Source organism: Brevundimonas sp. (assembly GCF_041911375.1).
Taxonomy (GTDB): domain Bacteria; phylum Pseudomonadota; class Alphaproteobacteria; order Caulobacterales; family Caulobacteraceae; genus Brevundimonas.
The window spans coordinates 57,672-109,880 of sequence record NZ_JAYRPA010000022.1 but is presented as its reverse complement, the minus strand read 5'-3'; the positions used below and the strand labels follow the sequence as shown (position 1 = coordinate 109,880).

General features: G+C 66.9%; 70 protein-coding genes and 1 tRNA gene (2 of these 71 running past the window's edge). 52 read left to right on the top strand and 19 right to left on the bottom strand.

Annotated features, from left to right (window positions below):
* Both ACE3PU_RS04780 and ACE3PU_RS04775 read right to left on the bottom strand, forming a co-directional pair.
* Positions 1-733: the start of an amidase gene (locus ACE3PU_RS04780; protein WP_374387209.1), read on the bottom strand. 758 nt of this gene lie to the left of the window's left edge; the window shows 733 of its 1,491 coding nt (coding positions 1-733); the start codon lies at positions 731-733; its stop codon lies off the left edge, out of view.
* Positions 667-2,931: a DPP IV N-terminal domain-containing protein gene (locus ACE3PU_RS04775; protein WP_374387207.1), complete on the bottom strand. Its 2,265-nt coding sequence runs from the start codon at positions 2,929-2,931 to the stop codon at positions 667-669. The genes ACE3PU_RS04780 and ACE3PU_RS04775 overlap by 67 nt, the downstream gene beginning before the upstream one ends.
* A 105-nt stretch (positions 2,932-3,036) precedes the next feature.
* Here ACE3PU_RS04775 and ACE3PU_RS04770 point away from each other — a divergent pair, with 105 nt between their 5' ends.
* Together ACE3PU_RS04770 and ACE3PU_RS04765 are read left to right on the top strand one after the other, a co-directional pair.
* The gene (locus ACE3PU_RS04770; protein ID WP_374387205.1) at positions 3,037-3,852 is read left to right on the top strand and encodes a ferredoxin--NADP reductase; all 816 of its coding nucleotides are present in this window, start codon (positions 3,037-3,039) and stop codon (positions 3,850-3,852) included.
* A gap of 49 nt (positions 3,853-3,901) precedes the next feature.
* Positions 3,902-4,234, top strand: coding sequence for a chorismate mutase (locus ACE3PU_RS04765; protein ID WP_374387203.1), 333 nt, complete (start codon positions 3,902-3,904; stop codon positions 4,232-4,234).
* 24 nt (positions 4,235-4,258) lie between these two features.
* Here the strand turns inward: ACE3PU_RS04765 and ACE3PU_RS04760 are convergent, their stop codons facing one another.
* Together ACE3PU_RS04760 and ACE3PU_RS04755 are read right to left on the bottom strand one after the other, a co-directional pair.
* Positions 4,259-4,612 (bottom strand): Hpt domain-containing protein, encoded by a 354-nt coding sequence (locus ACE3PU_RS04760; protein ID WP_374387201.1) that lies wholly within the window; start codon positions 4,610-4,612, stop codon positions 4,259-4,261.
* Entirely contained in the window at positions 4,612-6,024 is a 1,413-nt protein-coding gene (locus ACE3PU_RS04755) for an amino acid permease (RefSeq protein WP_374387199.1), read from the bottom strand. Before ACE3PU_RS04755 ends, ACE3PU_RS04760 begins: the two co-directional genes overlap by 1 nt.
* Before the next feature lie 159 nt (positions 6,025-6,183).
* Between ACE3PU_RS04755 and ACE3PU_RS04750 the strand changes: the two genes are divergently transcribed.
* Positions 6,184-6,259: transfer RNA gene (locus ACE3PU_RS04750), tRNA-Lys, on the top strand.
* A gap of 34 nt (positions 6,260-6,293) precedes the next feature.
* Here ACE3PU_RS04750 and ACE3PU_RS04745 read toward each other — a convergent pair.
* The 12 genes from ACE3PU_RS04745 to ACE3PU_RS04690 form a co-directional block, all read right to left on the bottom strand.
* Positions 6,294-7,508, bottom strand: a complete 1,215-nt coding sequence (locus tag ACE3PU_RS04745) for a tyrosine-type recombinase/integrase (RefSeq protein ID WP_374387197.1) — start codon at positions 7,506-7,508, stop codon at positions 6,294-6,296.
* 4 nt (positions 7,509-7,512) lie between these two features.
* Complete coding sequence (locus ACE3PU_RS04740; RefSeq protein WP_374387195.1) at positions 7,513-7,737, bottom strand: hypothetical protein; 225 nt, start codon at positions 7,735-7,737, stop codon at positions 7,513-7,515.
* A gap of 121 nt (positions 7,738-7,858) precedes the next feature.
* Positions 7,859-8,173 carry a hypothetical protein gene (locus ACE3PU_RS04735; protein WP_374387193.1) on the bottom strand — a complete coding sequence of 105 codons (315 nt, stop codon included), beginning with the start codon at positions 8,171-8,173 and terminating at the stop codon, positions 7,859-7,861.
* Positions 8,166-8,414: a hypothetical protein gene (locus ACE3PU_RS04730; RefSeq protein WP_374387191.1), complete on the bottom strand. Its 249-nt coding sequence runs from the start codon at positions 8,412-8,414 to the stop codon at positions 8,166-8,168. Before ACE3PU_RS04730 ends, ACE3PU_RS04735 begins: the two co-directional genes overlap by 8 nt.
* Positions 8,411-8,908, bottom strand: a complete 498-nt coding sequence (locus tag ACE3PU_RS04725) for a hypothetical protein (RefSeq protein ID WP_374387189.1) — start codon at positions 8,906-8,908, stop codon at positions 8,411-8,413. The genes ACE3PU_RS04730 and ACE3PU_RS04725 overlap by 4 nt, the downstream gene beginning before the upstream one ends.
* Before the next feature lie 182 nt (positions 8,909-9,090).
* Positions 9,091-9,993 carry a hypothetical protein gene (locus ACE3PU_RS04720; protein WP_374387187.1) on the bottom strand — a complete coding sequence of 301 codons (903 nt, stop codon included), beginning with the start codon at positions 9,991-9,993 and terminating at the stop codon, positions 9,091-9,093.
* A complete protein-coding gene (locus ACE3PU_RS04715; RefSeq protein ID WP_374387185.1) occupies positions 9,990-11,156 on the bottom strand; it encodes a DNA cytosine methyltransferase in 1,167 nt (388 codons plus the stop codon). Before ACE3PU_RS04715 ends, ACE3PU_RS04720 begins: the two co-directional genes overlap by 4 nt.
* Positions 11,153-11,527: a hypothetical protein gene (locus ACE3PU_RS04710; RefSeq protein WP_374387183.1), complete on the bottom strand. Its 375-nt coding sequence runs from the start codon at positions 11,525-11,527 to the stop codon at positions 11,153-11,155. The genes ACE3PU_RS04715 and ACE3PU_RS04710 overlap by 4 nt, the downstream gene beginning before the upstream one ends.
* On the bottom strand, positions 11,528-12,040 hold the full coding sequence (locus tag ACE3PU_RS04705) for a DNA N-6-adenine-methyltransferase (protein WP_374387181.1): 513 nt from the start codon (positions 12,038-12,040) through the stop codon (positions 11,528-11,530).
* Positions 12,040-12,390 (bottom strand): hypothetical protein, encoded by a 351-nt coding sequence (locus ACE3PU_RS04700; protein WP_374387179.1) that lies wholly within the window; start codon positions 12,388-12,390, stop codon positions 12,040-12,042. Before ACE3PU_RS04700 ends, ACE3PU_RS04705 begins: the two co-directional genes overlap by 1 nt.
* A gap of 181 nt (positions 12,391-12,571) precedes the next feature.
* Positions 12,572-12,850, bottom strand: a complete 279-nt coding sequence (locus ACE3PU_RS04695; protein ID WP_374387177.1) for a hypothetical protein — start codon at positions 12,848-12,850, stop codon at positions 12,572-12,574.
* A 76-nt stretch (positions 12,851-12,926) separates the two neighbouring features.
* On the bottom strand, positions 12,927-13,520 hold the full coding sequence (locus ACE3PU_RS04690) for a hypothetical protein (RefSeq protein WP_374387175.1): 594 nt from the start codon (positions 13,518-13,520) through the stop codon (positions 12,927-12,929).
* Between the two features lie 93 nt (positions 13,521-13,613).
* On the opposite strand from ACE3PU_RS04690, the gene ACE3PU_RS04685 reads away from it, so the two are divergent.
* The 20 genes from ACE3PU_RS04685 to ACE3PU_RS04590 all read left to right on the top strand — a co-directional run bounded on the left by ACE3PU_RS04685 (position 13,614) and on the right by ACE3PU_RS04590 (position 24,049).
* Entirely contained in the window at positions 13,614-13,814 is a 201-nt protein-coding gene (locus tag ACE3PU_RS04685; protein WP_374387173.1) for a hypothetical protein, read from the top strand.
* Between the two features lie 142 nt (positions 13,815-13,956).
* The gene (locus ACE3PU_RS04680; RefSeq protein WP_374387171.1) at positions 13,957-14,421 is read left to right on the top strand and encodes a hypothetical protein; all 465 of its coding nucleotides are present in this window, start codon (positions 13,957-13,959) and stop codon (positions 14,419-14,421) included.
* Positions 14,422-14,499: 78 nt separating this feature from the next.
* Complete coding sequence (locus tag ACE3PU_RS04675; RefSeq protein WP_374387169.1) at positions 14,500-14,640, top strand: hypothetical protein; 141 nt, start codon at positions 14,500-14,502, stop codon at positions 14,638-14,640.
* Positions 14,637-15,173 carry a RusA family crossover junction endodeoxyribonuclease gene (locus tag ACE3PU_RS04670; protein WP_374387167.1) on the top strand — a complete coding sequence of 179 codons (537 nt, stop codon included), beginning with the start codon at positions 14,637-14,639 and terminating at the stop codon, positions 15,171-15,173. Before ACE3PU_RS04675 ends, ACE3PU_RS04670 begins: the two co-directional genes overlap by 4 nt.
* On the top strand, positions 15,170-15,334 hold the full coding sequence (locus tag ACE3PU_RS04665) for a hypothetical protein (RefSeq protein WP_374387165.1): 165 nt from the start codon (positions 15,170-15,172) through the stop codon (positions 15,332-15,334). Before ACE3PU_RS04670 ends, ACE3PU_RS04665 begins: the two co-directional genes overlap by 4 nt.
* Positions 15,334-16,128 carry an ATP-binding protein gene (locus ACE3PU_RS04660; RefSeq protein WP_374387163.1) on the top strand — a complete coding sequence of 265 codons (795 nt, stop codon included), beginning with the start codon at positions 15,334-15,336 and terminating at the stop codon, positions 16,126-16,128. Before ACE3PU_RS04665 ends, ACE3PU_RS04660 begins: the two co-directional genes overlap by 1 nt.
* Before the next feature lie 15 nt (positions 16,129-16,143).
* Positions 16,144-16,617, top strand: coding sequence for a DUF669 domain-containing protein (locus tag ACE3PU_RS04655; protein ID WP_374387161.1), 474 nt, complete (start codon positions 16,144-16,146; stop codon positions 16,615-16,617).
* 94 nt (positions 16,618-16,711) lie between these two features.
* Positions 16,712-16,924 carry a hypothetical protein gene (locus ACE3PU_RS04650; protein WP_374387159.1) on the top strand — a complete coding sequence of 71 codons (213 nt, stop codon included), beginning with the start codon at positions 16,712-16,714 and terminating at the stop codon, positions 16,922-16,924.
* Positions 16,924-17,067, top strand: a complete 144-nt coding sequence (locus tag ACE3PU_RS04645; RefSeq protein ID WP_374387157.1) for a hypothetical protein — start codon at positions 16,924-16,926, stop codon at positions 17,065-17,067. The genes ACE3PU_RS04650 and ACE3PU_RS04645 overlap by 1 nt, the downstream gene beginning before the upstream one ends.
* A gap of 23 nt (positions 17,068-17,090) precedes the next feature.
* Positions 17,091-17,222, top strand: coding sequence for a hypothetical protein (locus ACE3PU_RS04640; protein WP_374387155.1), 132 nt, complete (start codon positions 17,091-17,093; stop codon positions 17,220-17,222).
* Positions 17,222-18,157 (top strand): hypothetical protein, encoded by a 936-nt coding sequence (locus ACE3PU_RS04635; RefSeq protein ID WP_374387153.1) that lies wholly within the window; start codon positions 17,222-17,224, stop codon positions 18,155-18,157. Before ACE3PU_RS04640 ends, ACE3PU_RS04635 begins: the two co-directional genes overlap by 1 nt.
* A complete protein-coding gene (locus ACE3PU_RS04630; protein WP_374387151.1) occupies positions 18,151-19,779 on the top strand; it encodes a DEAD/DEAH box helicase in 1,629 nt (542 codons plus the stop codon). The genes ACE3PU_RS04635 and ACE3PU_RS04630 overlap by 7 nt, the downstream gene beginning before the upstream one ends.
* Positions 19,776-20,159 carry a hypothetical protein gene (locus ACE3PU_RS04625; protein WP_374387149.1) on the top strand — a complete coding sequence of 128 codons (384 nt, stop codon included), beginning with the start codon at positions 19,776-19,778 and terminating at the stop codon, positions 20,157-20,159. Before ACE3PU_RS04630 ends, ACE3PU_RS04625 begins: the two co-directional genes overlap by 4 nt.
* Complete coding sequence (locus ACE3PU_RS04620; protein WP_374387147.1) at positions 20,156-20,620, top strand: GcrA family cell cycle regulator; 465 nt, start codon at positions 20,156-20,158, stop codon at positions 20,618-20,620. The genes ACE3PU_RS04625 and ACE3PU_RS04620 overlap by 4 nt, the downstream gene beginning before the upstream one ends.
* On the top strand, positions 20,617-20,790 hold the full coding sequence (locus ACE3PU_RS04615; protein ID WP_374387145.1) for a hypothetical protein: 174 nt from the start codon (positions 20,617-20,619) through the stop codon (positions 20,788-20,790). Before ACE3PU_RS04620 ends, ACE3PU_RS04615 begins: the two co-directional genes overlap by 4 nt.
* Positions 20,790-20,939: a hypothetical protein gene (locus tag ACE3PU_RS04610; protein ID WP_374387143.1), complete on the top strand. Its 150-nt coding sequence runs from the start codon at positions 20,790-20,792 to the stop codon at positions 20,937-20,939. The genes ACE3PU_RS04615 and ACE3PU_RS04610 overlap by 1 nt, the downstream gene beginning before the upstream one ends.
* Positions 20,936-21,196: a hypothetical protein gene (locus ACE3PU_RS04605; RefSeq protein WP_374387141.1), complete on the top strand. Its 261-nt coding sequence runs from the start codon at positions 20,936-20,938 to the stop codon at positions 21,194-21,196. Before ACE3PU_RS04610 ends, ACE3PU_RS04605 begins: the two co-directional genes overlap by 4 nt.
* Positions 21,193-21,399 (top strand): hypothetical protein, encoded by a 207-nt coding sequence (locus ACE3PU_RS04600; RefSeq protein WP_374387139.1) that lies wholly within the window; start codon positions 21,193-21,195, stop codon positions 21,397-21,399. Before ACE3PU_RS04605 ends, ACE3PU_RS04600 begins: the two co-directional genes overlap by 4 nt.
* Complete coding sequence (locus tag ACE3PU_RS04595; protein WP_374387137.1) at positions 21,396-21,650, top strand: hypothetical protein; 255 nt, start codon at positions 21,396-21,398, stop codon at positions 21,648-21,650. Before ACE3PU_RS04600 ends, ACE3PU_RS04595 begins: the two co-directional genes overlap by 4 nt.
* The gene (locus ACE3PU_RS04590; RefSeq protein WP_374387135.1) at positions 21,647-24,049 is read left to right on the top strand and encodes a bifunctional DNA primase/polymerase; all 2,403 of its coding nucleotides are present in this window, start codon (positions 21,647-21,649) and stop codon (positions 24,047-24,049) included. The genes ACE3PU_RS04595 and ACE3PU_RS04590 overlap by 4 nt, the downstream gene beginning before the upstream one ends.
* On the opposite strand, the gene ACE3PU_RS04585 is transcribed toward ACE3PU_RS04590, so the two are convergent.
* The 3 genes from ACE3PU_RS04585 to ACE3PU_RS04575 form a co-directional block, all read right to left on the bottom strand.
* Positions 24,046-24,195: a hypothetical protein gene (locus ACE3PU_RS04585; RefSeq protein WP_374387133.1), complete on the bottom strand. Its 150-nt coding sequence runs from the start codon at positions 24,193-24,195 to the stop codon at positions 24,046-24,048. The genes ACE3PU_RS04590 and ACE3PU_RS04585 overlap by 4 nt on opposite strands.
* Before the next feature lie 69 nt (positions 24,196-24,264).
* The gene (locus ACE3PU_RS04580) at positions 24,265-24,525 is read right to left on the bottom strand and encodes a hypothetical protein (RefSeq protein WP_374387131.1); all 261 of its coding nucleotides are present in this window, start codon (positions 24,523-24,525) and stop codon (positions 24,265-24,267) included.
* Positions 24,522-24,968: a hypothetical protein gene (locus ACE3PU_RS04575; RefSeq protein ID WP_374387126.1), complete on the bottom strand. Its 447-nt coding sequence runs from the start codon at positions 24,966-24,968 to the stop codon at positions 24,522-24,524. The genes ACE3PU_RS04580 and ACE3PU_RS04575 overlap by 4 nt, the downstream gene beginning before the upstream one ends.
* A 620-nt stretch (positions 24,969-25,588) precedes the next feature.
* Between ACE3PU_RS04575 and ACE3PU_RS04570 the strand changes: the two genes are divergently transcribed.
* The 29 genes from ACE3PU_RS04570 to ACE3PU_RS04430 all read left to right on the top strand — a co-directional run.
* Positions 25,589-25,963, top strand: a complete 375-nt coding sequence (locus ACE3PU_RS04570; RefSeq protein ID WP_374387124.1) for a hypothetical protein — start codon at positions 25,589-25,591, stop codon at positions 25,961-25,963.
* Positions 25,956-26,429, top strand: a complete 474-nt coding sequence (locus ACE3PU_RS04565; protein ID WP_374387122.1) for a hypothetical protein — start codon at positions 25,956-25,958, stop codon at positions 26,427-26,429. The genes ACE3PU_RS04570 and ACE3PU_RS04565 overlap by 8 nt, the downstream gene beginning before the upstream one ends.
* On the top strand, positions 26,426-26,944 hold the full coding sequence (locus tag ACE3PU_RS04560) for a hypothetical protein (protein WP_374387120.1): 519 nt from the start codon (positions 26,426-26,428) through the stop codon (positions 26,942-26,944). Before ACE3PU_RS04565 ends, ACE3PU_RS04560 begins: the two co-directional genes overlap by 4 nt.
* Before the next feature lie 266 nt (positions 26,945-27,210).
* Positions 27,211-27,504 carry a hypothetical protein gene (locus tag ACE3PU_RS04555; protein ID WP_374387118.1) on the top strand — a complete coding sequence of 98 codons (294 nt, stop codon included), beginning with the start codon at positions 27,211-27,213 and terminating at the stop codon, positions 27,502-27,504.
* Positions 27,505-27,552: 48 nt separating this feature from the next.
* On the top strand, positions 27,553-27,717 hold the full coding sequence (locus tag ACE3PU_RS04550; protein ID WP_374387116.1) for a hypothetical protein: 165 nt from the start codon (positions 27,553-27,555) through the stop codon (positions 27,715-27,717).
* Positions 27,714-27,860, top strand: a complete 147-nt coding sequence (locus ACE3PU_RS04545; protein ID WP_374387114.1) for a hypothetical protein — start codon at positions 27,714-27,716, stop codon at positions 27,858-27,860. The genes ACE3PU_RS04550 and ACE3PU_RS04545 overlap by 4 nt, the downstream gene beginning before the upstream one ends.
* A gap of 103 nt (positions 27,861-27,963) precedes the next feature.
* A complete protein-coding gene (locus ACE3PU_RS04540; protein ID WP_374387112.1) occupies positions 27,964-28,209 on the top strand; it encodes a hypothetical protein in 246 nt (81 codons plus the stop codon).
* Positions 28,206-29,093, top strand: a complete 888-nt coding sequence (locus ACE3PU_RS04535; RefSeq protein ID WP_374387110.1) for a glycoside hydrolase family 19 protein — start codon at positions 28,206-28,208, stop codon at positions 29,091-29,093. The genes ACE3PU_RS04540 and ACE3PU_RS04535 overlap by 4 nt, the downstream gene beginning before the upstream one ends.
* The gene (locus tag ACE3PU_RS04530) at positions 29,090-29,386 is read left to right on the top strand and encodes a hypothetical protein (RefSeq protein ID WP_374387108.1); all 297 of its coding nucleotides are present in this window, start codon (positions 29,090-29,092) and stop codon (positions 29,384-29,386) included. The genes ACE3PU_RS04535 and ACE3PU_RS04530 overlap by 4 nt, the downstream gene beginning before the upstream one ends.
* Positions 29,387-29,527: 141 nt before the next feature.
* On the top strand, positions 29,528-30,721 hold the full coding sequence (locus tag ACE3PU_RS04525; protein WP_374387105.1) for a LysR family transcriptional regulator: 1,194 nt from the start codon (positions 29,528-29,530) through the stop codon (positions 30,719-30,721).
* Positions 30,718-31,143 carry a hypothetical protein gene (locus ACE3PU_RS04520; protein WP_374387103.1) on the top strand — a complete coding sequence of 142 codons (426 nt, stop codon included), beginning with the start codon at positions 30,718-30,720 and terminating at the stop codon, positions 31,141-31,143. The genes ACE3PU_RS04525 and ACE3PU_RS04520 overlap by 4 nt, the downstream gene beginning before the upstream one ends.
* A 55-nt stretch (positions 31,144-31,198) precedes the next feature.
* The gene (locus tag ACE3PU_RS04515) at positions 31,199-31,561 is read left to right on the top strand and encodes a hypothetical protein (RefSeq protein WP_374387101.1); all 363 of its coding nucleotides are present in this window, start codon (positions 31,199-31,201) and stop codon (positions 31,559-31,561) included.
* A gap of 42 nt (positions 31,562-31,603) precedes the next feature.
* Positions 31,604-35,404, top strand: coding sequence for a hypothetical protein (locus ACE3PU_RS04510; RefSeq protein WP_374387099.1), 3,801 nt, complete (start codon positions 31,604-31,606; stop codon positions 35,402-35,404).
* Positions 35,405-35,454: 50 nt separating this feature from the next.
* Positions 35,455-36,210 carry an FkbM family methyltransferase gene (locus ACE3PU_RS04505; protein WP_374387097.1) on the top strand — a complete coding sequence of 252 codons (756 nt, stop codon included), beginning with the start codon at positions 35,455-35,457 and terminating at the stop codon, positions 36,208-36,210.
* 56 nt (positions 36,211-36,266) lie between these two features.
* Positions 36,267-37,898 carry a hypothetical protein gene (locus ACE3PU_RS04500; RefSeq protein WP_374387095.1) on the top strand — a complete coding sequence of 544 codons (1,632 nt, stop codon included), beginning with the start codon at positions 36,267-36,269 and terminating at the stop codon, positions 37,896-37,898.
* A complete protein-coding gene (locus ACE3PU_RS04495) occupies positions 37,895-38,317 on the top strand; it encodes a hypothetical protein (RefSeq protein WP_374387093.1) in 423 nt (140 codons plus the stop codon). Before ACE3PU_RS04500 ends, ACE3PU_RS04495 begins: the two co-directional genes overlap by 4 nt.
* Entirely contained in the window at positions 38,314-38,625 is a 312-nt protein-coding gene (locus ACE3PU_RS04490) for a hypothetical protein (RefSeq protein ID WP_374387090.1), read from the top strand. Before ACE3PU_RS04495 ends, ACE3PU_RS04490 begins: the two co-directional genes overlap by 4 nt.
* On the top strand, positions 38,625-40,145 hold the full coding sequence (locus ACE3PU_RS04485) for a portal protein (protein WP_374387088.1): 1,521 nt from the start codon (positions 38,625-38,627) through the stop codon (positions 40,143-40,145). The genes ACE3PU_RS04490 and ACE3PU_RS04485 overlap by 1 nt, the downstream gene beginning before the upstream one ends.
* On the top strand, positions 40,123-40,362 hold the full coding sequence (locus ACE3PU_RS04480) for a hypothetical protein (RefSeq protein ID WP_374387086.1): 240 nt from the start codon (positions 40,123-40,125) through the stop codon (positions 40,360-40,362). Before ACE3PU_RS04485 ends, ACE3PU_RS04480 begins: the two co-directional genes overlap by 23 nt.
* A 58-nt stretch (positions 40,363-40,420) precedes the next feature.
* On the top strand, positions 40,421-41,158 hold the full coding sequence (locus ACE3PU_RS04475; RefSeq protein WP_374387084.1) for a hypothetical protein: 738 nt from the start codon (positions 40,421-40,423) through the stop codon (positions 41,156-41,158).
* 15 nt (positions 41,159-41,173) lie between these two features.
* Complete coding sequence (locus tag ACE3PU_RS04470; protein ID WP_374387082.1) at positions 41,174-42,187, top strand: major capsid protein; 1,014 nt, start codon at positions 41,174-41,176, stop codon at positions 42,185-42,187.
* Between the two features lie 12 nt (positions 42,188-42,199).
* The gene (locus ACE3PU_RS04465) at positions 42,200-42,643 is read left to right on the top strand and encodes a Bbp16 family capsid cement protein (protein ID WP_374387080.1); all 444 of its coding nucleotides are present in this window, start codon (positions 42,200-42,202) and stop codon (positions 42,641-42,643) included.
* 37 nt (positions 42,644-42,680) lie between these two features.
* Positions 42,681-43,010 (top strand): hypothetical protein, encoded by a 330-nt coding sequence (locus tag ACE3PU_RS04460; RefSeq protein WP_374387078.1) that lies wholly within the window; start codon positions 42,681-42,683, stop codon positions 43,008-43,010.
* Positions 43,011-43,103: 93 nt separating this feature from the next.
* Positions 43,104-43,727 carry a hypothetical protein gene (locus ACE3PU_RS04455; protein ID WP_374387076.1) on the top strand — a complete coding sequence of 208 codons (624 nt, stop codon included), beginning with the start codon at positions 43,104-43,106 and terminating at the stop codon, positions 43,725-43,727.
* A complete protein-coding gene (locus ACE3PU_RS04450) occupies positions 43,727-45,826 on the top strand; it encodes a hypothetical protein (RefSeq protein ID WP_374387074.1) in 2,100 nt (699 codons plus the stop codon). Before ACE3PU_RS04455 ends, ACE3PU_RS04450 begins: the two co-directional genes overlap by 1 nt.
* On the top strand, positions 45,826-46,302 hold the full coding sequence (locus tag ACE3PU_RS04445) for a hypothetical protein (protein ID WP_374387072.1): 477 nt from the start codon (positions 45,826-45,828) through the stop codon (positions 46,300-46,302). Before ACE3PU_RS04450 ends, ACE3PU_RS04445 begins: the two co-directional genes overlap by 1 nt.
* The gene (locus tag ACE3PU_RS04440) at positions 46,302-47,942 is read left to right on the top strand and encodes a hypothetical protein (protein WP_374387070.1); all 1,641 of its coding nucleotides are present in this window, start codon (positions 46,302-46,304) and stop codon (positions 47,940-47,942) included. Before ACE3PU_RS04445 ends, ACE3PU_RS04440 begins: the two co-directional genes overlap by 1 nt.
* The gene (locus tag ACE3PU_RS04435) at positions 47,932-51,951 is read left to right on the top strand and encodes a transglycosylase SLT domain-containing protein (RefSeq protein ID WP_374387068.1); all 4,020 of its coding nucleotides are present in this window, start codon (positions 47,932-47,934) and stop codon (positions 51,949-51,951) included. Before ACE3PU_RS04440 ends, ACE3PU_RS04435 begins: the two co-directional genes overlap by 11 nt.
* Before the next feature lie 41 nt (positions 51,952-51,992).
* Positions 51,993-52,209, top strand: the 5' portion of a protein-coding gene (locus tag ACE3PU_RS04430; protein ID WP_374387066.1) for a hypothetical protein. 1,991 nt of this gene lie beyond the right edge of the window; only the first 217 of its 2,208 coding nucleotides appear in the window; it begins with the start codon at positions 51,993-51,995; its stop codon lies off the right edge, out of view.

Here is a 52,209-nt window from a genome sequence, read left to right as displayed (position 1 = left end):
CCGGATCGGAGCCTGCGATCACCGTCAGCACCCGTGCGGCGTCGCGCACCGTGGCGGCCATGGGTCCGGCGGTGTCCTGCGAATGGCTGATCGGCACGATGTGGGAGCGCGACACCAGTCCAACCGTCGGCTTGAAGCCGACCACCCCGTTGACCGAGGCCGGGCAGGTGATCGAGCCGTCGGTCTCCGTCCCGATCGCCACCGGGACCAGTCCCAGCGCCACCGCCGCCCCGCTGCCCGAGGAAGAGCCGCACGGCGTCCGCGCCGGATCATAGGGGTTCAGCGTCTGGCCCCCGACCGCGCTCCAGCCGCTGATCGAGTCCGATGAGCGGATGTTGGCCCATTCCGACAGATTGGTCTTGCCGACGATGACCGCCCCGCCCGCGCGCAGACGCGCGACCAGCGGCGCATCGCGACCCGGCGCATTGTTTTCCAGCGCCAGGGAACCGGCGGTGGTCGGCATGTCCGCCGTCTCGATGTTGTCCTTCAGCAGGATCGGCATGCCCGCCAGGGGCCCGCGCATCGGCGCCGCCGTCGCGTCGTTCCAACGGAGGACGGCGTGCGCCGTGTCGGCTACGCGGCCGGCCTCGACAACCGTCGCCGGCGCCGGATAGCCGCCCTGCCCGGCCGCGCAGCCCGAAAGGGCCAGCGCGGCCGCGAGCGCGATCAGTCGGTTTGGGAGGCCGAACGCGCGCCGATCGTGCGGTCCAGGAAATCGAGATAGGTTCGCCATTGTTGCAACTGCCTGGGATCGCCGCGGACGCCGTGCCGCTGGCCGGGATAGAGCATCATTTCGAACGGCGCGCTCTTGGCCTGCAGGGCGTCGATGACCCGGGTGGCGTTGCCGAAGATGACGTTGTCATCGGCCATGCCGTGCAGGATCAACAGCCGGCCGGTCAGGTCGTCCAGGCGCGGCAGGATGTCCGTCTCGGCATAGCCTTCCGGGTTATCCTGCGGCGTGGACATGTACCGTTCGGTGTAATGGGTGTCGTACAGGCTCCACTCGGTCGGGGCCGCGCCGGCCAGGGCCGAGGCCAGCCCGGCCTCCGGCTCGGTCAGGGCCAGCAGGCTGAGGAAGCCGCCGAAGCTCCAGCCCATCATCGCGATCCGGTCGGGATCGACAAAGGGCTGTTCCTTCAACCATTTCGCCGCCAGCGTCTGATCCTCGACGGCGGCCAGGCCCAGGCGTCGATAGATGCTGGTCTCGAAGCGCTGCGATCGGTCGCCCTCGCCTCGGTTGTCCAGGCGGAAGACGACATAGCCCGCGTCGGTCAGCAATTGATTGGTCAGCGGCTGCCAGCTCTTCTGAACGCCCGCCCCGGTGCCCGGACCGCCGTAGACCTGCATCACCACCGGATATTTCTTCGAGGGATCGAATCCGGGCGGCGTGGTCATGCGCCACACCAGCGTCTCGCCATGGCTTTGCAGCGTACCGTATTCGGGCGTCGGCAGATGCGAGACATAGGGGCTGAACGGGTGGCTCTCGTCCAGCCGGTTCTCCTCGATCCAGCGGATGCGCTGGCCGTCGATGCTGTACAGGGCCGACTGCGGCGGCGTCTTCGGATCGGAGTAGTTGCCGACATAGGCTGTCGCCGGCCCATTGACCGACACGTTCCACCAGCCGCCCGCCGGCGTCACCGCCACCGGATCGATCGTGCGGTTCAGGCTGGCGCGGAACATCTGCTGCTCGATCGGCAGTTCCTTGCCGTCGCGCATCGAGGCGGTGAAGAAGACGTCGCAGGTCGTCTCGTCCACCCCGTCCAGATGCTTGACGGGATAGTCGCCGCGCGTGATCGGCCGAACGAGTCGACCATTGCGGTCGTACAGATAAAGGTGCCGCCAGCCGGAATCCTCGTTCGACCACAGGAAGCGGCCGTCCTTCAGCACGCGGAAGTCGTTGTTCAGATCTACCCAGGCGTCGGCCTTCTGGCTGAGGATCACCCGCGAGGCGCCCGTCGCCGGGTCGACGCTCAGCAGGTCCAGCGTCTTCTGGTCGCGCGAATGGCGCTGGACGTACACGGTCTTTCCGTCGCCGGCCCAGTCGACCCGCGCCAGGTAGATGTCAGTGTTCGCGCCCAGATCGACCTTCACGCGCCGACCGCTCTGCCGGTCCTGCACATACAGCTCGACGAGGGCGTTGGGCCGCCCGGCGCGGGGATAGCGCTGCTGCACCACCGTCGCGCCGTCGCCGGTGATCTCGAACCGGGGCACCACGTCCACGGGGCTTTCGTCAACGCGGGTCAGGGCGATGTAGCGCTCGTCCGGGCTCCACCAGTAGCCGGTGTCGCGGTCCATCTCCTCCTGGGCGATGAACTCGGCCGTGGCCCAGGTGATCAGGCCGTCGCCGTCCGTCGTGACGGGCGTTTCCCCGCCGCTGGCCAAGTCATAGACGACCAGGTCCTGCTCGCGGACGTAGGAGACGAAGTTGCCCAGCGGCGAGACCTTGGCGTCGATCTCGTCGGCTTCGGTTTCGGTCAGGCGGCGCACCGAACCGTCCGCGCGCGTGGCCAGGAAGATGTCGCCTTCCAGCGGAGCCAGGATGTAGCGACCCTGCTTGTCCCAGGAATACTCCACCACGCCGCGCGCGCTGATCCGCATCCGCTCGCGCCGCGCCTTCTCCGCCTCCGACAGTTCGCCCGCGTCCGGGACCAAGGCGCGGGAATCGATCAGCTTGTAGGCCTCGCCCGGCCCGACCGGAGCAGCCCACAGGTCCTGGACGTCGTTGTCGTCCTCTCGCGGACGCAGGAAGGCGACCAGTTGTCCGTCCGGCGAAAGACTGACCCCGCGCGCCACAGGGCCGTTCAGGCCGGGGCTGGAGAATACGCGCTCGGGCGTCAGGATCGAGGGATCGACCGCCTCCTGCGCCTGTGTCTGAGCTTGGACCGAACCGGCCGACAGAAGGATCGTTGAGGCAAGCAGGATGTGACGCATGTCTGCAAGCTAGCGGCGGCGCTTACAGCCGTCACGAGGAAATCTCGATGCGGCGGCCTCGGCTTTTCCTTCCCTGCGAAGGGTTCTCACATTAGATAGCGCGCGATGACCGACGCCGCCCTCTCCCCCGCTCCCGTCAAGGCCAGCCCTTTTCACGAACTGGAAGTCCTGTGGGTCCGCCACTGGACCGACAGCCTGTTCAGCTTTGGCATCCGGCGTCCCGACGACTTCCGCTTTCGCTCGGGCGAGTTCGTGATGATCGGCTTGCCGGGCGAGGACGGGGGCAAGCCCGTCCTTCGCGCCTATTCCATCGCCAGCCCCTGCTGGGCCGAGGAGCTGGAGTTCTTCTCGATCAAGGTCGCCGACGGCCCCCTCACCTCGCGCCTGCAGAAGATCGTCGCGGGCGACACGGTGCTGATGGGCAAGAAGCCGACCGGCACCCTGGTTCTGGACGCCCTGACCGGCGGCGAACGGCTGTTCCTGATCGGCACCGGAACGGGTCTGGCGCCCTGGCTCAGCGTGGCGCGCGATCCCGAGACCTACTCACGCTTCGGCCGCGTCTATGTCATCCACACCGTCCGCAACGTCGCCGACCTGGCCTATCGCGACTTCTTCACCCGCGAGATCCACGACGACCCGCTGGTCGGTGATGAGGCCAAGGCCCAGCTGACCTACTACCCCACCGTCACGCGCGAGGAATTCCACACGCCTGGCCGCATCACCGACCGGATCAAGTCGGGCGACTTCTTCCGCGACCTGGGCCTGCCCGAAGGCTTCGACCCGGCCAAAGACCGCGCCATGCTGTGCGGCTCCATGGCCATGATCAAGGAAGCCGGCGAACTGCTGGAGACCTACGGCCTCAAGGAAGGCTCCAACGCCGAACCCGCCGACTATGTGCTGGAACGCGCCTTCGTCGGCTAGTCTCCGCTGAGCGCTTGGCTTCCGCCGGCTGACGGGCTAACCCGCCGCCATGTCGAAGCCTGCCCTAGTCGCCGTCGATCCCCGGATCGATCCCGCCGAATGCCAGACGATGGCCGAGGTTCGTCAGGGCGTCGATGCCCTGGATCGCGCCCTGGTCGCCCTGATCGCCGAGCGCCAGCGCTACATGGACGCCGCCGCCCGCATCAAGCCGGACCGCGACGCCGTCTTTGACCAAGCGCGTATCGACGACGTGGTCGCCAAGGTCCTGGTCGCGGCCGAGGCGCACCGCCTGTCGCCCGATATCGCCGAGCCGGTCTGGCGCCTGCTGATCGACCGCTGCATCGCCCACGAGTTCGCGACCTACGACCGCACGCGCAGCTGACGTCGCTTCCGCTTCCGTGGCGATCTAGGCCCTCAACCCCTTGAGCATCAGCTCGTGACGGTAGGCCGCCACGTCCGCCAGAGCCGCGTCCAGCGCCGTCCTGACCCGCTCCAGCGCGGGCGCGGCCAGAGACTGTTCGGCTCCCTCGGCCGCCGCGCACACCTTCGCCAGTTCGCCGGCGCCTATGCCCGCCGCCGCGCCGCGGATGGTGTGGACGCCGTCACGCCAGCCCTGGGCTTTCGGGTCCAGCATGGCCGACCACAGCGCCGCCTGCTCGACGAAAAGGCCCAGCACCTCTTCGGAAATCGCCGCATCGCCCCCGGTCATGCTCTCCAGCACGGCGAAGTCGACGGCGCCGGACAGGTCGCGACGCGCCATCAGGCCGCCTCTTCCTCGCCCTTGGCCAGCCGGGAATTGCGCGAGGACCAGATCAGATAGATGGCCACGCCGATCAGGTTCCAGATCAGGAAGCCCATCTGGGTGTTCGCCTTCAGGCTAAAGAAGAAGACGATGCAGCCGATGACCGTGATCGCGCCCACCAACGGCCACAGTGGGGCCTTGAACACGCGAGGACGCTCCGGCTCCCGCAGGCGCAGCACCACCAGGCTGACCCCCACGGCGCAGAAGGCCGCCAGCGTGCCGGCGTTGGCCAGCGACGCCAGTTCGTCCAGCGGCAGCAGGCCGGCCAGGATCGCCACCACCACCGCCGTGAACAGGGTCACCACGGCGGGCACCCCGCGCGCCGACACCCGCGCCAGCCGGCGCGGCAGCAGCCCGTCTCGCGCCATGCCCAGGAAGATGCGGCTCTGGCCGAACAGGAAGGCCAGCAGCACCGTCGGCAGGGCGATCACCGCCGCCGCCGCGATCCATTGCGCCGCCGTCCCCTGCCCCAGTTCACGCAGGATCAGCGCCAGCGGCTCGGGGCTGTCGGCGAAACTGGCGACCGGCCGGGCGCCGATCGCGGCCGCTGCGACCAGCAGGTAAAGCGCCGTGCAGATCAGCATGGAGCCGACGATGCCGATGGCCAGGTCGCGCTCGGGCTTCTTGGTTTCCTCCGCCGCCGTCGAAATGGCGTCGAACCCATAGAAGGCGAAGAAGATGATGGCGGCCGCCGCCATGACTCCGGTCTGGACGAACGGGGCGCCGAAGCCGTTGGGCATGAAGGGCGTGAAGTTCTCGGCCTCGAAGGCCGGCAGGGCGATAGCCACAAAGACCGCCAGCGCCGCGATCTTGATGACCACCAGCACGGCGTTCAGCGTCGCGCTTTCCTTGGTTCCCAGCAGCAGCAGCCCGGTCACCACGCCGATGATGGCCACCGCCGGCAGATTGATGATCCCGCCCGCATGGGGCCCGGCGGTCAGCGCGGTGGGCAGATCGACACCCAGTCCGCTCAGGAAGCCGACCGCATACCCCGACCAGCCCACAGCCACGGCGCTGACCACCAGCGAATATTCAAGGATCAGGCTCCAGCCCACCACCCAGGCGATCATCTCGCCCAGCACCGCATAGGAATAGGTGTAGGCGCTGCCCGCCGCCGGCATCATCGTCGACAGTTCGGCATAGGCCAAGGCCGCACAGGCGCAGACCGCGCCCGCCAGGACGAAGGACACCAGCACCGCCGGCCCCGCCAGCCCCGCGCCGACGCCGATCAGCGTCAATATGCCGGTGCCGACGATGGCGCCGACGCCCAGCGCCATCAGATGCGGCCAGCTGAGCGTCGCCTTCAGCCGAGGACCGTCGTGCGGCTTGAGCATGGCGTCGATCGAGCGTCGCCGGTTCCAGAAGGCCATATCGTCCCACTCCCCCGCCGCGTTCCCGCGGCTGATTCCGACGCGACCATAGACCGGGTAAGAAAGTTTGCGAAAGCGCTTGCCAACCCCGGATCGTCTGGGTAGTAGGAGCGCCCTTCGCCGAGGCGTCTCGCCCCGACGAAGCCAAGACGACCGGTCGGGTGATTAGCTCAGTTGGTAGAGCAGCTGACTCTTAATCAGCGGGTCCACAGTTCGAACCTGTGATCACCCACCATCGTCTTCCTTCATTAAATCATAGACTTAGCCGATCAGGCGACCCTCCTTTCAGACGAGCCGTCAGACTCGTCAGACTGAGCGCCGTCAGACTCCTTGCCGATCAGCCCCCGCTTCCGCTGCGCATTTTCAGCCACGCGCGAATCGCGCGGCAGGTAGCGCTGCAGGATGTTGTGGGCGCTCGCCAGCGTGTGCCCAGTGATGGAGACGATCTCTGGAATCTCTGCGCCGGATCGCGCCAGATCGACCACGCATGAGTGCCGGAGCCACTTCAGCTTGAGGCTTCGACCGCCGTGCTCGATCGCCACGCGGCGGGCCATCGCGAAAACCTTGGCGGCGGCGATGTCGTCCGCCTCGATGCGAGCGCCGATGCGCCGGATGTAGGGACGATCGAACCGCGCGTCCTCGAACAGGTACTCCTTGCCGGGGCGGCGGTTCGCGGCGAGCAGCCCCTGCAGGCGCGCGCTGACGGGAAAACTGACGCGCTCCTCGGTCTTCGACTGTTCGAAGGCGAACCGGCCGCCGGCGTACTCCTCGCCGTATCGGAAGAGGTAGCAGTCCGTCAGGCGCTGGCCGATCTCCCATTGGGTGTAGAGCAGCGCGGCCATGTCGGGCTGACCGATGGCGAGGCAGGCCCAGGCGTAAAGATCCACGTCGGCGGCTTCCCAGATCCCGACGCGCGTCTTCGGCATGGCGGACTTGATCTTGGCGACCGGGTTATCCGATCGCCAGCCCAGGTCGATCGCCTGATCCATGACCATCTTCAGCACGACCTTCACCATGCGGCGCGTCGTCGGGCGATCATCGAAGTCGGCGAGGAAGTTCTCGACCGCGGCCTTCTTCATCTTCGTCGGGTCAGGCTGTCCCTTGGCCTTGCTCCAGGCCTCGATGTAGCGGACGGTCTTCTCGTAGCCGCGCTGCGTGCGGGGCTTGAGGGCCTTGTACGCTTGCGTGCGGCGCCACTGACGCAGGAGCGTCGCGAACGTCCGTGCGCTGTCGCTCGTGACCCGCTGCCCTCGCTCCTCGTCCAGGCGACGGTTCAGCACCTGGGCGTCGTCCATCACTCGCAGCTGCTCGTCAGGGTGCCGGGCGAAGTCCCCCGTGCGCGGCGTATCGAGCGGCAAGGCGATGGTCGGCGGCCATCCTGCAGGGCGGAGGCGGGCCGGCACCTCGAACAGGGCGCGCATCGTCCCGTCCTTGCGCGGACGCAGGATCACATACTTCCCGAGATCGTGCTGGATCGACTTCACTCTGTCACATCCAGGGGTCGTCGTCCGTCGACGGCGACCGAGCGCTGTCGACCTGACCGAACGCGCGCAGCACGTCGGCGCGATTGAAAAGCATCTGGCGCCCGCGGTCGCAGGGAGAGAGGTCGATGGCGCCCGACTTGCGCCGGCGCGTCAGGGTCTCGGGCGTGATACGGCGCCAGGCGCAGATCTCGCGCGTCGTCAGCACATCGCGGTTGGGGAGGTCGCTCACGGCTGTTCCTCCGGTTGGGGGTGGGGCCGTTCGAGCGCCGATGCGATGCGGTGCAGACCAAGCGCGCAAAGCATCAGGCCACATCCCGCGAACCACATTCCAAGCTGTGCCAGGGTTTCCATCACCCCTCCCCCGTATGGGCTGCTCGGGCGGTCAGGTTGGCGATCTGACGGCAGCGTTCGACAGCGCGCCAGTTGTCGCATCCCGGCTTGACGTGCCCCTCTGTCGCCATCTGATGGACCCTCGAAAGCAGTTCCGCGTCACGTCGTGCAGAGGCGATCAGGTCGAGGATGGTGGCGGACGCTTGCCGACCGATCTCCATGTTCTCCTCATCCCAGCCGCACGAGCAGGCGTAGTTTCGTCCTTCACAGCCGCGTTCGTGATCCGTGGTAGCGATACCCTCTAGGCGTTCACACAGCGCTTCGATCTCAGTCATGGTCGCGCTCCTTGGGGTGATCCTCGGGCTTGGAGACGATCCAGATGCGCTCTCCGCTGCGGTATTGAAGATAAACTTCCTCCCCAGCCTTGATGCGGTCGAAGATGCTTTCGAGGTTGCTCTGGTAGTGATCGCGCTCCTTTCGCAGCACGTCGATCTCAGCCTTGAGCTTTCCGACTTCAAGCATTTCGCGCCAGACGCCTGAGTTCCCATTGGGGTCGCTGATGTTCATGTGGCTCATTCCCCATCTCCTTCCGACGCGGGGCCGGGCTGCGGGGAGAGGGCGGCGGCCAAAGCACGTTGAAGGTTCGGCCCGGTAGCTATCCGGTCGAGGGCGAAGTAGTCGCGCTGGTGGATCAACTCATGTTCTGGTCCCTCGCATTTGAGGGCGTCGCGGGCCGCCTCAGCCGCACGACGAATGGCCTCCGAACCCTGGGCGGGCGGATGGGCTAGGGCGGCGAGGGTCTGCTTGATGGCAAATAGCGAGCGGTCGATCTTATCTATCGCACCGTCACAGCCGCCCTTTCGCTTGGCCCACATCTTCGCGGTCGAAAGGGCATCGCGGGCCATTCGCAGGGCCTCCACCGCCCGGGCGAGTTTGGCTTCGGCGGCGCTGGCGCGGCGGTATTGTTTATCACCGTGCCCGCGTTCGATGGTCAGCTTAGCGACAACCGCGTCATAGGATTGACGAAGTTCTGAATAGTCTCGCTCGGTCTTCAGCAGTTGATCGACCAACTCCCTGATCCTCGCCTCTGCGGGTTCGGCTGGGGCGGTGTAGAGCGCGATTACGTTCCGGGTGGTTTTCGGGTTCGGAGGAGTCCTTGTGAACGTGGCGGGCCACCATTCCGGCGGGGCGCACCATCCAGCACCCGGAGCGAAGGTCTCATATATCCAGCCGTAGGGTTCCAGCCCGCCGGTCATCGCTCGCCTCCTGGCTGGAGGGCGGGAACCTCAGTCCAAGGCATCCAGGCAATCGGCTCGAACGGCTGGACGACCGGCTGACCGCAGAACGAAGCCAGCGTCCCGTCGCGGTTATAGGCGCACCGCGAAGCGTCGCCGCACTCGTCCACCGCCAAGAAATGCGTTCCATCCCTCGGAGCCGTCTCAATCGGCATCCACCCACCCCCAGCATCGGGCGCGGCGGGGCGGAGAAGGGAGAGGATGCGGAGAACATCAGCAATGCGGACCAATGCGACTGCCGACGCGCGCTCTGCGGATTCCACTGACGACCAACCGGCGCACAGCCTCTCCAACCGCGCCACCGCTTCCCGTTCCCCTACCCCAGCGGGGCGGGAGACAGGCTCTGCGGGAGGGGTGAGGGCGGCAAAGCGCTCTGCGATCTTCTTCTTCATGGCGGCAGGGCTGGGCATGTGCCGGTCTGGATCGCCTTCGGTGCAGAAGCGATATTCGCCATCGCCACCTGTCAGGCGATCAACGTCCGCCACGGCTTCTGCATATCCTTCGCGCTTTCCGATTTCGTATGCTTCGTTCTCCACCCCATCGCCGGGGCGGGAGACAGGGGCGTGGGGGCGGTAGAAGTAGTCGCGGTAGGTGCGGTCGCAGTCGTCCTCTACTGTGCCGATGAAGTTCGGATACTGGCAGGCGGTCGGACTGATGGGGTTAGAGGCGCCATCGCGGGTGGAAATAGCGAGACTGCCGGGCGGCACATCCATGCCGTTGAAGGCGCGGATGTCGTTGCTCTCGCCCTCGTCCACAATCCGCCAGCCACGCGGCCGGTTGCCGGTGGCGTTCGGATCAAGGCCGAAAATGCGCTTCACATCCGCCTCGGATAGCGGTTGGCCTGGGGTGGGGGTGGTCATGCGGCGAGCCTTTCGGATTGGATGATTGCGTCCACGGCGGCTATGCGCTGGCCGATCCAGGCCATCACAGGGACGGCCATGGAGTTGCCGAGCGCCTTGTATCGAGGGCCGTCAGCGGCCATGCCCTTGCGGTAGGGGATGAGGGTGTAGTCGTCGGGGAAGCCCTGGAGCCGCTCGCACTCGCGGGGCGTCAGGCGGCGGACGGCGGAGCCGCCTCGGATGTAACTGGTCTGCTTCATGCCAGGATCAGCAGCTAGGGCGCCGACGTAGGGCATCTCGCGGACCTCATCGCGGGTGTTCTGAGCGAACGCCACGTAGTCACGGCTGGACCCGCCCGAGGCCGCGCGCAGAGCTCCTGCTCGCTCGCCGTGACCTTCGATCTCAGGCATAGCGCCGCCGTCTCTACCGCGTAGAGCAAAGGCAACCGCCGTGGGCTGTCCGCCGCCCGACTTCGATGGGATGGTCAGGGTAGGCGATAGATCAGAAGCCCATTTCGGCTCCTGCTGCGTTGACAGGCCGAACGGTACTAGGCTCTCGCCAATATTGTCCCGGCTCCAATCGCCAGAGCTCGCTCCAATGGTAGGGGCAGCGCCTTCCCCCGCTTCTCGGCGCGGCGCAAGATGCCCCGACAGGCTGTGGCGCTCAAATAGAACCGCTGCGGCACATCGCCAGTCTCCAAGGTGTCCGACAACGAACACACGACGGCGTCGCTGGGCCACTCCGAAGAACTGAGCGTCAAGCACTCGGTAGGCGAACCCGTACCCGAGTTCGACCATGCCCCCGAGAATGGCTCCAAAGTCCCGTCCGCCGTTCGATGACAGGACGCCGGGGACGTTCTCCCAAACCAGCCATCGGGGCCGCAGTCGGTCAGCCAGCCTAAGATATTCGAGCGCCAGGTTGCCGCGGTCGTCATCCAGTCCGCCTCTGAGGCCGGCGACGCTGAAAGACTGGCAAGGTGTTCCTCCGACCAGAAGGTCGATTGGCTCGTATTGATCGGCTGCGATCGTCGTGAAGTCGCCATGAAGCGGCACCTCGGGGTAATGGTGGGACAGGACCGCGCGCGGGAACGCCTCGATCTCGGATAGGAACGAGGCGCGCCACCCCAGCGGATGCCAGGCGACGGACGCGGCTTCGATGCCAGAACAGACGGACCCGTAGATCACCCTCCCCGCTCCTGTTCAGAAGCGCGAAGGATCGCAGCGCATAGAGCTAAGGCGGGGGTGGAGGCGTGGGCCGCAGCGAAGAAGCCGTAGTCGTACCGGCCGTCAGTCGTAACAAGCCGGACCCAGCCAGTTCCGGTGTTCATCTGAACCCGAGCATCCGGCAGCACCCGCTCCGCCAGCGCCAGGGCGGCGTCGAGCGAGGTGGTGTAGTGGCCTACGTCTGCCTCAAACTGTTCGTCGCCAACGAAGTCGGCATGGCTTCCGGGGCCGTCGCAGGTGATGAGCGGGTCGAACACATCTTCGATCAGCGCATCGAGTTCCCTCGACCCTTCCCCCGCTTCTTCCAGTTTGGTGATGAGGTCGGTCGCCATCTACGCCCCCTCTTGGGTGGGGCGGGCGGCGCATTCAGCGGGCCACGCGAGGATCCCGAGGCCCGCGCGGTTGGCGTTCTGAAGCGCGCGGACGCCGAGCGCGCCGGCAGCCCACAGGGCCGTCCCGTTGGATGGCGATTTGCCGATCGAGCCGTCCGGCCGAAGGAAGCGGATCTTGGGCGTGAACATCACCGCATCCGCCCGCATCCAGGCCTTCCGAAACCACGGCGCAGAGGTGCGATCAGGCGTCAGGGCAACGCCGTTGCCGTGAGCAAAGAACCGATCCAGCCAGGGCTCAAGGCCGTTGCGTCCACCGAAGGGCGGGTTCATCCAGACGAAGCCGTCCCAAGGCAGTTCCAGCCCGTCCGACCAATAGTGGCGCGCGGCGGGAACGTGCGTCGTCAGTCCGTTCGGATGCGCCACGTCAAGATCGAACCGGACCGCGAGCGCCTCGAACACGTGCGGCGGCGTGTACCATTCGTCGGATTTCCCGGCGGTGTCCCAATAGCCCATCACGCCTCTCCCCGATTAGAGGGGCGGGCGGCCTTCTCAGCGGCTTGACGGAGGGCGGCGACGACTTCGGCTTGAGTGCGGTAAGCGTTGTCGTTCCACTTGGCAGTGTCCTGCCCAATGTGGGTCTCGAACACCTGGAACACGGGAATAGCCGCGTCGAAGTTCCAACGGCATATTTCGTTGATCGCACCCACCGTGCACCGACAGGTCACGTCAGGCTCGCCGCCGTTTCGCCACTCGCCGTTCGGACCCGCGTAGCTGGTTCCCTGCGTCCACGCCCCCGGCTTCTCCAGCAGATCAGCCGCCGCGTTCAGGATTTCCGGGACCGTCTGCTTAGGGGAATGGGTCACTTGGGTTGCTCCAGGTGAGGGCGGCTCCCGAGGGACGAGGCCGAAGCCCCGCCCCTCTTCTGCAGCCGAAAGGAAAACAGCGACCCCCTGCCCGTCCATTCGAAGGCCGGGCCGGACTTGACGGCGCCGCGGTGCGCGTTCGCGAACAGCGGGCAGGCGCGGGTGAACGGGTCGGCCGCGGTCACGCTGCAATCTCCATGTCCGCAAACCGCTGGCGCACATTGCGCTCGACGACCAGGCGACCCTGCGCCGCCATGATGTCGATCGCCGACAGGCCGGCGAGCGTCTCGTCCGGTTCGCGATCCTCGATCGACGCCAGCGACAGCTCGTGGATGCCGTCCTGCAGGACGTTGATCTTTGCCGTCAGTCGCTTGATCGCGGTCTGCTGCGGCAACTGCTGGGACTGTTCAATCCAGCGCTCGGCGGCTTGCGCCAGAGCCAGTTGATTAGGGTGCGGCACGCCAATGCCTCCTCTGTTGGTGAGGAGCAGGCTATTACGACGTTTCGTATCCCGTCAAGAGATTTTACGAAACTTCCTAACGCGGCCGCATCTGCGTGACCTTCGCGGCCCAGCGAACGGGCACGTCCAGGATCGGCGGTTCAGTGTTCGAGAACAGGTGGAACAGGCCGGGCTCCTTGCTGGGGCGTAGCTGCTTCACCAGCACGCGATCGTCGTACAGCGACACGACGCATACCTCGCCATAGAGGTCCGGCGTGACCGGCGAGCGCATGTCGTCCCAGAACAGCAGCCAGCCGTCGAACATGGCCCCCATGCTCGAGCCTTCGATCCGCCCGGCGACCGTGGAATCTGACGCATCTTCTGGCGCGTCAACAAAATCAAAGGGTTCCTGATCGGGCAGCGCGTACACGGTGGCCCCAGCTCCGACGTGATAGACGACGGGCACCGTTCTGGCGGGTCGCTCACCCCCGAACATCTCTTCCACTGAAACGCCAAAAGCGGTCGCAATGGGATTCGACGTGCGGTCCAACAGGCTGGCGCTCTTCCCTCCCAGGTAGCTGTAAAGCGTCGTCGCGCTGACCTTCGCCTTGCGCGCGACGGAGGCCACTCCCCCACGCGCTTCCACGAAGGTCCGGAATGCTTCTCTTCGCTGGTCGATCTCGTCCGACATGCTCAGGGCATGGGGAGGTTCGCGGATAAGGGAAACAACGGAGTTTCGTAAAACCCCTTGCGGTTTCCACGAAACATCGTAAAGTCGTTCTTCATGGACCCGATCGAAGCCGTCATCGAGAACGTCAAAACAGCGGCCGAGACGCATGGTTTGGCCGCTTTGGCTCGCGCTGCGGACCTCCCGTACACCACGGTCAAGTCGTTCTCCGACCGCGATTGGTCTCACAAGAATCTCGAAACGATCCGCGCGCTTAACAGCGCAGCGGAGAAACTCTCAGCAGAGGCCGCGTCATGACCTCTCTTTTTGAAGCCGGTCCCGAGGCGTTGGCGCGCCCCGGTTCCGTATCCCCGCAGTTCGTTCCGGTTGGCGCCGGACGCCTGCATCTTCGCTCTCACACTTCGCGCCGTCGCAGCGCCTTCCAACGAGGTTCACTGTGATGGATGCGAAGATGGAAAGCTGCCCCTTCGGCACGGAAAACCAACCCTTGCAGTACGGACTGCGCGAGGCCTTCGCGGAGGTCATGCGCCATCGATACCGCAACGAGGTCAATGTGCAGGGCATGGTGGTTCGCGACTTCGGCCTGTCGGTCGACGCCGCGAAGGGCCTGATCCAGGGGCGGACATCCATCAGGACGATGGAAGAAGTCCTGCAACATAAAAACGGCGGCTGGAAGATCGGGCTCGCGGTGCTGAGCCGCGTCATCAATCACCGGATCGCCGACTATTTCGCATCCGAGAAACAGAGGCTGAACCATGAGGCCGAGCAACGGCGCCGAAAGGCCGCCCTGCTGGAAGAAGCCGAGTCGTTCCTACACGCCGCTGACCTGGAGCATCCTGCTCCTCGTCGTGGGTCCGATCTGGATCCTGGCGCGCGTGCTGGGATGGCTCTTTGCGCTTCCTGAGCAGGCCGCTTTCCAGACAAGGGTGTGGTCGGCCCGCCTGATCGGGTCCGCACTCCAGCACATCCGCGAGGGCCGGTCATGATCGGTTCTCCCAAGCAACTCGCCGAAGCCATCGCGACAGTCGCGAGCGGCGGCGCCCGACGCATCAGCGCGCCCGGTCATTGGGTCGTGTGGCGTGTCGAAGGTCAGGCCAAGCCGCGCCTGCGCGTGTTCGCATGACCGCCCTTGCCGTTTCCCCTCTCATCGCCGACGCCGACGGTGAGGTTCGCCAGCAGGCGGGTGCGTCTCGCGCCGTGCCCGCCTGCACCTATCTGGTCCTGCCCGCGCCGCCGAGCGCGAACAAGATCTGGCGGTCCACGCCAGGGTCCACGAAGCCGCGCCGGTCGAAGGAATATCTCGACTGGCTCAATCAGGCCGGATGGATGGTTCGCGAACAAATGGCGCGCGATGGATGCGACCCCGTACCCGGGCGCGTGCTGATCCTTCTGGGCGTCGAACGCGACAGCCCGCTCAGCGACATCGACAACCGCTGCAAGGCCACGCTGGACCTGCTGGTGAAGCAGAAGGTCATCGACGACGACCGATATGTGACCGGCATCGCCCTGTCCTGGACGCCGCGCGGACGCCGCAACGCCGCCGAGTGCCGCGTCGGCATCGTGCCGGTCAGCCCCCTTTCAATCACCTTCCACCCCTCACCGGACGGCGCGACGGGCGGGTGGTTCATAGACGCGCCAGACGGAGAAGATGAATGACCGAACGAGAAGAAAACGCTCGAATTGTGGCGCTCGACCAGGCCTGCAACCTCGTCGCTCACGGCAATCCGATCGGCATCGCGCATCCCGAAGATGTCGTCGCGATGGCGCAAGAGTTCCTCGCCTTCCTGCTGCCCGCCACCATCGCGGAGGCCGCATAATGGCGATCTCCCTCGCTTCCCTCCGCAAGGTGCGCGCCGACCAACCGCCGCGCCTGCTGATCTACGGCCCCGAGAAGATGGGCAAGACCACCCTGGCGTCCGAGTTCCCGGCGCCGGTCTTCCTCCAGACCGAGCGCGGCGAAAGCGGCGACCTGGAGCTGGACAGCTTCGGCCACCTGACGAGCTATGAGCAGGTGATCGAGGCGATGGGCGTGCTCGCGACCGAGGACCACACCTTCCAGACGATCGTGCTGGATTCGGTTTCGGCGCTGCAGAAGCTGATCTGGGACAAGGTCTGCCGCGACAGCAACGTGAAGTCGATCGAACTCGCCGGCGGCGGATACGGCAAGGGCTACATCGAGGCCGACAACCTCTGGCTGGAGGTGCTCGACGCCCTGAACTACCTGCGCAACGACCGCGGCATGGCGGTGGTGCTGGTGGGCCACGCCATCATCAGCCGCTTCGACGACCCCGAAACGCAGTCCTACAGCCGCTACGACATCGACCTGCACAAGCGGGCCGAGGCGCTGCTGAAGCGCGAGGTCGACGCCATCCTGCTCGTCAAGAAGGACGTGACGATCAAGACCGAGGGCAAGGGCGAGCGCGCCCGCGCCGATGGCGGCGACACCCGCTGGATCTACACCGAGGGCAAGCCCGCGTTCACGGCCGGCAATCGGTACAACATGCCCGCGCGCATCATCTACCAGAAGGGTCAGGGCTTCAGCGCCCTGGCGCCCTTCTTCCCCGCTGGGGGCGCGGCCCCGGCCAATCAAGCGACCGCCGAGGCGGCGTAACCACGGAGAACGAATATGGCTGCTCTCACCCCCTTCAACCCCGATGACGTGCAGGACGATCGCGAGATCATCCCGGCCGGCAACTACACCGCCCAGATCATCGAATCCTCGCTGGCCGCGACCAAAAGCGGCGGCGACATGCTCAAGCTGACCTGGGAAATCATCGACGGCCCGCTGGCCAAGCGCCGCGTCTGGGAAAACCTGAACATCCGGAACCAGAACCAGCAGGCGCAGGAGATCGCGGAGCGCTCGCTGAAGCGCATCTGCGGCGCTGTCGGCTACGTCGGCACGCTGACCGACAGCGAGCACCTGCACTTCAAGCCGTGCGAGATCACCGTGGCGATCAAGCCGGCCGAAGGCCAGTACGGCGAGCAGAACATCGTCAAGGGCTACAAGGCCCTGGGCGGCGGATCGGCGAACCAGCAGCAGGCCGCCGTTGGCGCGGCGCCCGCTGCCGGCGCCCGTCCGTGGGGCAAGTCGGCTGCCTAACACTCCAGACGCCCGGCGGATCTAGCTCTCACCCCAGTCCCGCCGGGCGCCTCTCTTTCAACGCTCTCAGGAGCATCGCAGGAGCACCCTGACGATGGACGATCAACTGCGTCCTGTCGAGGCTGGCGTTGGCGCGCCGCTCGACCCCCACCCCTTCCAGCACGAGCGCGAGGCGCTGTGCGAAGTCGACAAGATCATCACCCGCGCCCGGGCCGAGTACCACGCCGGATGCCCGATCGCCGCCAGGCTGGAGATCAGCCGGGCGATCAGCGCCCTGACTGCGGTCATGCGCGGGGAGGCGGTTTGATGACCTTCATCTACGCCGTTTCAATCTGGCTTTGCGCCTGGTGTGCTGACCAATCATTCCGCGAACGCCGCTACGTCTGGGCTGTTGCCTGCGCGGCTATGTCAGCTTTCTCGTTCTTCATGTGGGCGAGGGCAATCCTGTGACCGGCCGCCGCTTTTCCGCAGTCATGACGCCAGAAGAGGCGGACGACTGGATCGCCGAACATGGCGTCGGCAGCAGCCCCACGCAGGTCTGGAACGACGCCCACGACAACCGCGACGACGAAGACGAGCGCGACCACACCGGGGAGGACGGATGATGGCCGCCCTGCCCGAGACCACCCCGCGCACGGTCGGCAACATCTATGCGGCGCTGGAAGCCCAGAACCGCACCGACCTGCATCCGCGCCTGTCGGCCTCCCAACTCGGCGGCGAATGCGACCGCCAGCTGTGGGACGCCTTTCGCTGGCTGTTCCCGCCTGAGCGCCACGACGGCCGCAAGCTGTCGATCTTCCGCACCGGCGAGGTGTGGGAAGAACGCATCGTCGACATGCTTCGCGCGGCAGGGGTCGAGGTTGACGCCGTCGATCCCGCGACCGGCGAGCAGTTTCGCATCGAGTTCGCCGGCGGTCACGCTTCCGGCCGCACGGACGGCAAGGCGCGCAACGTGCCCGAGGCGCCCAAGACCGAGCATGTGCTGGAGGTCAAGTCGCACAACGACAAGTCCTTCAAGGCCCTGCTGAAGGACGGCGTCGCCAAGGCCAAGCCCGCGCACCACGTCCAGATGCAGCTCTACATGCATCACCAGCACCTGACCCGGGCGCTGTACGTCGCGGTCAACAAGAACGACGACACGCTCTATTCGGAGCGGGTCGAGTACGACGCGACGACCGCGCTCAAGATGGTCGCGAAGGCCGAGCGCCTGGCGACGCAGGACCGGCGCCCAGACTGCACCTGCCCGCCCTACTTCCTCAAAGCCGGCTACGGCTGCGCGCCGAACGAGGGCCTGATGCCGGCGCGGAATTGCCGGACGTGCCTGCACGTGTCGTTCCATCTGGACGGCGACGCGCGCGTCTCGTGCGCCCGCCATCAGCGCGACTTGACGATCGACGAGCAGCGCGCCGGGTGCGCTCACCACCTGTTCAACCCGACCCTGGTGCCGGGCGAGCAGTACGACGCCGACGAGGCGGGCGAATGGGTGATGTACCGGCTCGCGGACGGCTCGGTCTGGAAAGACGGGGGTGTGGGATGCTGAGTCTCCGCCCCTATCAGCAGCACGCCGTCGACGCCGTTCTCAACTACTGGCGCCAGGGCGGCGGCAATCCGCTCGTCGATATGGCGACCGGGCTCGGCAAATCCGTGACGATCGCCACACTGACCCAGGATCTGCTGACGACCTATCCCGACATGCGCGCGCTCATGCTCGTCCATGTCAAGGAGCTGGTTCAGCAGAATGCCGCGGCCCTGCTGCGGCTGTGGCCCGGCGCGCCGGTCGGCATCTACGCCGCCGGTCTGGGCCGTCGCGACACGTCGCAGCGGATCATCTTCGCCTCGATCCAGTCCGTCTATAAGCGCGCGGCCGAGCTGGGCGCCTTCGATCTGGTGATGATCGACGAGGCCCATCTGGTGCCGAACGCCGGCGAGGGCATGTATCGGGCGCTGTTGTCTCGTTTGCGCGAGCAGCGGCCCGATCTGCGCGTCGTCGGCTTCACCGCCACGCCGTTCCGCATGGACAGCGGGCGGCTCGACGCCGGGGACGACCGGCTGTTCGACGAGGTCGTCTATTCCTACGGCATCGGCAAGGGCATCGACGACGGATGGCTGTCGCCGCTCGTCTCCAAGATGGGCGCGACCGAAATCGACGTGTCCGGCGTGGCCAAGCGCGGCGGTGAGTTCGTCGCGGGCGCCCTGGAAGCCGCGGCGGATGACGACGCGATCACCCAGGCGGCGGTCAGCGAGATCATGCAGTACGGCGCCACCCGGCGTTCGTGGCTGGTCTTCTGCGCCGGCGTGAAGCACGCGCACCACGTCCGCGACGAGTTCCGGCGGCAGGGCATCCACGCCGAGACGATCACCGGCGACACCGACGCGGGCAACCGCGCGCGGTTCATCGAAGACTTCCGATCGGGCCGCCTCCGGGTGCTTACGAACGCCAACGTCCTGACGACCGGCTTTGACGCACCGGGCACGGACCTGATCGCGCTGCTGCGGCCCACGCTCTCGCCCGGCCTGTTCGTGCAGATGGCGGGTCGCGGCACGCGGCTGGCGGACGGCAAGGACAACTGCCTTTTCCTCGACTTCACCGGCACGGCGCGGCGCCTCGGCCCCGTCGACACGATCACCATCGATCGGCGCGCCGGAGAGAAGAAGGCTCCTGACGCCGCCAAGGTCTCGGACATCCGCGCCAAGGAATGCCCGACCTGCAAGACGCTGGCGGCGCTGAACGCCCGCATCTGCACCTTCTGTGGTCACGAGTGGACCCTGGACCGGGCGCGTCACGAGGCCGAGGCCGACGACGTGGCGATCCTGTCGCGCGACCTGAAGCGTCAGGCGCCGGAGGAAATCGCCGTCGTCGCCTGGACCGCGCGTCGTCACCAGAAGCAGGGCAGTCCCGACAGTCTGCGCGTCTCCTATTCGGCCGGCCTGATGGCCTATCCGGAATGGGTGCTGTTCGAACATAGCGGCCCGATGCGGTTCCGCGCCGAACAGTGGTGGCGCCGTCACGGCGGGGCCGAGCCCGCGCCGGACACCGTCGAACAGGCCCTTGTGCGTTGGCCCGAGCTGACGCCCCCCGCCTTCATTCAAGTCAGGAAGAACGGCAAGTGGTTCGACATCGTCGGTCGCCGCTTCGCCGAGCCCCAGGAGCAAGCGGCATGAACCGCGTTGAACAACTCGAAATCGAGAACGAAGTCCTGCGTCAGAAGCTGAACCAACTGACCGGCGGCGTGGAATTGGAGATCCTGCGTGGAACGCTGGGCCTCTCAGGCCAAATGGCCGGCGTCCTGGCGCTGCTGCTGAAGCGCCCCTACCCCGTCAACCGCGACACCATCTACCAGCAGGTGTTCGAGCGGCCCGATGGCAGCGGCCCGATCATTAAGACGATCGCGGTGCAGATCTGCAAGCTGCGCGCGCGGCTCGCGACGGCCGGCGCGCCCGGCAACATCGTCTGCGCCTACGGGACCGAATCCTACGCTCTGACGCCGGACCTGCGCGCCTGGCTGAAGGCCATCGTCCAGCCGATGGAGATGGCGGCGTGAAAATCTGGGAACCTCAGAACCCCGCCGTCGTCGACGAACTGACTGCGATGTGGAAGGACGGAAAGAGCGCCACCGAGATCGCGGCCGTATTCGACGGCGCGACCCGAAACTCTGTGATCGGCAAAATTCATCGCCTTGGCCTCGGCCGTCCACGCCGGGCCGCTCGGGCGTCGCTGGCGAACCCACGCGTCAAGAAGCCGAGGGCGATACGAGCGCCCAAGCCGAGGCCCGTCGCTGCGCCTCGACCGGCTCCAAAGCCCGCGGTCGTCATCGACATCAGCCACGCGCGCCCCTGGATCGAACGCTCCGCGCGACAATGCGCCTACCTGCTGGACGACGACCGCGCCTGCTGCGCCGCCATCAAGCCCGGCAGCTCGTACTGCGCCGGCCACCACTCCCTGATTTATCGCCCGACCAGCAGCGCTGACGATCTGGCCCGTTCGCTGAGGAAATACGCATGACCCGCTTCAACGCCACCGTGCAGGGCGGCTTCACCAACCGCGCCGGCGAGTTCGTGCATTGGGTTCTGCCCGACCGGGCGAAGCAACCCGTGCAGGTCAAATACTGGACGCCCCTGGAAGAGGGCAAGCGCGTGGTCCTCGAGGCCGGTCAGATTGTGGGGGTGCAGTGATGCCCCGCTTCATCGTCCGCAACAATCACTTCTTCTACCGCGCCGTGTGGGTCGACCGCACGCCGCGCGGCTTCCCGCGCGTGCAGCGCAACGAAATCGGTCCCTTCGCGACGCTCGACGCCGCCTGGGCTGCGAGGTTTGGATCATGAGCGAGATGCTTGAACGTGCTGCGAGGGCGGCAAGGGCCTACATGGAGTCGGTGAACCCCGATGAACACACGGGCGACGAACTGACCCTCGGCGTAGCCCGCGCCGTGCTGATGGCCGTGCGGGGATTGCCTGAGGAAGAGGCTGTGGTGTTTGTTGGGCGTGATGCTGCGGATGCGTCTGGGTTCGACGGTTCTCGCAAGTACGGCGCGGCCTTCACCGCCATGATCGACGCCATCCTGAACGGGGGCGATCAATGACCCCCTACCTGACCCGCGACGACGTGCGCCGCGCCGGTGACATCGCCGGCGCCTACCTGGACAGCCTCAAAAAGACCGATCTCGCCGCCCTTTCCGCCGACGAATACCTGACCTTCTGCCTGACCCTCGTCAACGAGGCCAACAAGGCGGCCGGAGACCGGATCGTGGCGGCCTGGACCGTGCCTGTGGGGGCGGAGGGATGATTCATCCGTGGACCCGCATCACAGTCGAGGAACACCTAGCAGCGAAAGCTCGACTGGAATCGAACACCTATCGCACGATCTGGATCGGCGGCGAGCCGTTCAAGATGATCATGGGTATGGTCGACATTGACGACTACACCCGCCGCGACGGACACGTCGTCGTCATGTGGTTTGCCGGCAGCCAACCACGCGATCGCTTTGGGTGGCCCGAGGGGCACGAGCAAAGCCCAGCGAGGCTGTACGACGCATGAGCCCATTCTCCATCGCACACGAGCAGCTGGCGCCGCTCGGCTATCACCTCCTGCCCGTCATCCCGCATGACGCGCCCCACGGCGGCAAGGGCAAGTCCCCCGGCTCCTATCGCGGCGGCTGGCAGGGCATGTCGAAATGGCAGCGCTATCGCGACGAGACCCTGTCGGGCTTCCTGCTGACCCAGGCCCTGCAATGGCCGGACGCCAATGCGGGTCTGGTCTGCGGCTCTCAGGTCGGCAAGGATCTGCACGTCGTGGTTCTCGACTTCGACGCCGTCGATCCGGATGCGCTCGACGCGCTGCTGTCGGTCGCGCCTGCGTCACCCATGGTCAAGCGCGGCGCCAAGGGCGAAAGCCGGTTCTATCTCGCGCCCAAGGGGCTGAAGACGCGGTCGTATGACGGGCCGGAGGGCCGCCTGCTTGACGTGCTGACCGGCTTCGACACGCGCCAGACGGTGGTTCCACCCAGCATCCACCCCGACACGCACCAGCCTTATGCCTGGCTGCGCGGCCCGGTGCCGGCCGCAGACCTGCCGGTTCTGACTGAGGACGACATCGCGGCGCTCGAGGAGGCTCTGGAGCAATGCGGCTGGGATCGCGAGCGGCGGGGCGTTGCTTCCGATCGGCCTCGCAAGCCCGCGCCGGTCGACATCAACCCCGACGACATCTGGTCCGAGACCAAGGCCGCGGCGCTCTCCAACCTGGACGCCTGGGTTCCGGCGCTTGGCCTCTACGGCTGTCGTCCTGCACGCGGCGGTTACGAAGCCGTGGCGACGTGGCGAGCGTCCTCGACCGGGCGGCCGATCCCGGAGCGCAAGCTGAACCTGTCGATCCAGCGCGACGGGATCAAGGACTTCGGGACGAACGACACCTATTCAGCGATCGATCTCGTCATGGTCGCGCGCGACTGCGATCAGGCCGAGGCGACCGACTGGCTGCGTGAGCGGCTGGGACTGAAGGGCGACGGCGGCGTGGTGATCGCGTTGGCCGAGGTCGGATTTCCGACCTCGGACCCATACCACGACCTGCCCGAGCCGCTGCGTCCGAAAGCCTCGGCGCCGAAAATGCGGGAAAATCTCGCAATAGAGCCGCAACCCCCCGCCACGCCTGCGTTTGAGGTCGGCGCCGAACCTGGACCTGCAGATTCAACAGGTCCAGACTCCGAACTTCCGGACCACCTGACGCGCGTCCCCGGGCTCGTCGGGGAGATCACGGACTGGATCGCGGATTCGGCGCGCAAGCCTCAGCGCGGCGGCGCTCTGCTGGCGGCCCTGGAGCTGGTCGGCACGGCGGCGGGTCGCAAGTTCGCCGGCCCGACGCTGACCGGAACGCACCTCTACGGCCTGTTCCTGGCGCCGTCCGGTGCGGCGAAGGACCATCCGCTGAAGTGCATCGGCCGGGTGCTCCACGCCTGCACCATGGGGCACCACTACGGCCCGGGCGGCTTCATGTCCCTGTCCGCAGTCATCAACCGGCTGACGCGCCAGCCGCTGACGCTGACCTGCATCGACGAGTTCGGGGCCTTCCTCGGGCGGATCAACGGTCGCAAGGCCTCAACGCACGAGAAGGCGATCACCGGCATCCTGCGTTCTGCGTGGGGGTCCAGCTTCGACACCATGGCCATGCCGGAATGGGCGGGTCGCGTCGGCGATCCGGTGCATGCGCCGGCGCTCAGCCTCTACGGCGTGTCGACGCACGAAGAGTTCTTCGAAAACCTGGAAGGCGGCGACGTTTTCAACGGCTTCCTGAACCGCTTCCTGATCGTCTCGACGCAGCAGCGTGTCGAGGAGCGCGAGCCGCTGGCGGACAAGATGGCGGTTCCGGCGGGCGTCATCGACGCCATGCTGGCGGTCTATGAGGCCGGCAATCCGCTGACGCGGGCTACGTCTCATTCGTCGATCGCCGATGCGCCGATGATCGTCGTCCCCTGGGAGGATGGGCCGGGGAGCCACGCGCACCGCGCCTACATGGCCCTGTCCGAGAAGATCGGGCGCATGGAGCAGGATCAGGTGTTCTTCACCCGCACGGCCGAGATGGCGCAGCGCCTGGCGGTCATCCGGGCTATCGGGATCAATCCGAAGGCGCCTCGGGTCACGCTGGAGGACATGGACTGGGGCGCCGAGCTGGCGATGTGGTCCGCTCGCCAGGTGCTGGAGATGGCCGGCAGCTACATGGCCGAGACCCAGCACCAGGGCGAGGCGCAGCGGGTTATGCGGGTCCTGAGGCGTCGCGAATGGATGCCTTACAGGGCGGTGGCGCAGGCCATGAAGAACCGGATCCGCGCGAAAGACCTCAAGGACGTGCTGGACGGGCTGGTGGACAGCGGCGCGGTCGAGATCGAGGAACGGACGCCTGAGGCAGGCGGTCACAAGGTCAAGTGGTACCGGCGGGGCGGCTAACCCATCGCCCAGCCGACGACCGCGACAACCAGCAAGGTCGCGAGAACCACCACGCCGACCACATAGGGACGGAGCATGCGGGCGCGGGCCTGCATCTCCTTCACCTCGCGGGCGTCGCCGTATCGGGGCTCGTCGTTCAGGCGCATAGCTCCAAGATGCACGAAAAAGGGGCCGGCGTGAAGCCGACCCCATTCTGCGTCGTCAGTCCGGGCTAATCAGCCGCCCTTGATCGCCCTTGCCAACGTTGAGCACTGCCCGGCCCTGTTCTCCAGGTGCTGGGCCAGCTCGAGCATGGCGCCCGGTGCGATCCGGTATTCCTCGCCCTTCTCGGCTGCGGCCTTGATGCGCTGGACGGTGCGGTTCTGGCCCTTGTCGTCCACCGGCCAGCCCAGCAGTTCGGCAGTGGGCTGTTGCCAGCGTTCCCCGAAGAGAGCGCGGCCGGCGTCGGCGAAGAGCTGGGCGTTGGTGTGGGTCATCGGGCGGGCTCCTTGGGGCCGATCACGTCGTCCAGCCTCGACTGAAAACGCCAGCCGTGCCAGTCGGGGTTTTTAGGCATGTCCACGCGCCAGAAGGCAAGAGGCCCCTCCACGGCCGTCAGCACAGCATCAAACGACCCGCCCATGCCGCTTTTGACGACGTAAACATTGCCGACCTGCAGTCGGTCGCCAATGGCGTCGTGCTCTCCCCACTTTCCCAGCTTGGCGGTCGCAGGATCGAACCATGCGAACTCACCGCCGAACACGCCCAAGTGCGGCTGATCCTCATAGACCCACTGAGGGACGATCCCAAAAGAACGCGGGCCGGAGCCGTGCTGGCGAACATCATTGCGGACCCAGCGGCGTCCGGCGCCAACCTCAACGGGACCATGAGCATTCGCCACGGCTTGAGCCTGGTCGCGGGTTCCAATCTGATAGGTCATTGTCGGTCTCTCCGATGTGACGCCCGAACCATTCCGGGCGTTGAGCCTGATCGCTCAATAGGCGGGCCGCGACATGCACGGCCGGCCGATGAGGGGTCAGCGCTTGTCCGTGATCGTCAGCAGGGCGACGGCCGCGGCAGGAATGATGACGGTGATCAGAATGGCGGTGAACATCTCGGTCTCTCCGATCATCAGGCCGAACCATTCCGGCCCTCGATGACGTAGTTCTACGACAGTCGTAATTCTACGTCAATACCCCATCTGAACACCCCTTCTCAACGGCTAACAAACTACTAAGGCGAGTGGGATGAAGTCATCCCCACTCGACATCCCCACTCGATCGAAACAGGTCGAGCGAGGACTCGAGTGGGATGGTTAAAATCCCACTCGGTTTCCCTTATATATCAATAGAATATACCCTAAAAATCGATCGAGTGGGATAGGGGGGGGTATGCATATTTCATATCGATAGTCGATATAGGGTAGATATAGGGGGGGGTCATCCTCACTCGCTCGATTTCGAGCCTGTTTCCTTTGCACTTCCTTAGCCATCGTCCCGCACCTTCATTCCCAGGTTTTGGCGAACCTCATCACCGCGTCGGCTCCGCTCAGGAGCTGATATGCAACCGATCATAGTGACCAGCGAGGCGGACACCGTTCGCATCCTGGCGGAGCGCCGTAAGGCGTTGGGACTGACCGTCCTCGAACTAGACGCCAAGGCCGGCTTCCAGGAGCAGTATTCCGGAAAGCTGGAGCACCCCGAACAGCATTGGGGCCGTGGCTCCATCTCCATCAGCGGCATGGCCGAGATCTGGCTCGAGGCTCTCGGAATGCGCCTCGTGCTCATGACCGAAGAGGACGCCGAGCGGATCGGAGCCGTCGTCCCGCCTCGCAAGCCACGCTCCAAAGCAGAACCCAAGCGACCGATCGGACGGCCCGTCGTCTTCCAGCGTCGCTACGTCCGTCCCGTCATCGGAGCCTCCGCCCATGCCTAAGCCCCTCGCCCTCCCCAACGTCACGCCCGACGCCATCGCTATCGAGGCCTACCGCCTCTTCGGCGCTGACCTCGAGTTCAAGGCCGAACAGCTCCGGTTCGAGCAGACCAAGCGCGAAGTCGCCGAGAACGGCGTCGATCCGCAGGAACTGCTCGCACTCCTCCGCGAAGCGTCCGCCGACCAGACCGACCGCCTCATCCGCGAGCGGACTCGCGCCCAGTACGCCGATATCCTCCGATCGCCCGTCCGCTACGGAGCCGGCTACGGCGACCTGCTGGAAGAGGAACCCGCGCCGGAGACGGAAGGCGAACGAACCGCTCGGATCCAGGATGAGGGCTTCTGGGCCTTTATCACGCATCAGCCGACAACCGCATGCCCGTATGAGCCGCTCAAAGACGACGCCGACTGGGAAGCGTGGATGTCCGGCTTCCACCGCGCTCGCGAGCTGATCGGGGTGAGCGATTGACTACCGAACTCACCGACAGGGATGGCGAAGTCGTCCGCAAGGGCCGCATAAGCCCCGCGCTACGCACCGCTATCACCCTCATCATTCATGAGGGCCTGACAGTTCGCGAGGCCGCTATAAGGGCAGGTTATCAATACGAGAGCCTGCAAAAGGCTTTGCTTAAACCGCACGTCCGGGCGTTCAGGGCAGATGTCAAACGCGCATGGCTCGACTCTCAAACAGAGCGAGCCTGGATCGTCGCGGCCCAGCTGCAGATGCAGAGCGCCTCCGATGACGTGCGCTTGAAGGCGGCCAAGGTCTTCATCGAGGCGGACAAGGAGGCGTCGTCGAAGATGCCGGCCGAGGTCCGTCAGACCGTCCAGATCGTCACGAACAACGTCAACATGGGCGTGCAGCCGACGCACAATCAGCTGTCAGGCGTCATAGAAGCTGAGCCTTTTCATCCACTTCCGCCCCGAACGTCAGACTGTCTGCCAGTCAGACGGGCTGAATCCGAGGACGATGAGGATGAATAGCCCCCTAGTGGCCCCGGCTGAAGCGGCATCGATTGCTGGCCACGCATCGCTGAACGGCATCCGGTCGGCCGCCCTCGGATCGGGGCGTAATTCCGCGCCAGGCCGGGGTGCCGGGGGCGGGGTAAAATCGCGGGGCCGCGGCTCCGTTGGGGTGTCCCGCCGCTATTTTTCCCGCCCCAGACCCCTTTCTGAGAATTTTTCGCAACAACCGAAACCCTCGCATGCCGACTGCGTGGGTGGGGCCAATCGTCGGCTGGAGAAGTGAGATGTACCCTTCCACCACCTATTACTCGCCTGCTGAAACCCCCGACCAGCCTGTCCTCGATCGCATCGCCGATCGGGTGCGTGGGTTGGTCAACATCCTGGCGAACGCGAACGACAGCCACGACCTCACGGTGTCCCGCCTGTTCACGGATGGATCGAAGCCTGCCAGCGGCAACCTCGCTGCCGTCCCGCCGCAGATGCCGGGCGCGGTCGGCGCCGTTCACGCCGCGCTGGATGCCCTTGAGGCCGAGGTGAGCCGCGCTTCCGGCTTCGCCGGCGACTTCTCGCGTCTCTGAAACCCGATGGCCCCGTCGAGAGGCGGGGCCGCAACTGGAGAAACTGTCATGATGCGATCGATTGGGCGTTTTGTCGTGGCCTGGGCCGGCGCCGCCGCTCTCGTCACGGTCGGCGCGTGTGACGACCTGCCGTGGTGGGGAGGCGCGGGACTCGTGTTTGTGGGGCTGATGCTGCTGCGCTGGTGGGCACAAGATGAGTTGAAGTCGTCATGACCCGCCCCACTGTCCGCCCCGGCGTCCCGGCGAAGCTGCCGGCGCAGGCCAACGACGAGGTTCGTCGGCTGTCCCGCACGATCAAGCAGGTCCGGGACATGCTGGCGTCGGAGCCGCAGCCGCCTGAGGAGCCGAAGACGTGAGGGCGTGCGTTGAGGCTGCAGGGGCGTGCTGGCGTGGTGCGGGCATGAAGCGCACGAACACGACCGTGATTGAGGCCGATAGCGGCCTTGGGCTCACCGCCTGATGGCCCGCGCGCCCTCCATGGCCGGCTTGCAGCGCGAGGTTGATCGCGTCGACGCCAAGGTGAACCTGCACGAGGCGGAGTGCGCGCTGCGGTATCAGCAGATCAATGAGAAGCTGGACGGGTTCAAGGAGACGCTGGACAGCAATCATCGCCGCTCGGGCCGGGTCGAGCTTGCCGCCTGGAGCCTGCTGGTCGCGATCATCATGCTGCTGCTGGGCGTGATGGCGAAGGGAGGGCTGGCGTGACTCTCCATCTCGACACCCTTTTCGCCTACCTACGCCGCGCGCCGTTCGGCGGGCGCCTGACCAAGCTGCAGGTCGAGGGCGTAGAGCGCCTGATCGGCGCTTGGGATCGTCACGGCAGCAAGGACGATCGGCAGCTGGCCTATCTGCTGGCGACGATCTTCCACGAGACAGGCGGCCGGATGCAGCCAGTCCGAGAGACGTTCGCCACAAGCGACGCTCAGGCCATTCGCCGCCTGGATGCCGCGATGGCCGCCGGGCGCCTGCGTCAGGTTTCGAAGCCCTACTGGCGCGACGGCTGGTTCGGCCGCGGCGACGTGCAGACGACCCATGAGCGCAACTACCGCAAGGTCGGCGAGGCCATCGGCGTCGATTTGGTCGCTGATCCCGGCAAGCTGCTGAACCCCGATGTCAGCGCCAAGGCCGCCATCGTCGGGATGCTGCAGGGCGTCTTCGTCCCCGGACACGACCTGGATCGCTATTTCAACCCGGATCGCGAGGATCCGGAGGGCGCGCGCCGGATCATCAACGGCACGGACAAGGCGAGCCTGATCGCCGGATACTACCGCAACTTCCTGGACTCGATCCAGGCGGCGCGGAAGGAGGCGATGCGTTCAGCGCAGGTCGTCCTGCCAGACTCCAATCCGGTCTCGCCTGCTGTTGTCGCGGCGGCCAAGCCGGACGGCGCGGACCTGAAGAAAGACACCACGGCCATCGGCGGCGCGCTCGCCGGTCTCGGCGGAATCGGGGGCGCGGCCGCGATCCTCAAGCCGGTGCTGGAGGGCGTGCAGTCGCCCTGGGCGCTCGCCGCCTTTGTCGTCGTGCTGATCGCTGCCGGCCTGGTTCTGACTGGGCGCGTCCAGCTCAAGGCAAGGGGGGGCGTGTGACCGCCCTCCTCGACCATGCCGCGTTCATCGCCGGCGCCATAGCCGCCATCGGCCTGCTCTACCTGAGCTTCCGCCTGTTCGGAACCAAGGGGCTGCTGGCGGCCATCGGCGCCCTGTTTCTGCTGCTGATCTATCGAAAGGGCCGCGAAGACGGCTCGGACACATTCATCGAGAAGGAGCGTTCCGATGCGGACGACGCCGTTCGAAAAGCGGATGCGGCGCGCATTGACGCTGGGGTGCGCGATGCTGACCCTGAGCGCCTGCGCGAGTCTGACGGGTTCCGGCGCGACTGAACCGCCGAAGCCTGAGCCCGGCGCCGACACCTTCTGTCGGATCGCCAAGCCGATCACCTGGTCCAGCCGCGACACGGACCAGACGATCCGGGAGGTGAAGGCGCACAACAGCACGGGCATCGCCCTGTGCGGGTGGTCGGCGTGACCCTGAAATTCGTTCCGGTCGATACGCCGGAGATCGACGAGGGCCTGGCGCGGTACGCCACGCCCGTGCAGTTGCGATACCTGCAGGCTGTGGCCAAGCACGGGTCGGGCCGCAAGGCCGCCGCGGCGCTCGGCGTCGCGAACAACGCCGTCAACGAGGCGATCGCCCGCCTGAAGGCCAAGGCCGCCGCGCAGGGCTGGGCGCCGGAATACGATCTGAAGCACCGCGTCCCTGAGCCCTTCGTCGCCAAGGGCCACTCGACGCTCTACGGCGCGGACGGCGAGGTGAAGCTGCAATGGGTCAAGACGAAGATCGATGACGATCGGCGTCTCGAACTGATCCGGGAAGCGGTCGCGGCTCTGGTCGAGGACGTGCGCCCGGCCGAACCCATGCCGGCGCCGACGCAGACCGCCGACCATCTGTGCAACCTCTACACCCTGACGGACGCCCACGTCGGAATGCTGGCCTGGCGCAAGGAGGGCGGCGCGGATTGGGACCTGACGATCGCGGAGGAAACGCTGACGCGCTGCTTCGCCCAGATGGTCCAGAGCGCGCCGGACGCCACGACCTGCGTCGTGAACCAGCTCGGCGACTGGCTGCACAGCGACGGCCTGCTGCCGGTGACGCCCACCTCGGGCCACGTGCTGGACCAGGACGGGCGGTTCTCCAAGATGGTCGGCGCCGCGATCCGCATCCTGCGCCGCGTGATAGACATGGCGCTGTCGAAGCACCAGACGGTGTTCGTCGTCATGGCCGAGGGCAATCACGACCTGGCCTCGTCCGTCTGGCTGCGCATGATGTTTTCGGCGCTGTACGAGAACGAGCCGCGCGTGAAGGTCGTGGATTCGGAACTGCCGTACTACGTCCACAAGCATGGCGACGTCATGCTGGCCTTCCACCACGGGCACCTGAAGAAGAACGCCGATCTGCCGCTGCTGTTCGCCGCGCAATATCCGCGGATCTGGGGCGCGACCAGCAAGCGATATGCCCACACGGGTCACAGACATCACGAGGAGGTCAAGGAGCACAGCGGGATGAAGGTCGTCCAGCACTCGACCCTGGCGGCGCGCGACGCCTACGCGGCCCGGGGCGGCTGGATGTCGGAGCGCCAGGCCACCGCCTACACCTATCACGCGCGGTGGGGTCAGGTCGGCAGCGTCACGGTCACGCCGGAGATGATCGCGCTGTGACCACGATCGCCTATCGCGACGGCGTGCTGGCGGCGGATACGCTGGCGACCTGGGGCGATTCCAGGGATGGCCGCATCAGCAAGATTGTGAAGCGCGGTCCGATCCTGGCATGCGCCGGCGGCGCCGTCGCTGGCGGCCAGCGCTTCCTCGACTGGGTCCGTACCGGCATGCAGGGCGACCCGCCAGAAAGCACTACCGGAGACGGCGAGTGGTACGGTTACATCATCACGCCCGACGATCAGTTTTGCCTTTGGGGGCCGCGTGGCTGGGAACGGTGTCGAGGTGAGACCCTGACGCTCGGATCCGGCTCCGAGTACGCCAAGGGTGCGATGAGCATGGGCGCGGACGCGGTGCGCGCGGTCGAGGTCGCTATTCTCCATGACACCAAGAGCGGCGGCCCGATCGAGGTGTTGCGGAGGTAGCCGTGCGTTGAGGCCGACCGCCTCCTGACCCGACCCTTCCCATCAGGAGGGGCGCATGCTCAAACCCGCACTGTTCGCCGTATTGCTCGCCATGGCCGGCCCCTCCGCTGCCTTGGGCGAGCTGCCGTACTATCCGGCGCCCTCGCCCGACATCGTCGACGCCGCGCCGCCTGAGTATTGGTCGCCGCCTGACGCGCCGGCGGTGATCCTGTTCGGATCGCCCGCCGAGGTCGACACGGTTTGCCGCACCGGCGCGACCGTGCCGGAGGGCTACGTGATCCTGGCCTGCACGTCCGACACCCGCCGGGTGATGCTGATGCCGAACCCGTGCCTGTATCAGCACGAGTATTACGCCAAGCTGATGTGTCACGAGCAGGCGCACCTGGGCCGCGGCGGGCTGTCGGGGTGGAAGCACTAAGCGTGCGTTGAGGCGCATCGCCTCCCCCGGCTCCATGCCGCAATGCCCCTGCCCGATTTCAAGGTCGCCGTTGTCGACGAGGTCGCCTCGCCGAGGCCCGATTATCGGGTCGCCGTCGTGGCTGAAGATGCTGGTCCGCGACCGGCGTTCACCATGGAAGAACAGGAAGACGGCGTCCTGCCCGACTATCGGGTGGCGATCGTCGACGAGAACGCCGTCCCCCTTCCCGACTTTCGGGTGACGGGCTTGACCGGCGGTCCAACGCCGCCGACCGGCGAGCCGCGTCTTGCTGAGATAACCCAGGCTTATGGAGCGCGCACGATCGCGCCACCTCAGACTTATTACGACCGCCGCGCGCTGAAGTCGCAGGACGTCAACATCACCTTCCCGTCCTTCACGCATGTCGCGACGAAGAGCGGGCTGTGGTCCGATCCGACCGTCTGGAGCGCGGGAACTGTTCCCGGCAACGACGCAGTCGTGGATGTCGGCAACTACACCGTGACCTATGATGTCTCCAGCGATGCGCGCATCTGGGGCATCCGGGTCGGAGGGAGCGGAACCTTCCAGCGCTCCACGTCGGTTGAGACCCGCTTGGTCGTCTATACGGTCCTGAACTACGGCGCCGACTTCTGGGAAGACACCCAGCCGTCAGCGACGACGGGCAAGGCGCGCCACGAACTGCTGTTCTGGTTCCCGGAGAGCCCCGGCGCCACGGCGAAGGGCGGGTATATCTGCGCGGGCGCAACCCGCTGGAGGGGGCAGAAGAAGTCCCGACGCCTGACAATGGCCGATGCGGCGGCCGGCGCGACGACCCTGACCCTGGACCGTGTGCCGGAGAACTGGCGCGTCGGGGACAGCATCCTGATCGGGGCCATGACAACCCCGGCCCGCGCGGCCTCAGATGCGCAATACACCGGCCCGACGAGCGCCTATCTGCCGATCAACAACAGCTTCGGCGTTCGGACGAACAGCTACGGCTATGCGCAGAGCCATGACGAGGTCCGCACCATCGCGGCCATCGACGGCGCGACGATCACGCTGAACGCCGCCCTGACGAACAACCACCTCGCCTATGAGGACGAGGTTCCGCTGCCCCCGACCGGCTTTGCCAGCGGGGTGCCCGCTTCGACCACAATCACGCTCAAGCCGTTTGTGGTGATGCTGTCCAGCAATCTCATGATGCGGACGCTGGGCGGGGAAGCTGGCGATACGACCATCTGGTCCGGCGCGGACCTGGCGAACACCCAGAAGCGCGCGCACGTCCTGTTCTCGGAAGTCGAAGGCGGCGATGTTCGCTATGTCGAGCTGCGAGACATGGGGCGGACGGACCTGAACCCGACCCTGACCGGCCCTGACGGCTTCCAGGTGCGGGCCACCAGCGGCGGGACGATCCTGTCGGTCTCGATCAACGTCAACGAGCGCTACGCCTTCCAGGTGCGGGGCAACCCGCCGCACTTCTCGGGCCAGCCCTTCATCGCGGAGGGCGTGTCGGTCTGGGCCAAGACCGCGCAAGTCCCCTGCCCCGGCAAGGGTATCGTCATGAACGACGCGCGGGTCCATATCGAGGACTGCGTCGTCTATAACGTCCGAGGCTCCTGCTATGCGAGCGAGACCGGCGACGAAATCGGTCAGGTCATCCGCAGCACCGCTTCCTGGGCGCGGGGGGATGGTTTCGCGCGGGATTGGGGCGACCGCCATGAACTGATCCAGGGCCACAACGGGCACTCGGGCAACGGCTTCGACATGCAGGCCCGTCAGGTGCTCCTGCACGGCAACATCGTCACCTCGTGCAGCCACGCCTACCCCTATCACCAGCAGACCACGGGCGCGGACAGCGGCACCGGCGGCTCCCTGCCGCAGGCTTTCCTGGAGAAGATGCCGCGCGACGTGGACTTGCGGTTCTTCGACCCGATCACCCAAGGCGGCGACGGCGGTATCTGGGTAAATGCGCTGGACTACTATGGTCCGCGCCAGCCTCAGATCCCGGACTTCGTCGGCAACCGCGCCTACGGCTGCGATGTCGGCATGTACGTCGCGCACCGTGGCCCGGATCGGCAGGATTCGACGCCGATGATCTCGCGCGGCTTCCACTGCCTGAAGGTGCGCCGTCCGGTCCAGTTGCTGAACTACACGAACACCTATTACTGGTATGACAGCCTTTGGGTCGGGCAGAGCACCGCGGCCGGCAACGTGGGCGCCCTGTTCGGCAACGTCATGTGGCGGATGATGCTCGTCAACATGAAGCTGAAGGACTTCGCGGTCGGGGTCCAGGATGCGGGCCTGCTGACGAACTACGACGGCTTCTTCATCCACGTGGAGATGGAAAACGTCACCACGCCGTTCCAGAACGACTACCAGAACCTCAGCCAGGCGGCGGCGACGCACCCGGCGAATGGCGTCATGGGGCCATGGACCATCGATGGCAGCAACCCGAACCGCGCCATCGTGCGGACCTGGGCTTCGATCACGGACGCGGACCTCCCCCAGCCCTATCCGCTGGCGCCGTTCGGCCTGCATCTGGACGGAAGCCATCCCGCCGTGGACGTGGGAGACACGCCGTATTTCGTGCTCGACGGGTCGTCCGACACGACGATGGCGATGGGCAATACCCGCAACCAGATCACCATCGTCGGTGTGATCCGGGACAGCGTCGGGGATCGGCGTCTGGGGGACTGGCAGTCGAACGAAAACGCGCTCGACAACATGTCGGTCAAGGGGCCTCGCCGGTCCTACAACATGACCGCCGAACAGTGCATCGTGCGCAACGGCTGCTGGAATGACGCCGGGACGTGGAAGTCGCGCTGCTGGTTCACCGATGCCGATCGGCGCACCGGCGCGTATTTCCACTACTACATCGACATGACGATCACGGGCGTGACGGCCGGCCATGCGGCGTTCATGGCGGCGAACACCGTCGATCCGAACGTGGCCCCGCCCTTCCCGACCTTCCCGGAAGTGATCCAGCCGCCGCGTCCCTATGTGGCGGACACGACGGCCCCGACCATCACGTCTCCAACGACGGCCAGCGTCCGTGAAAACAGCAAGCTCGCCCTGCCCTTGAAGTGCAACGAGGTGCGTCCGACGTGGACGATCACGGGCGGCGCGGATGCGGCTCGCTTCGAGATCGCGCTCGTCAATGCGCAACCCACGTTGCGGTGGTTGGGCGATGGAACGCAAGACTTCGAAGCGCCGACCGATGCCGGAGCGAACAATGTCTATGACGTGACGGTCTCGGTTGCTGATCCTCGCGGCAATACGTCGTCTGCGCCGCATGTCATCACCGTGACCGACGAGTTCGACGCCGTAGTTTCGCCGTTCACCGACAACTTCAACCGGGCCGATCAGTTTCTTGACGCCAGCACCTTCTACTCGTTCGCTGGCGGCGATCCGAACGGGCTTGGCGTCGCGTCGAGCGTCCTGCGGTCCTATGGCACTTCGGCGGCCTTCCGGTCGGGCTATTTCTGCCCGAGGCCGGGAAGCAACAATCACTATATCCAGGCGAAGAAAAAGACCGGCTTCGGCGGCACCTTCCTGTGCGTGTCGATGACCGATCACCAGAACTGGATCGGTGTCCTGTCTAACAACGGTTCCAGCCTTCGCCTGACGAAGTGCATCGGTGGTGTTCAGACGCTAATTCAGAACATCGCTGTAACCTTCACCACAGACCACGTGCTGCGGATCGAGATCAGCGGCGGTGTGGTGACGGTGCTCAACAACGGCGTCTCGGTCTATTCCGCCACGCCGGCCGGTCCTCTCCCGCCCGTTTCCAATCGGGTCGGCCTGCTGGCGACGGACAACGCCCGCACGTCGGAATACGACGACCTCCAATGCGGAGCCCTTTAAGCTCAGCTTAACCTCTTGTGCACAGTCCGGGGTTGAGGCAGAATTCGTTCATGCCGATGCCCCGCGTGCTCAAGGACACCTTCATCGACACCGGCCTGTACGGTGCGGCGCGGCGGTTCAGACGACGGATGACACCCGCCGCCCACGCCCGGTTTCTGGCTGAGGTTGCGTTCTACGCCGAGTTCATCAAGCCCGGCGATCTGGTGTTCGATGTCGGCGCCAATATCGGCGCGAAGACGGAGGTGTTCCGCAAGATCGGCGCACAGGTCGTGGCGTTCGAACCGCAACCGGCCTGTCGTCGGGAAATGATTGCTCGGTGCGGGCCGGCAGGGATCACGCTGGTTCCGGCCGCCGTTGGATCTGAACCGGGCCGGGCGTCGCTGTTTCTGAACGACAACAGCGGCATGGCGTCGCTGAACCCTGAATGGTTCGCGGAAGGGCGGGCCGGATCGATCGACGTGCCGGTGACGACGCTGGACGCGGAGATCAAGGCGCACGGCCTGCCGACGTTCTGCAAGATCGACGTCGAGGGCTTCGAGCTTGAGGTGCTGAAGGGGCTGAGCCACAGAATCCCACTGTTCAGCCTGGAATACCATCTGGATGCCGATCAGGTGGCGAACACCTTCGCCTGCCTCGACCTATTGAAGCGGTTCGGGCCGCTCTCCATCAACATCACCTTCGCCGAGGAACCGGGCTTCGTCTGGTCCGAATGGCTGACCCTGGACCAGTTCAGGTCCGACTTCCCGTCCAAGGCTCCGCGCACAGAAGCCTTCGACTACGGGGACATCTTCATCCGCATAGGCTGAAGGGCGCATTAGCCGCCGTGCGTTGAGCGAAACCGCCCCGCGATCACCTTCGCGGCATGGCCCGCAAGGCATCCACCGCCCCCAAGGAGCCGATCAGGTTCGAGCCTGACGGCCAAATCCTCTCCGCCTTCCTGATGTCGGACGCCGATTTCGACCTGATCCAGGGTCCGATCGGTTCCGGCAAGACGGACTGCGCGATCATGCGCCTGTTCCGGCACGCCAGCCAGCAGCCGCGCCAGCGTGACGGCAAGCGCCGCAGCCGCTTCGCCATCGTCCGGCAGACCTTCCCGGAACTGAAGACGACGACGATCCCGAGCTTCACCGGCCTGTTCCCGGAGGGCAACGAAGCCGAGGGCGGGTTCGGCGAGATGAGCTGGTCGCCGCCGTTCACCTATTACATGCGCCACGGCGACATCGAGGCGGACTTCATCTTCCTGGCCCTGGACAAGGACGAGGACGTGAAGAAGCTACGGTCGCTGCAGTTGACCGGCATCTACTTCAACGAGACGCAGTACATCAGCCTGTTGATGGTGACGGAGGGCCTGTCCCGCTGCGGTCGCTATCCGAAGGTCAAGGACGGCGGCTGCACCTGGTCCGGCGGCATCGCCGACATGAACGCGCCGGAGAGCCTGCACTGGGCGCCGATCATGTTCGGCAAGGCCCCGATGCCGGACTACTTCACGCCGGACGACGTACGCCGGCACAAGCGCCCGCCGGGCTGGAATCTGTTCGTTCAGCCCCCCGCCCTGCTGGTCCTGGACGAGGACATGAAGCTGTCGGGCGATCCGCGCCTGGCGCCGCTGAACCCCGGCGAAGAGGTCGAGTACTGCGTCAACCCGAAGGCCGAGAACCTGCGCTGGTTGCCGAAGGACTACTACCCGAAGAAGATCCACGGCGTGACGCGCCAGTGGATCGACGCCAACTGTCGCAACATCGCCGCGTCGATCATGCGCGGCAAGGCGGTGCACCCGCTGTTCCGCAGCGAGAACGAGCGCAACAGCCACGTCGCCTCGGGGCCGATTCCCTTCCGCACCGAGCTGGATCTGTATTGCGGGCTAGATTTCGGCCTCACCCCTGCGGCCGTCTTCTGCCAGACGGTGCGCGGCCGGGTGTTCGTGATCGCGGAGCTGTACGCCGAGGACGTGGGCGCGGTGACGTTCGCGCCCTTCGTCAAGGCCGAGATCATCCGCCGCTTCCCGGGGCTGGACCCCAGCCGCGTCAAGTTCTTTGGCGACCCCGGCGGCGACATTCGAGGGCAGGCCGAGGAGAAGACGGCCTTCGACATCTTCCGCCAGAACGGCATGCCGGTGATGCGCGCGCCGGGCGCCAACCGCTTCCTGGGCAAGGGCGGGCGCAAGGAGGTGATCGACAACCTGCTGCAGCGCCAGGTCGACGGCTATCAGGCGTTCCTGGTCGGCAACGACTGCCGGATGATCGTGCAGGGGCTGGGCGGCGGGTATCAGTTCAAGGTCACGAACACCTCGGCCGGCAAGTTCACCTCGAGCGACATCGTCAAGAACGCCTACAGCCACCCGTGCGAGGCGCTGGGCTACGCCTGCCTTGGCATGGGCGAAGGGGCGGAACTGCTGTTCGGCGGCGTCCAGGATCGCAAGCCGGTCGAGACGAAGGTCAAGGCGCGGGTGTTCGACCGCGGGCCGCGGCATAGCCTGTTCCGGAGGCGCGCGTGACTGGAGACCAGCCGACGCCGGGATGCCCTGCCGGATGGTATGTCGCCTTCTTCGACGGCGACCGGCCGAAATGGTGGTGGCGGCTGTGCCGGCCCGGGTTCCGTCATGTCTGCGCGTTCGGCTTCGCGGCCGAGGAATGCGTTTGGCTGGTCTATGACGTGACGCTCAAGCGCACCTTCGTGCACGCGCTGTCGCCGGTCGCGTTCGATCGCTGGTACGCCGCCCTGCCCGCGCACAGGACGGTCCTGCACTACCTGCCGGAAAAAGCCGACCCGCCGGCGTGGCGGTTCGGCTTTTGGTGCACCATCGCGGTCGCCCATCTGCTGGCGCTGCGGACCCGTGCGTTGAGGCCCCAGGCGCTTTACGCCGATCTGATCGCTCACGGCGCACGTCCAGCGTTCGAGAGCGAGGCCGCATGAGGACCCCCAAAGTCACCCTGCCGAAGGAAGATCCGGCCGTCACCGCCGCGCGTCAGCGGGAAGAGGCGCGCGTCGAGGCGGCGCGCACGGAAGAAACCCAGGCGCTGCTGACCGGCGCCACCGTGCGCCGTCTGCGCCGGTTCGGCCGTGTCAGCAGCGGCAGTGGCGGCTCGGTGCCGATCTATCGCCCGCCCTCGACCGGCGGCAGCAGCGGCGGAGGGATGCCGACCAGCGGCGGAAGCGTGTCGTCCGGCGGCAGCTTCGGCGGCTCGGGTAACGCTGGGCGGGACCTGGCGGTTCTCTACTGATGGCCGGCGGCGACATCATCCGCCGGATCCAGGCGGCGAAGGAAGACCGGACCCGTCACGAGTGGTGGATCAACGAGACCCTGCGCCTGGCGCTCCCGACCTATCGGCGTGTCAGCGAGACGCTGGACCCTGAGCAGCGCGCCGAAGAGCAGGACGATCAGTTCGACAACGAGCTGGAGATCGTGGCCGAGGATTTCGCCTCGGACATGATCTCGACCTTCACGCCGCAGCATGAGCGCTGGGTTCGGTTCGAGCCGGTCCAGACGCTGACCGAGGGTCAGCGCCGCGAGATCGGCCCGCTGCTGAAGGCGTATGAGGATGCGATCTTCGCGGAGATCGAGCGGTCGAACTATTACGACGCCGCCCAGGAGTGTTTCGCCTTCTGGGGCGTGTCGGCGATGGCCGTCGCCGTGTCCGACATGGGGCCGCTGAACCCGCTGCATTTCCAGCCGATCGAGATTCCCGACCTGCTGATGGAGCGCGGCCCTGACGGCAGCGTGACCGGCAAGTGGCGCGAGCTGTCGCTGACGGCGATCGAACAGCACTTCCTCTGGGGCGCGAACTTCCCGGCGCAGTTCCCGATGCCGAACGGCGGATCGGGCAAGCGCAAGGAGGTCGTGTACGAAGGGTGCGACCGCGATTGGTCGATGCCGGGAACGGAGCGCTGGAACTATCGCATCATCGTCGGCAACAAGGAACGGCTCAAGCTGACCTTCGACGGCGCCGGTTCCGCGCCGATCATCGCCTGCCGGTTCCGCCAGCAGGCCGATTCCGCCTGGGGGCCGGGCCCGTTCAAGAAGGCGACGCCGCGCGCTCGCGTGCTGGACGAGCTGGGCTATCTGAACCTGAAGGGGCTGGGCCGGTCGATCGATCCGCCGTTCTCCTATGAGGAGGACGGTCTGGCGAACTTCGACGGCGGCATGGAGCCCGGCAAGGGCTTCGCGCGCGCGCCGAACAGCAAGGCGCCCGAGGCCTTCCTGCCGGACGTTCGGTTCGACGCGTCGTTCTTCGCCGCGGACGAGATGCGCAAGGGCATCAAGCGGTCGTGCTATCAGGACCGGCCCGAGCAGCCGGGCGATACGCCGCCGACTCTGGGTCAGTGGATGGACGAGAAGGCGTGGAACACGCGCCGCAAGGAACTGCCGCGTGATCGCTGCGTCCGTGAATGGGTGCTGCCGATCATCGAGCGCGTGGCCTGGATCCTGCAGCAGCGCGCCGCCCTGCCGGAACTGAAGCTGAAGGGCGGAACCGTCGTCAGCGTGCGGCCGATCAGCCCCTTGTCCAAGGCGAAGGATCTGGAGGACATCAGCATCACCGGGCAGGTGCTGAGCATGGCGCGCGGCATCGGCGAGGCCCTGCAGGTCGGCGTGCCGATCGACCCAAAGGCCACGATGGAAGCGCTGATCGACACGGCGAAGGAGCGGCACATCCGCATGAAGCCGGACGAGCAGATCGCGATGGAGATGGCGGCCGAGGCCGCAGCCCAGGGAGGCATGGATGGCGGCGCGGAAATGGGCTGATCTTCGCCCACACAACGGCGTCGTCGAGGCCGGCGACGAAGACATGCCGGAGCGCGTCGTTCAGCGCCTGTGCATCGGTCGTGATGGACAGCTATTCCTGGCCTGGCTGAAGGAGCAGGCGCGCGCGCCGCAACCCGGCGCTACGGACGCCATGCTGCGCGAGGCCGAGGGCCGCCGCCAGTTCATCGACAGGCTGGTGGACTGGGCGGAGTCCTAGTCGGCTTTCATTTCCCTGTGCGTTGAGACGATGACGCCCGCGCCGCACGGTCGGCGTCATGACGGAACCCGCCGCCAATTCTGAACCCGCCGCGACCGAAGCGCCGCAGACCGCCGTGCCCGTCACGCCGGACGCGAGCCTGATCGCCGCCCCCGCCCCTGAAGCCGCATCCGCGCCCGCTGCTCCCGCCGCGCCGTCGCGGCCCGAGGGCCTGCCGGACGCCTATTGGGACGAAGCGAACGGCGTCAAGCCGGAAGCCTACGCCCGTTTGGCGGAGCTGGAAGCCGCCGAAGCGGCCCGGGCCGAGGGCGTGCCGGAGAAGGCCGAGGACTACAGGCTGGAGCCGACCGAACCCGTGCTGGGTGAGGACGGCAAGCCGGTGGCCCTGGACACCTCCGACCCGCTGGCCCAGGCCGCGCTGGGCGTGTTCGTCAAGCACAAGCTGCCGCAGGCGGCTGTTTCCGACCTGATGCAGGCCTTCGTGCAGTCCGAGATCGAGGGCGCCAAGGCGGTCGCGGCCGAGCAGTCCGAACGGCGCGCGGCCGAGATCAAGAAGCTGGGCGCGACGGAGGATGCGGTGAAGACCCGCACGGCCGCCGTGCACGGTCAGTTGGTGGGCGCTCTGGGCGCGGAACACGCCGAGGCGATCCGGTCGGTGATGACCAACGCCTCCGCCTTCCTGGCGCTGGAAGCGCTCGTTTCGAAACTTCAGGGACCGGCGATCACCGCCGCCCCGCTCGCCGGCAAGGTCGATCCCGACCACGCCTCCATTCTCTACCCGTCGTCGGTCAACTAAGGGGCGTCACGACACATGGCTGTTCTCGGCAATACCTTCCTGAACCTGCTGGATGTTCACCGCGGCACCGAACCGGGCGCCGTGCTGGAGATCCTGTCCCAAACCGCTGCGATCGCGCAGGACGCCTTCATCGGCGAAGCGAACCGCGGCACCTATCACGAACACTCGATCCGCACCGGCCTGCCTTCGGTCGCGTGGGGCGCCCTCTATCAGGGCATCCCGCAGTCGAAGGGCCACACGCAGGTCGTCAAGGACACGACCGGCTTCGTCGAGGCCCTGTCGTCCATCGACGAGCGCCTGCTGCAGATCGAGCCCGAGAAGGCCGGTCAGGTCCGTCTCGCCGAAGCGTCGGGCTTCCTGGAAGCCATGTCGCAGGAGTGGGAGAGCGGCGTCTTCTACCATGACACCGCCACCGCGCCCGAGAAGTTCAAGGGCCTGTCGGCGCGCTACAACAGCACCGCCAACCCGAACGTGGTTTCGGCCGGCGGCTCGGGCTCGGACAACACTTCCGTGTGGTTCGTGACCTGGGGCGAGTCGTTCACCAGCCTGATCCACCCGAAGGGCACCCCTGGCGGCATCGTCCGCGAGGACAAGGGCTCGCAGCGGATCACGGACGCCAGCGGCAATCCGTACTACGTCAAGGAAGAGCTGTTCCGCCTGCACACCGGCGTGTCGGTCGGCGACTGGCGCTACAACGCCCGCGTCTGCAACATCGACGTGTCCGATCTGGCCGCCGGCAACGTCGACATCTACCGCCAGCTGACGAAGGCGTACTATCGCCTGCAGGGGCGGAAGGTCGCGCGTCCGGGCAACCAGATCATGGGCGGCAAGCCCGCCCCGCGGACGGTCATGTACTGCAACCGCAACGTCCTGGAAGCTCTGGACGTGATCGCCACCAACAAGGGCGCCTCGGACAACTTCGTCCGTCTGCGTCCGATGGAGGTCGAGGGTCAGGAAGTCCTGACCTGGCGCGGCATCCCCATCCGGGAAACCGACGCCCTCCTGAACACCGAAGCCGCCGTCTCGTAAGGAGCCGCACAGATGATCTTCGACGCTCAAACCCGGTTCTCGAACGCCCAGGCCGTCACCTCGACGGCCGCCTCGACGAACACCATCGACCTGCTGGCGGCCGGTATTCCCTACGGCGCCTCGGCCGCTGTGGCGCGCGACCAAGGGGTGTTCGGCATTCCGCTGCACATCCAGGTCGTCGAGTCCTTCGCGACCCTGACCAGCCTGACCGTGTCGGTGCAGACCGACGACAACGACGCCTTCTCCTCGGCCACCACGGTGATCGCCACCCAGGCGATCCCGGCCGCGGACCTGACGGCGGGCTACGTCTTCAACATCGGCGAGATCCCGCTGAAGACCCGCGAACGCTACCTGCGCCTGAACTATACCGTCGCCGGCTCGAGCGCCACGGCGGGCAAGATCACCGCCGGCATCGTCGCGGCTTCGCAGCGCAACCCGCTGAGCGCCGCGAGCTGATCTGATGCCGAAGTACGCAGCATCCGAACCCGTTTTCGTGAATGGCGCCGTGATCGGGGCCGGATGCGAGTTCGAATCCGACGCCGTTCCGGGTCGGGCCTGGCTTCCTCGCGACAAGGACGCCAAGGCGGCGATCCGGGCGCGCGAGGAAGCGGCTCGAGCCAAGCTTGAACCGGCTCCGGTCGAGGCCGATCCGCGCGTCGCCGAGCTGGAGGCCAAGCTGGCGGAAGCCGACGAACTGGCCAAGCTGCGCGACGATGAGAACGCCGCGCTGAAGGCCAGAGCCGAAGCCGCCGAGGCCGCGCTGGCGAAGTTCGACGGCGACCAGGACGGCAAGCCCGGCGGCTCCAAGCCCAAGGCCGACTAACTCTCCTCCTCCGTGCTGTGACCTAGGCCCCGCTTCGGCGGGGTCTTTTTTGCCGTGCGTTGAGCGCGGCCAGCCCTCCCGCAATCTGGCGTCATGCCCGCCTACGCCACCCCGATCGAGGTCGTTCAAGCGGCGTTGCACCGCATCGGCGAGGAGGAAATCTCCACGCTGGACGAGGACAGCAGCGCCGCGCGCGTCGCCGCGTCGAACTATGAGGGCATTGTTCGATCGGTCTTCGCCCGGCACGCCTGGACCTTCGCCCGCAAGACGCTGGACCTGACCTATCAGGAAGAGGTCGAGCTTGGGCCGTGGCGTCATGCCTGGGTCTGGGATTCGGAAGTCCAGAACATCAGCGCCGTGTACGTCGAGGGGCGTCGTCTCCGCGCCGGCGACTACGCCGTGCAGGACGGGCGACTGCTGACCCGTTGCCGGTTCGAGAACGAGACGGTTCAGATCCTGGCGACGGTTCGCGCCGAAGAGTCCGATTGGCCGGGCGATGTCAGCGAGGCCGTGGTCGTGCGGATGCAGGCGCTGTTCCTGGAGGCGCTGTGCGACAAGCCGCAGGATGCGCGCCTGCTGAAGCGGGACGCGGAAGCCCTTCTGCGCGACGCCATCATCCGGGACAAGCGCCAGGAACCGGGCCTTGAGGCCGAGTTTGTGCCGCTGGCGGAGGCGTGGACCGGCCGCGGCTATCGTCGGAGCCGGGCGCCCGGCTGATGGCCCGCTCCTTCCCGTTCATCACAAGCCTGGCCGCCGGGGAACTGGCGGAAGAGTTCACGCTGCGGACCGACCTGCAGGTGCGCAACGAAGGCGCGCTGCGGTTCCGGAACGCCCTGCTGCTGGCCGGCGGCGGGTTTCGTCGGCGCTGGGGCACGGCCCATGTGACGGACCTGCCGGGCCTGTCGCGGCTGGAAACCTATGGCGTCGGCGAGGGGGACGAGCGACTGCTGGTCTTTTCGGCCGGACGCATGGAGGTGCGCGAACTGGACGGCACGTTCGTCCAGTCGGTCACGGGCGCGCCGTGGGCGGACGATGATCTGTTCATCATGCAGGTGGCGATTGAAGACGGAAAGATCGTCGTCTGCAGCAACGCCTTCCAGCCGCAGCTGCTGACCCTGAGCGCCGGCACGTGGTCGCTGGGCGCGCTGACCTTCGCCGATGGCCTGAACGGATCGAAGCTGCAGCCCTACTGGCGGTTCGCGGAGCGTGGCGTCACCCTGTCGCCGAGCGGCTACAGCGGGTCGATCACCCTGGGGACCAGCGCCGCGTTCTTCACGGCCGATCACGTCGGGGTGCGGGTGCGCTATACCGGCATCGAGGTCGAGATCACGGCCGTGACCGATGCGGTGACGGCCACAGGCACGGTGATCGGATCGCTGTACCCCACGGTCACAGTCACGGTCGCCTCGTCCGCCGGCTTCGTCGTCGGTCAAGAGGTCCAGGGCGAGGACAGCCAAATCCGCGGCGTCGTGTCGGCGGTGCCCAGCGGCACGACGGTTCGGGTGCAGCTGATCGACGGCTACACCTATCCCGACGCGACCGAGGCCCTGATCGGCCCGACCGCGAAGTCCGACATCAGCGCGGTCGTCGCCTATTCGACGCCTGCCCCGACGACGGATTGGGACGAGGCGATGATCTCGACCGCGCGCGGCTGGCCTTCGGCGTGCGCCCTGCACCGCAATCGGCTGCTGATCGGCGGCTTCCCCCAGGCGCAAAGCGCGATGGCGGCGAGCGCGACAGGCGACATCACCGACTTCAGCACCGGCTCCGGTCTGGAGACGGACGCCATTCTGGAGCGGGTCGGGCGCGAGAGCAGCCTTGGCCTGCGCCACTTCGGATCGACCGAGCAGCTGCTGCTGTTCACCGAGGGTGGCGTCTATTACGTGCCGGAGCAGGTCGCGGCGCCGCTGTCGCCGACCAATTACGAGATCCTGAAGATCGGCCCCGAGTCCGCCAGCACGCCGCAGCCGCTGCTGGTGAGCGAGGGCATGATGTTCGTCGAGCGGGATTCCGGACGGCTGATGATCTGCCTTCCGACCGGCAACGTGCGCCGGTCGTGGGATGTCGCTGATCTGTCCGAACTGGCCTACCACCTGATGGGCACGCCGGCCGAGAGCGAGCTTCTGGCGGCCGGGACGGAGAGTGACCGGATCGTGACGCTGTTGCGGTCGGACGGGAAGATCGCCGCCCTCACCTATCGCCGCGCCGCGACCTTCAGCGCCTGGGGCCTGTGGTCCACGACGGGGGCCTGGCGCAGTCTCGTCGCCGTCAGCGGCGACCTGTTCGCTGTGTCGGAGCGGGAGATCGACGGCGAGACCGCCTATCGCCTGGAGCGGTTCTCGCCGACCTGCTGGGCGGACGGGATGATTTCGCTGCCTTCGCTGGACACCGCCGTGCCGGAGTATGCCGGTCATACCGTGGGCGTCTGGGACGGGGCTTCCAAGCTGGGCGAGTTCGCAGTGGACGACGACGGCCTGCTGGTCGGCGTGGACGACAGCTTTTCCGCAGTTCAGGTCGGGCTCGATTTCCCGGTGACGGTCGAGACGATGCCGCCGGTCGACGGGGAGCGCGGCCTGCGGCCGAACTACAAGATCACCCGCGTCGATGTCGATTGCATCGGCAGCGTCGGATTCAAGGGCAATGGCCGCGACCCGTCCGGCTGGTCCGGCGCCACGATCGGCGGCGCGGTCGAGCCGCAGACGGGTGTGCGTCGATTCCGGCCGCTGGGCCGGTCCAAATACCCGACTTTCACCATCACCCAGGACGTGGGCGGGCCGCTGGAAATCCGCACGATCACCATGGAGGTCACGAGCTGATGGGTACCGCCGCCGCCATCGGCGCAACTGCGCTGAGCGCCACGTCCTCGATCATGTCCGGTCGCGCGCAGGCGAGGCAACTGGGCATGGAGGCCGCGCTGAACGAGCGCCAGGCCAAGGACGTGGACCTGCAGGGGAAGCAGATGAGCGAGGTCCGTCGCGAGCAACTGCGCGCCGGTCTCGCCTCCGTGCAGGCGCTGTTCGCCCAGCAGAACCGCAATCTCGACAGCCCGACCGCCGTCGCTATCGAGCGAGAGCTGCGGAAGCAGTCCGTGCGCGACGAGGGCGCCGAGCGGCTGGGCTTCATGAACCAGGCCTACGCCCTGCGAACCAGCGCCTATTCCAAGCGGCGCGCCGCGAGCACGGCGAACACGCTGGGCTACATCAATGCGGCCGGCAGCATCATGCAGGGATACAGCGACATTCAGGCGAGCATGGCTTCCGGCGCCGCTAAAGCCGGCGCAGGAGGCGGCTGATGGCGACCGGATCGAACATCCAGCCCCGCCGCGACGTGGGCGTGACGAACATCACGCCCGGCATCGACTTCCGCAACGGCGACGCCGAGGCGTGGGAAGCAGCCGGGCGCGTCGCGGATCGCCTGTGGGACGCCGCCAAGCCGAACCTGCTGATGCGGGCGAAGGCGCGCGGCGCAGAGATCGGCGACGAGATCGCGGCCGGCGAGCGTGAGTACAAGGCGCCGCGTCTGGTGCTGGGCGAGGTCGCCGCCGCGCGCGAGCAGGCCATCGTCACCGCCTATGACGCGCGCATCCGGTCGGACATCGACAATCGCGAGCGCGAGCTGCGTCAGCAGTTCCGGCTTGATCCGCAGGGGTATGAGGCCGCGTGGGGCGCCGCGCAGTCCGGCTTCATCCAGGCCGCGCCGCCTGAGTTCGCCGTGGCGGTCGAGACCTATGCCCGCACCCGCGGGCAGGACGGCCTGGGCGCCGTGTCCGCCGCACGCGTGGATGCGGATCAGCGCGAGGCGTCGCAGGCCCTGGGCGTCCGTATCGCCACGCTGGACGAGCGCCTGATCGCGCTTGCGTCCCGTCCCGGCGGATTGGAGAGCCCGGAATACGCCGAAGCGCTGAGCGAGCGCCAAGGGCTGCAGGACCAGCGGATGTCCAATCCCGCGATCCTGTATTCGGAGGCGCAGCGGGCCGTCGACGACGACAAGCTGGCGGACGGCGTGACGAGCGCCAACGTCACGCGGCTGGCGATCGAGCAGTACACCGCCGGCGGCAAGGGCCTGGCGGGCGTTGCCGCGGCGACGCGCTTCCTGAACGAGGAGGTGCTGCAGGGCGAGGCGTTCAGCGACCTGTCGCCGGATCGGCTTCAGCGCATCTATCGCGACGCTGTGAGCCAGGTTCGCGACTTCTCGGCCGTGGACCGTGAAGAGACGCGGCTGGAGGAGGCGCGCGAGCGCGAGGAACGCGCGGCGCGGCGTGAGCTGGTCGGCGACTATCGCCTGCGGATTCTGATGGGCGAGGCGACCGAGGACCAGATTCAGGCCGATGCGTCGCTGACCGACGCGGACAAGGCCGGGCTGATCGCCAGCGCGCGGGCGCAGGCGCGGCGCGCGGCGACCGAGGCGCGCACCGAAGTGACGTTGGGGCGCGTGGCGGCCTACAACGAACTGTCGACGCAGGCTTTCGCGGGCGGACTGACGAACGGCGAGATCGCCGACGCGCTGAACGCCGGCACGATCACCGGGACGCAGGCGAGCACGCTGCGCAGCCTGAACAACCGCACGATCAAGCCTATCGTGGATGATGTGCTGGCGCCGGTGCGTGACGCGACGCGCGGCCCGGGGCGCTCCGGACGGCCGAACGCCGAGAAGATGGCCGAGGCGGAACGGCACGCCGCGAACTGGGCCAGCGCCAATCCCGACAGCACGATCCAGGAGCGGGTCGAGTTCGGCCGGTTCATCGCGCAGACCGTGTTCGGCGGTGGGGCTTCGGGCGCCGGTCGTCCGCAGGGCGCGCAGGCCGCGGCGCAGGGGCGTCAGGCCGAACTTCGTGCGTTGGAAGCCGAGCGTGCGACGCGCCAACGTCAGGGCCGGGCCATGCCTCAGGCCGAGTACAACCGTCGCAGGAACGAGATCATCAATGGCGGATAGGGCCGAAATCGAAGCCTATGCCCGGCAGCGCGCGCAGCAGGCGGGGCTGAGCCCCGATCTGGTCGTCCGCCAGATCGAGCAGGAATCCGGCTTCAACCCGAGCGCCGTCTCTCCGGCCGGCGCGCGCGGCGTCATGCAATTGATGCCTGGCACCGCACGCGACCTGGGCGTGAACCCCGATGACTGGCGCCAGAACGTCGACGGCGGCGTTCGCTATCTGGCGCAGCAGGTGAAGGATTTCGGCGGCGACACGGAACTGGCGCTGGCGGCCTACAACGCCGGCCCGGGCAATGCCCGCGCGCGCGGCAAGAACTGGAGCCGATACGCGCCGGAGACGCGCAACTATGTGCGCAGCATCCTGGGCGGCGGCGGGTCCGGCACGGATTACCGCGTCGTGCGCAGCGAAGACTTGGCGCCGGAGGACACGCCCGAAAGCCTGAGGGCGCAGGGCTATGAGATCGACCCGACGACGAACACCTGGGCGCGGACGGTCGGGACCGAGGCGCCTCCCTTCCCTCTGTTCGAAGCCTATGCGCGTCGGCAGGAGGAGCGGGAAGGCCTGGCGCTGGATCAGGAGCAAGCCGAACTGGAGGCCGTCGCACAGCCGGTGCAGGCGGGGTTCGGCGTCACCGACGAAATGGCCGGCGCCGTGCTGGGCGACATCACCCGGGGGGTGTTCGTCGAGGGCGGGCAAGCCGCGCTGTCGGGCGTCAAGCGCGGCTTCAACGCGGCGATGGACCTGATCGACGAAACCGGCGACTTCATCGAGCGCTTCGTTCCCGGGACGATCGCCTGGGAAGGTCTGGACGGCGACGCCACGACCCCGTTCCGGCTTAGGCTGACGACGCAGAACGAGGCGCAGGCGCAGCAGGAGGGCGCGCAATACGGTCAACGGTCTTGGCTGCAACGCCTCGGCGCGGCGGCTGTCCGTGCGCCGACGAACGAAGAGGAGCGGCCAGAGACCGTGACCGGCCGCATGATCGAGGGCGTGACGCAGTTCGCCACCGGCTGGGCGGCCGGCGGATCGGCGCTGCGTGGCTGGCAGGCGGCTGGCCGCGCAGGTCAGATCGGCAAGGCGCTGGCGCAAGGCGCGCTGGCGGACTTCACCGCCTTCGACGGGCAGGAAGCCCGGCTGTCGAACTTGCTGGCGGAGAATGCGCCGGCCGCGCTCGCGCCTGCGTTCGACCTGCTGGCGGCGAAGGAAGACGACCCTGAACTTGTCGGGCGCCTGAAGAACGCGCTGGAGGGCGCGGCCCTGGGCGTTGCGACCGATCTGATTATCGGCGGCGTGCGTTCGCTGCGTCAGGTTCGTCAGGTGCGCGAGGCCGTGCGCGCGGATGCGGCGGCGAAGGGCTATCAGGTTCCGCCCGACATCCCGGAGGCTGAGGTCGCTGCGCTGGGTCAGGAAGCGCTTGACGAAGTGCGCGCGAAGCTGGGCAATCCGGCGGGGCCGCGGTTCACGACCAAGATCGACGCGGCAATGAGCCGGACAGCCGGAACGGCGCCCGCCGATCTGACCGCTTCCCAGGCCAATGTCTTCGACATCAACCTGGCGCGCATCGAGACGCCGGAGGACGTGCAGAGCGTCATCGTCGGCATGGCCGATCGGTTCGCCAAGGACGCCGATCTGGCGCGTCGTGCGACGCGTTCCTGGGAGCAGACGCGCGAGGCGGCCCAGGGCGTCGATTGGGTGCAGTCGATGGCCGCGCGTCGCCCGGGCGATGCGGTGAACGCCGAGACGGCGTTGGCCTACCGGCAGGCGCTGAACAGCTCGGCCGGCAAGCTGCTGGATCTGGCGCGCGAGGTGCAGGCGAACCCGACCGTCGCGAACCAGTACGCGTTCCGCCGCGCGACCGCCGCGCACTATGCGATCCAGAACGAACTGCTCGGCGCGCGCGCCGAGGCGGGCCGGGCGCTCAACGCCTTCAAGATTCCCGCGGGCACGCCGGCGAACAGCCTGCGCCAGATCGACGATATCCTGGCGGACGCGGGCGGCGCGAACAGCGCGCAGGAACTGGCGCGCAAGGTGCTGGACGCGGCTGAGAACGGCGACGCGGCGCTGAACGATCTGGTGCGTGGCGGCGCGCTGGCGCGATCGCGCGAGCTGGTGAAGCTGGTCTATACAAACAGCCTGTTGTCGGGCGTCGGCACGCCGATCATCAACGCCCTTGGCAACGGCGGCATGCTGCTGCTGAACGTCGCGTCGCGCGCCGTGTCGCCGCGCCTGGCGCGCGCGTTCGGCGGAGAGGGTTCGACGCAGATCGGCGAGGCCGCCGCGCTGGTGCACGGCTATCAGCAGGCGATCCGTGACGTGTTCCGCCTGAACCCGATGGAAGCGGCCGAGCGCATCGGCGCCAACGCCGGCGAAGCGTTGCGTCGGGACGGCATCTTCCGCGGCATGGCGCCGGGGCTGGACGAAGCCGCGCCTCCGGGCATCAGCCTGCGCGCCGAGCGCGAAGAGGCGGGTATGACGACCGGCCGGCCGCTGTCCGCGGCGGCGTGGCGCGTGTCGGAGGACTCGGTGCTGGGTCGCTTCCTCGACATCGGGCAGATGATCGTCGATGCGCCGTCCAACCTGAACGCCCTGACCGACGACTTCTTCAAGACCATCGCGGCGCGCGGCGAGTTGCACGCCCAGGCGTTCCGCCGCGTCGCGGCCGAGGGGCTTGATGGCGACGCGGCGCGGGCGCGGTTCGCCGCCCTGCTGGAGACGCCGGACGACGCCATGCTGGAGGCGGCCGAGCGGGAGATGCACGACCTGACGTTCACGCGTCAGACGCCGGGCGCCGCCCAGGCGTTCAGCGATCTTCGCCGCGCGATGGACAACAACCCCACGCCCCTGCCGATCGGCAGCATGACGCTGCCGTTCATCCGCACGCCGGCCAATCTGGTCAGCCTGGGCATGCGCTACTCGCCGCTGGCGCCGCTGTCTCGTCGCTTCCGTGACGCGATCCAGGCGGGCGGGGCCGAGGCGGAGACCGCCAAGGCGCAGATGGCGGTCGGCGCGGCCCTGTGGTCCGTGTGGATGGGCATGGCGATGGACGGGCAGATCACCGGCGCCGGACCCGGCAACCGCGGCCAGAAGGAAGCCATGCTGCGATCTGACGAGTTCGGCGGCAGCGTGTTCCAACCCTATAGCGTGCGCTTCGGCGACCGCTGGTACAGCTTCGAGCGCGCCGATCCGCTGGGCCAGGGCCTGGGCCTGATCGCCGACATGGCCGAGCTGCTCAAGAACAGCGACTGGGATTCGGACCAGAACGGCGAATGGGACGAGATCAGCGCGCACGCCATCATGGCGCTGGGTCAGGCGTTCTTCGACAAGACCATGCTGCGTTCGGCGACCGAGGCCACGAGCGCCCTGCTGGACGGGACGCAGGGTCAGGCCGAGCGGTTCCTGCAGCAGCGGGCAAGCGCCACCCTGCCCGGCTCGTCGCTTCTGCGCATGGTCCGGCGCGGCGAAGACCCGTATCTGCGCGAGACCGCGAGCGTGGTCGACGCGATCCGCAACACGACGCCCGGCTTCTCGGACGATCTGCCGGTGCAGCGCGATCTGTGGGGCAAGCCGCGCACCTATCAGACGGGCCTTGGCACGGTCTATGACGCCATCGTGCCGGTTCATACCAGGCGCGGCGGCGGTTCGGCGATCGATCTGGAGATCCTCAACAACGGCGTGTCGGTGACGATGCCGAACCGGTCGATCAGTGCGTTCGGCGAGAACATTAGCCTGAAGAACCGGCCCGACATCTACAGCGAGTTCGTGCGCCTGGCGGGCGAGCCGGCCTATGAGCAGCTGAACGCCGTGGTGACGGGGCAGCACGCCGACAGCGAATTCTATTTCAGCCTGTCGGACGGTCCGGACGGCGGCAAGGCCGACTACATCAAGGACGTGATCTCGGCCTATCGGCGCGACGCTCGGGCGCAGGTGATCGAGGAATATGCATCCGACCTGCAGCAGCTGGCGGCCACGCGGCAGATGCGGCGGGAGCAAGCGCGCGCGGACGCATACTGACCGTGCGTTGAGGGGAATTGGGTCCACCGCAATCTGGCGGCATGGCCCGTCTCACGATCCCCGACGAACCCACATCCGTCGCGTTCACCGTAACGACGGCGGAAGACACCTTTCCGATCAGCTTCTCGCTGTTCGAGAAGGCGAACCTGCGGGTGTTCGTTGATCTCGAGGAACTGGATCAATCCGACTTCACGTTCTCGGGTACGCTGCTGGAGGGCGGCGGGTATGAGGGCGGAACGGTCGTCCTGAACGATGCCG

Excerpts from the sequence above, each read along its gene's own strand:
- ACE3PU_RS04775 (WP_374387207.1), bottom strand. The coding sequence starts at position 2,931 with ATGCGTCACATCCTGCTTGCCTCAACGATCCTTCTGTCGGCCGGTTCG.
- ACE3PU_RS04770 (WP_374387205.1), top strand. The coding sequence starts at position 3,037 with ATGACCGACGCCGCCCTCTCCCCCGCTCCCGTCAAGGCCAGCCCTTTT.
- ACE3PU_RS04765 (WP_374387203.1), top strand. The coding sequence starts at position 3,902 with ATGTCGAAGCCTGCCCTAGTCGCCGTCGATCCCCGGATCGATCCCGCC.
- ACE3PU_RS04760 (WP_374387201.1), bottom strand. The coding sequence starts at position 4,612 with ATGGCGCGTCGCGACCTGTCCGGCGCCGTCGACTTCGCCGTGCTGGAG.
- ACE3PU_RS04755 (WP_374387199.1), bottom strand. The coding sequence starts at position 6,024 with ATGGCCTTCTGGAACCGGCGACGCTCGATCGACGCCATGCTCAAGCCG.
- ACE3PU_RS04735 (WP_374387193.1), bottom strand. The coding sequence starts at position 8,173 with ATGACTGAGATCGAAGCGCTGTGTGAACGCCTAGAGGGTATCGCTACC.
- ACE3PU_RS04730 (WP_374387191.1), bottom strand. The coding sequence starts at position 8,414 with ATGAGCCACATGAACATCAGCGACCCCAATGGGAACTCAGGCGTCTGG.
- ACE3PU_RS04720 (WP_374387187.1), bottom strand. The coding sequence starts at position 9,993 with ATGACCACCCCCACCCCAGGCCAACCGCTATCCGAGGCGGATGTGAAG.
- ACE3PU_RS04710 (WP_374387183.1), bottom strand. The coding sequence starts at position 11,527 with ATGGCGACCGACCTCATCACCAAACTGGAAGAAGCGGGGGAAGGGTCG.
- ACE3PU_RS04705 (WP_374387181.1), bottom strand. The coding sequence starts at position 12,040 with ATGGGCTATTGGGACACCGCCGGGAAATCCGACGAATGGTACACGCCG.
- ACE3PU_RS04690 (WP_374387175.1), bottom strand. The coding sequence starts at position 13,520 with ATGTCGGACGAGATCGACCAGCGAAGAGAAGCATTCCGGACCTTCGTG.
- ACE3PU_RS04685 (WP_374387173.1), top strand. The coding sequence starts at position 13,614 with ATGGACCCGATCGAAGCCGTCATCGAGAACGTCAAAACAGCGGCCGAG.
- ACE3PU_RS04680 (WP_374387171.1), top strand. The coding sequence starts at position 13,957 with ATGGATGCGAAGATGGAAAGCTGCCCCTTCGGCACGGAAAACCAACCC.
- ACE3PU_RS04675 (WP_374387169.1), top strand. The coding sequence starts at position 14,500 with ATGATCGGTTCTCCCAAGCAACTCGCCGAAGCCATCGCGACAGTCGCG.
- ACE3PU_RS04670 (WP_374387167.1), top strand. The coding sequence starts at position 14,637 with ATGACCGCCCTTGCCGTTTCCCCTCTCATCGCCGACGCCGACGGTGAG.
- ACE3PU_RS04665 (WP_374387165.1), top strand. The coding sequence starts at position 15,170 with ATGACCGAACGAGAAGAAAACGCTCGAATTGTGGCGCTCGACCAGGCC.
- ACE3PU_RS04660 (WP_374387163.1), top strand. The coding sequence starts at position 15,334 with ATGGCGATCTCCCTCGCTTCCCTCCGCAAGGTGCGCGCCGACCAACCG.
- ACE3PU_RS04655 (WP_374387161.1), top strand. The coding sequence starts at position 16,144 with ATGGCTGCTCTCACCCCCTTCAACCCCGATGACGTGCAGGACGATCGC.
- ACE3PU_RS04650 (WP_374387159.1), top strand. The coding sequence starts at position 16,712 with ATGGACGATCAACTGCGTCCTGTCGAGGCTGGCGTTGGCGCGCCGCTC.
- ACE3PU_RS04645 (WP_374387157.1), top strand. The coding sequence starts at position 16,924 with ATGACCTTCATCTACGCCGTTTCAATCTGGCTTTGCGCCTGGTGTGCT.
- ACE3PU_RS04640 (WP_374387155.1), top strand. The coding sequence starts at position 17,091 with ATGACGCCAGAAGAGGCGGACGACTGGATCGCCGAACATGGCGTCGGC.
- ACE3PU_RS04635 (WP_374387153.1), top strand. The coding sequence starts at position 17,222 with ATGGCCGCCCTGCCCGAGACCACCCCGCGCACGGTCGGCAACATCTAT.
- ACE3PU_RS04630 (WP_374387151.1), top strand. The coding sequence starts at position 18,151 with ATGCTGAGTCTCCGCCCCTATCAGCAGCACGCCGTCGACGCCGTTCTC.
- ACE3PU_RS04625 (WP_374387149.1), top strand. The coding sequence starts at position 19,776 with ATGAACCGCGTTGAACAACTCGAAATCGAGAACGAAGTCCTGCGTCAG.
- ACE3PU_RS04615 (WP_374387145.1), top strand. The coding sequence starts at position 20,617 with ATGACCCGCTTCAACGCCACCGTGCAGGGCGGCTTCACCAACCGCGCC.
- ACE3PU_RS04610 (WP_374387143.1), top strand. The coding sequence starts at position 20,790 with ATGCCCCGCTTCATCGTCCGCAACAATCACTTCTTCTACCGCGCCGTG.
- ACE3PU_RS04605 (WP_374387141.1), top strand. The coding sequence starts at position 20,936 with ATGAGCGAGATGCTTGAACGTGCTGCGAGGGCGGCAAGGGCCTACATG.
- ACE3PU_RS04600 (WP_374387139.1), top strand. The coding sequence starts at position 21,193 with ATGACCCCCTACCTGACCCGCGACGACGTGCGCCGCGCCGGTGACATC.
- ACE3PU_RS04595 (WP_374387137.1), top strand. The coding sequence starts at position 21,396 with ATGATTCATCCGTGGACCCGCATCACAGTCGAGGAACACCTAGCAGCG.
- ACE3PU_RS04590 (WP_374387135.1), top strand. The coding sequence starts at position 21,647 with ATGAGCCCATTCTCCATCGCACACGAGCAGCTGGCGCCGCTCGGCTAT.
- ACE3PU_RS04585 (WP_374387133.1), bottom strand. The coding sequence starts at position 24,195 with ATGCGCCTGAACGACGAGCCCCGATACGGCGACGCCCGCGAGGTGAAG.
- ACE3PU_RS04580 (WP_374387131.1), bottom strand. The coding sequence starts at position 24,525 with ATGACCCACACCAACGCCCAGCTCTTCGCCGACGCCGGCCGCGCTCTC.
- ACE3PU_RS04575 (WP_374387126.1), bottom strand. The coding sequence starts at position 24,968 with ATGACCTATCAGATTGGAACCCGCGACCAGGCTCAAGCCGTGGCGAAT.
- ACE3PU_RS04570 (WP_374387124.1), top strand. The coding sequence starts at position 25,589 with ATGCAACCGATCATAGTGACCAGCGAGGCGGACACCGTTCGCATCCTG.
- ACE3PU_RS04565 (WP_374387122.1), top strand. The coding sequence starts at position 25,956 with ATGCCTAAGCCCCTCGCCCTCCCCAACGTCACGCCCGACGCCATCGCT.
- ACE3PU_RS04555 (WP_374387118.1), top strand. The coding sequence starts at position 27,211 with ATGTACCCTTCCACCACCTATTACTCGCCTGCTGAAACCCCCGACCAG.
- ACE3PU_RS04550 (WP_374387116.1), top strand. The coding sequence starts at position 27,553 with ATGATGCGATCGATTGGGCGTTTTGTCGTGGCCTGGGCCGGCGCCGCC.
- ACE3PU_RS04545 (WP_374387114.1), top strand. The coding sequence starts at position 27,714 with ATGACCCGCCCCACTGTCCGCCCCGGCGTCCCGGCGAAGCTGCCGGCG.
- ACE3PU_RS04540 (WP_374387112.1), top strand. The coding sequence starts at position 27,964 with ATGGCCCGCGCGCCCTCCATGGCCGGCTTGCAGCGCGAGGTTGATCGC.
- ACE3PU_RS04515 (WP_374387101.1), top strand. The coding sequence starts at position 31,199 with ATGCTCAAACCCGCACTGTTCGCCGTATTGCTCGCCATGGCCGGCCCC.
- ACE3PU_RS04510 (WP_374387099.1), top strand. The coding sequence starts at position 31,604 with ATGCCCCTGCCCGATTTCAAGGTCGCCGTTGTCGACGAGGTCGCCTCG.
- ACE3PU_RS04505 (WP_374387097.1), top strand. The coding sequence starts at position 35,455 with ATGCCGATGCCCCGCGTGCTCAAGGACACCTTCATCGACACCGGCCTG.
- ACE3PU_RS04500 (WP_374387095.1), top strand. The coding sequence starts at position 36,267 with ATGGCCCGCAAGGCATCCACCGCCCCCAAGGAGCCGATCAGGTTCGAG.
- ACE3PU_RS04490 (WP_374387090.1), top strand. The coding sequence starts at position 38,314 with ATGAGGACCCCCAAAGTCACCCTGCCGAAGGAAGATCCGGCCGTCACC.
- ACE3PU_RS04485 (WP_374387088.1), top strand. The coding sequence starts at position 38,625 with ATGGCCGGCGGCGACATCATCCGCCGGATCCAGGCGGCGAAGGAAGAC.
- ACE3PU_RS04480 (WP_374387086.1), top strand. The coding sequence starts at position 40,123 with ATGGCGGCGCGGAAATGGGCTGATCTTCGCCCACACAACGGCGTCGTC.
- ACE3PU_RS04475 (WP_374387084.1), top strand. The coding sequence starts at position 40,421 with ATGACGGAACCCGCCGCCAATTCTGAACCCGCCGCGACCGAAGCGCCG.
- ACE3PU_RS04470 (WP_374387082.1), top strand. The coding sequence starts at position 41,174 with ATGGCTGTTCTCGGCAATACCTTCCTGAACCTGCTGGATGTTCACCGC.
- ACE3PU_RS04465 (WP_374387080.1), top strand. The coding sequence starts at position 42,200 with ATGATCTTCGACGCTCAAACCCGGTTCTCGAACGCCCAGGCCGTCACC.
- ACE3PU_RS04455 (WP_374387076.1), top strand. The coding sequence starts at position 43,104 with ATGCCCGCCTACGCCACCCCGATCGAGGTCGTTCAAGCGGCGTTGCAC.
- ACE3PU_RS04450 (WP_374387074.1), top strand. The coding sequence starts at position 43,727 with ATGGCCCGCTCCTTCCCGTTCATCACAAGCCTGGCCGCCGGGGAACTG.
- ACE3PU_RS04445 (WP_374387072.1), top strand. The coding sequence starts at position 45,826 with ATGGGTACCGCCGCCGCCATCGGCGCAACTGCGCTGAGCGCCACGTCC.
- ACE3PU_RS04440 (WP_374387070.1), top strand. The coding sequence starts at position 46,302 with ATGGCGACCGGATCGAACATCCAGCCCCGCCGCGACGTGGGCGTGACG.
- ACE3PU_RS04435 (WP_374387068.1), top strand. The coding sequence starts at position 47,932 with ATGGCGGATAGGGCCGAAATCGAAGCCTATGCCCGGCAGCGCGCGCAG.